Raw genomic sequence first — 55,972 nt, 5'->3', positions numbered from 1 at the left:
TCAAACTGAACCAACAGAACCGCCTTGGCGGATCGATTTGAGTGCACGAAAGCGCTTGACTGAACTGCCCCCGTTACCGAAGTCCTGAGCCGCCAGTGCCGTCTGAACTGTCTGCTGCGGTCGCAATCGGCTAGTCACAGCCCTAAGTGGAAGCATCCAACGTTAAGTGTGAATCAGAGACGAGATACAGCCTGGTCAGTCGTCTTTCACCGAAATTGAGTATCTTCTGTTACAAGTACTGCAAAGCGAAAGCTCAGTTCATTAAGTCGTGCAAGTACGGCACAACGGATCATTCGCTGTTTCAATGAACACGCCGACTTCAAGCACAACTGGCATCAGGAAGCCCAATGCACTATCGCTGTGAAAACAGTGTAACCTAGAGAGCGTACGCAATGATCGAGAAGATCACAGACAACAGCGACGAAAATACCTTTCATCAACTTACCAGTCAGAGCGCCACTTTGGTTATGCCGTTGTTTCAGCGCAGGTACGTTTGGTCAAAAAGAGAACTTGACCGAATGTTTGATGAAATTCGGTCCGTGGTTGAACAAGAGACGGCTAGCAGATTTCTTGGTGCTGTCATCGCCGTTCGGCGGGTGACAAATCCCTCTCAGCCCGATCCATATGAAATTGTAGACGGTCAACAGCGTCTCACAACTCTCTACCTTATTTTGCTCGCTGCAGCTCAGTTGGCAGCTAAAGATGGGAGGATAGACTACGCAAAGGGCTTAATCGGCACAAATCTGTATGTGGATTGGGCACAGGACGTACACTACAACACAAAGCTAGCTCCATCGATTGAGGATCGACCTCAGTTTAGAGCAATATTTGAGGAGGTAATAAAATCTGGGGACCTCGAAAAATCGTTGGCTCACCGGGTGAAGTTGCCTCTGGGTGGGCATGAAGAAATTGGCCCTCTCACTCGACAGTATAAAAACATCAAGTCACTACTGGCAAAGTATCTTCGCGATAGTGGGTTTGAATACGTAGAAAAGTTGGTCGAAGCTGCCCGAAATGGCTTAACCTTTGTTTTCATCTTACTAAAGGACCCTGGTTCGGCGACAACAGTGTTTGAGGGGTTGAATGATCCCGGAAAGCCGATCTCTGTAGGTGACCTGGTGAAGAACGAGGTGTTTGCCCGAAAGGGTTACGATGCTGAGGATGCGCAGCATCTACACGACACTAAATGGAAGCCTTTCTTCGAAAAGTTTGGAAGCCAATTTAATGACTACTTCTTCCCCTACGCCGTCGTTCTGAAGTCTAATTCAAGCAAAACGGACATGTTCAGAAATCTGCGTGAAGCGTGGGTCGGTCTCGATTCTGGCCAAGTAATTGAACATCTCGACGTCTACTCTGGTCCTTTTCTGGCTCTTACTGGCGTACAATCAGAGCAATCAAAATACCCAACTAAGCTAAGGAATTTGCTTGAGAATCTTCATCGAGCCAAAAATCCTTCTTCTGCCTTACCATTCGAGATGAGGCTGTTGAACCAATTTGCCGAAGGTTCGATCTCACTAAACGAAACAGTTGAAATTTTTGAATTGTTGGAAGCATTCTTCGTGAGAAGGGCACTTTGCGGTGTTGAGCCAACCGGTCTTCTTGGACTGTTTAGAACGATGTGGTCGAACATGAATGGTTACCCAAGTGCGTCAAAGGTGGCCGAAGTTATTTCAAAGCGTCAGACGGTTGAGTGGCCGAGTAACGACAGACTCAAGGAACAAATTCGCCAGCGACCAATGTACTCATCAGCAATTGCTAGGTTCGCCATATATGAGTTCGACCGTTCATTCGACGCTGATCAAGGAAACTTCGATGACTTCACTATTGAGCACGTAGTGCCACAGAAATTGACCCCGGACTGGGAAGAAAAGTTTCCGAAGAGTGTGCATAGCAAAGTCAAAGACTTATGGGCAAATCTCATTCCGCTTACTGCTGATATGAACACTGAAGTGTTACAAGCGACGTTTGATAAGAAAAGACCAGTTTTCCAGCAGGATTCAATGTTCGCTAGTTCTAGGGATTTTGCGGCGAAATACCAAGAATGGAACACAGATCAGTTGGAAGCGCGAAGTGATGAACTGTTCGTATGGGCTTCCAACCGATGGCCGAAACCATAAGCGTACGCTACTGAGAATAGGCAGACTTAAGTGGGAACAGAACGAAAGATCGGTATAGGTGGTATTGCCTAACTGACGATGCGGCGACCGAGACGGACTATATTAAACCGAATTCTGCGCATAACCGCCTTTGCCACCAACTAGGACAGCAATCACGGTGATCGGCAGCACTGCGGCGGAAGTGGGCGCGGAATGCTGACTAGGTCGCAGGTGTAGCGAGTCTCGGCTTCCCCTAACTTGTGCCTAAGAACCTTCTTAGTCGTAGGATTCCACAGTCTCGCATAAAAGACTTTAGCCCCACCACTTCTAACCCGAACGGTCAGCCCTTTGGTGCAAGTTGCGGTGTAAGTTACCTCCCCCTTTTTGGGTAAGGGAAGACTGCGAAGCGTTTTCTCGTTCAGCTTGCTAAGTTTGAGTTTGTCTGAGTTTGCCATAGTGATTAGCCCTTGTTTTTAAAGAGCTAAGAGAACCTAGGCACGATATGACCCCATGAGCGAAGCGACGAACCAGCCCCGATTTCATCATCGTGGCGATGAAATCCGATTTGGGGTGGTAGGTCATATCGTGCCCTCGGGGTTACTATTGCGGGGCACTGTATAGGCGGCAGGATGGGTGAGGGAAAGGCACCATTTTGCAAGAATTGGCGGCCTAGTGTGCGCCGGTCTCAGCACCGGTTCCGGTGGCAGGCAGTCGAAAGGCATAGAGCATCGCGACCACGTTCAAAATGGCCAGCGCGATGATAGGCGATACCGGGTCGTGCAGATGCGCCACGGCACCCAGAACGACGGCAAAGGCGATGCCGACCAGACCGGCTGTCACATCGCCCAGGGCGACCAGATAGGACCGCTCTTGTTCCTGCGTCATCTCGATCACGTAGAGGTAGCGCCCATAGATCACTCCGTTGCCGCCAAGGGACAGAAGCAGGATGACCGCGGCATAGATCCACACATTGCTGGCGTGGCCGGTTATGGTGAACACCAGCGCCATGATTGCCGAAAGCGCCGAGGTCAGGCAGCCCAGCCACATCACATGCTTTACCGACACCCGACCGCTGAGCCACCCCCACATAATGGATCCGATCACGATCCCTGCGCTGGCACCGATCACAAAATAGCTGAGCGAATGTTCGGTGCCGATATGGTAGGTGGCCGCGTGAATTGTGTAAAACGGCATCGCTAGCTCGACCGAGATGAACAGAACACGGGCCAACAGGAACTTGCGGTACCACGGGTAGGCCATCCCGGTCCTGAAGCCTGTTGCAAGTTCGGCCAGGGGTTTCGGATTCTCGGCGCGTTTCGGCGGGCGCTTGATCTCTTCCTCGAACAGTCGCACCCCGGCAAAGCTGATCCCGGCTGCAAACATGGCGACCACGCCGCACCACATCACCACGATATGCCGCTGCATCGGCTGATCCGAAGCCAGCAGATCCTTGGTCACCCAAACCACGATGATGGCCAGCACCCCGGATATGGTCGCCTGCGCAAACACCATCCGGTTGCGTTTGGACTCGGGGACTGAGGTGCCGTATATCTGGCTGGTGCCAAGGCTGTTGATGCCCTGACACAGGCCCATGATGATGGCGGTCAGCAGGAACAGCAAAACCACCATCACCTGTGTCAGGTTAGTGGCGAACAGGGCGACAACTGCCAGAATGGCCCCCGTCAGGATGTTGGGCACATAGACGGCAAGTTTTGCGCGCGTCACGTGGTTGACGAAAGGCGAGACGAAGATTTCCGCAATCAACCGCGCCCCTGTTACGAAAGGCAACAGCAGGCCCGCGACAAAGGTAGGCGCGCCAAGGGCCAGGTACAGGAACGGCAGTACCAGACGCGGGTTCACCAACTGGCCGCCAATCGTAGCCAGCGCGCCGGACCAGAAGATCAACTGGTAGTTCCGGCTTTCAACTGCTTTTGCGTCTTTTGGCGTTTGCGCCTCGGTCATTCCCGCCCCGTTATTCGAAGATGCCCTGCAATGCTGGCGCAGAAGCAGGAATTGCGCAACGGGTTCGGTCGGGCCGAGTGTGGGCCTGCGGTCGCGCCTGCCCAAAAACGCGGCTTCTGTTTCTATTCGTCTTGCTTTGGCCGGGAAATGGCGGGCAGTGTCGAACCCGCAAGGGTAGAAAAAGAACGAGCAGGAGAATGACAGGTGCGCCCGGCCATTAAGACAAACAAGCCGATCCGAGCCCTTGGCACTATGTCCGGCACCTCGATGGATGGGGTGGACGCGGCGGTGGTGGAAACCGATGGCCACCGCATCTATGGCTTCGGTGACAGCGGATACCGCGCCTATTCCGAAGAAGAGCGTCAGATCCTGCGCGCCGCAATGGGACAGTGGCACGGGCCAGATGTCGATGCGGCGGCCGAGCTTGTGACAATCGCCCATGCCGAAGCGTTGTCGGAGTTCGACAATATCGACCTGATCGGCGTGCACGGTCAAACCCTTGCGCATGAGCCGCGCGGGCGTGGCACGTTGCAGGTTGGCGATGGCAAAGGTCTGGCGCAGGCGCTGGGCGTGCCTGTGGTCTGGGATTTCCGCAGCGACGATGTGGCCATGGGGGGTGAGGGCGCGCCGCTGGCCCCGTTCTTTCACTTTGCTTGCGCCAAATGGATTGGGGCTGATGCGCCCCTGTGTTTCCTCAATCTTGGGGGGGTCGGGAACCTGACCTATGTGGACCCAAGCTTTGACGGGCCCGAACAACCCGGCGCCCTGCTGGCGTTTGACACCGGGCCTGCGAATGCGCCGGTTGATGATTTGATGCAGGCGCGCTTGGGTCAACCGATGGACCGGGATGGCGCGGTTGCGCGCGAGGGCACCGTTGAAATGGGCGCGCTGGAACTGTTTCTGGCCGAGCCGTTCTTTACCAAGATGCCACCGAAGTCTTTAGATCGGAACGATTTTGCCGAGATGATCGGGCTGGTTCAGGAACTCAGTGATGCGGATGCGGTGGCGACTCTGACGGGGATGTGCGCGGCAGGGGTTGCGCAGGGGATCGGGTATTGTCTGAAACCTCCGTCCCGCGTTCTGGTCACCGGTGGCGGGCGGCGTAACCCGGTGTTGATGGAGATGCTGCGGGTCTCGCTCGATTGCCCGGTCGAACCGGTCGAGGCTGTTGGTCTGGACGGTGACATGCTGGAAGCTCAGGCATTTGCCTATCTCGCCGTACGTGTGGCGCGGGGTTTGCCGACCTCGTGCCCCGGCACGACCGGTGTGCAGGCGCTGGTAGGGGGCGGTGTCGTGAGTTCGGTCTCGATGAATCGGGCCGGGTGAGCCGGAACCGGAAAACAGTTCAAAAAAACAACTCATTGTGCGACGGTTGCGCGACACCCATGCAATGAGGGCCAGAGAGTATGGCAACCAGAGCCGAGCTTGAATCCGAGTTGGAAGCGTTACGCAGCCGCAATGCCGAGTTGGAGGCGAAGGGCGGGTCGGCTTCGCCCCCCGAATATCAGACCGAGCCCGTCAAAACCTCGGATGAGATTCGAAAGCTGCTGGAAGAGCACGGGATTGATCTGAGCAAAGCGCAGGCATTGGGAGAGGACGTGGTCGAGGAATTCGGCCGCCTGCAGAAGGATTATCCGATCACTGCCCTGCTGATTGCGTTTTCGCTGGGCTATGTGGTTGGGCGGGTACAGGGGTAGGAGCAACGTTATGAGCAGGCTGAGCAGAAATCTGGTCACGATCTACCGAACCGAACGCCTGATCGCGCGACGTCGTCTGGCCGTTATGCAGCAGCAGACCATTCTGATGGTCTTGGCCGGGATTGCCGCCATGTTGGCGCTCGTTCTGCTGAACGTCGCGCTGTTCTTTGCGCTTCGAAGCACGATGTCGCCTGCCGCCGCCGCCGCGCTGCTGTCCTTTGGCAATCTTGTATTGGCCGGGCTCCTTGTGCTGATTGCACGGCGCAGCAATGCCGAAGATGAGGTCGCACCAGCCGTTGAGCTGCGTGATATGGCAATTGCGGATATCGAGGATGAGCTTGAGGATATGGCGACCGAGGCACGCGAAGTGGTGCGTGCGGTCAAAGGCATTGGGGCGAATCCACTGGGGTCTCTGACGGCGGTTTTGGTGCCATTGATCAATATGCTGATCAAAAGCCGGACCGAGAAATAGGGGGCGCTGCCCCCGTCGCGCAGGCGCGACTCCCCCGAGGTATTTTTGGCCAGATGAAGAACGGATCCTAGGAGTTGAGCGTGCGGGCGTAATCTTTGGTGAAGCCTGAATAGCCGTCGGATGTGGATTTCAGGTGGGTCCGGGTCCAGTCGTGGAATGCGGGTAGCTGGTGGAAGGGCACGTTCGGAAAGGCATGATGTTCGGCGTGGTAGGGCATGTTCCAGGCCAGAAACCGTATGATCCGGTTGGTGAAGGTGGTGCGCGAGTTTTCCAGCATATTGGCGACCGGTGGGCAGAGGCCGTGTTCGGCCAGAAGGTACAGGCGCAGCGCGGGCTGGGCGATCAGGACGGGGATGATCCAAAGCCAGAGCAGGAGCGTTGAGGAAAGCAGGCTGAGCAGGGCCAGTGCGTAAAGTGTGAGCAATATGCGCGCTTCGGTTCGGATCGCAGGATGCTGTCGCGCGGGCAGGTAGGGGGCGTCGATCTGTCCGAAGGCGTTTTGAGCCAGCACTTTGCCCATGCCGGACCAGTAAGGTGCACCGCTGAGGTAGAGTGCAAGACTGCGCCAGCTGTCAGGGCGCGGTTTTCCGCCAAGTTCGGGGTCTTTGTCCGGGTGGTTGGTCCATTTGTGGTGGGCCAAATGGAAATACCTAAACCATGTGAAAGGCAGAGCGATCGGTACCGAGACCAAGTGACCAACCGTATCGTTGATCCACCCGGTTTTGAACGGTGTCTTGTGGGTGCATTCGTGGCTGAGCGTGAACAGAAAGACCAGCAGGACGCCTTGCGGGACCATAAGGAGCGGCCAGAGTGGGATTTGCGCGGCGATACCGATGCTACAAAGGGCCAAAAGCGCGAAATAGACCGCCAGATGTTTCAATCCTGCCGCGTCGGACCGGCGTTGCAGCTTGTCCTTGGTCTCGGCCGGAATTGAGGCGATGAGGGCGCGGTGGTCCATGTGCCTATTCTCTCGGAATGTCGAAGCCGGGTGGGGCCAGATCGAAGCCATCGAACTCGAACCCCGGCGAGACGGTGCAACTGACCAGCGTGTAATCGTCGGTGCTGCGCGCCGCTTGCCAGTGGCCTTCGGGCACGATCAGTTGCGGGGTACCTGCGTTCAGATCGGGGGTCAGAAGGTGATCGGTCGCCGGCCCCTGATCACTTTCGCTGAGCGACAGCACCAGTGGCGCGCCGGTGTGATAGAGCCAGATCTCGGTCGCATCGACGCGGTGCCAGTGGCTGCTCTCACCTTCCTGCAGCAGGAAGTAGATGCAGGTGCCCGTTGCGCGGCCCGCATTGTTGGCGCGCCAGGTTTCCTTGAACCAGCCACCTTCCGGATGGCGTTGCAGGTTCAGGTGGTCGATGATCTCTTGTGCGGTCATGGTATCCTCGGGGGTTTGAGGTGATTATGCACGGGTGCAGGTGATCCGCTATGGCAATTGTCGGTTCAGGTCATATGTTTGGCGCATGACCCTGACGATCCCGTTCAATAATTCTTATGCTCGCCTGCCGGATACGTTTTTTGCGCGGCAGGCACCGGTTCCGGTAAGTGCCCCTCGGTTGATTGTGTTCAATACCGATTTGGCCCGGTTGCTGCAGATCTCACCCGGGGATGTGCAGGAAATGGCCGAGGCTTTTGCAGGCAACAGCCTGCCAGACGGGGCCGAGCCTTTGGCACAGCTTTATTCCGGGCATCAATTCGGCACCTACAACCCGCAACTGGGCGACGGGCGTGCGGTTTTACTGGGTGAGACCATCGGGGCCGATGGGGTGCGGCGGGATATTCAGTTGAAAGGCTCAGGTCCCACGCCGTTTTCCCGACGGGGTGACGGGCGCGCGTGGTTGGGGCCGGTATTGCGCGAATATGTCGTGTCCGAGGCGATGCACGCGCTGGGCGTGCCGACCACACGCGCGCTGGCCGCGGTCGAGACGGGCGAGCAGGTGTTTCGCGAAACCCCACTGCCGGGGGCGGTTCTGACACGCGTGGCGCGCAGCCATTTGCGCGTGGGGACGTTTCAGGTCTTCGCGGCGCGGGGGCAGTTCGACAGTTTGCGACGCCTGACGGAATACGCCATCGAGCGCCACTATCCCGAGGCCGATGGGCCGATGGGCTTGCTGCGCGCGGTGCGCGATGTGCAGGCGCGGCTGATTGCGCATTGGATGAGCGTCGGTTTCATCCATGGGGTGATGAACACCGACAATTGCTCGATTGCCGGTGAAACCATCGATTACGGGCCGTGTGCGTTCATGGACACCTATCACCCGAACACGGTGTTCAGTTCGATTGACCGGATGGGGCGCTATGCCTATTCCAACCAGCCTGACATAGCCGTGTGGAATCTTGCGCAACTGGCGACCGCCCTGATCCAGCAGATGGAGGACAAAGAGGCCGCCGTGGAAGAGGCGACCGAGATTGTCCATGCGATGCCTGAGCAGATTCAGGATCATTGGCTGACCCGCTTTCGCGCCAAGATCGGGATTTCAGGTGCTGAGGCCGGGGATCTTGAGTTGATTTCCGATCTGCTGAAACGCATGGCCGAGCAACAGGCGGATTTCACCAACACGTTCCGCGCGCTCAGCGGTCAGGCGGCGCGGGATCAATTCACCGACCCGCAGGCCTTTGACAGTTGGGCTGAGGGCTGGACCGCGCGGTTGCAGCGCGAGCCGGAGCCGCAAACGGTCATGAACGCGGCAAACCCAGCCTTCATTCCACGCAACCATCGGATCGAGCAGATGATCGAAGCGGCGGTGCAGGGGGATTACACTTTGTTCCAGCGTCTCGATACGGTGCTGTCACGGCCCTATGACGATCAGCCGGATGAGGCCGATCTGACGCGTCCACCGACGCAAGGCGAGGTGGTTCACGCCACGTTCTGCGGCACCTGATTGCGGCCCAGCAGTTCGAACTGCAAACAGGTCTCGGACATTTCGATGGGCAGGGTCGGAGAAATCAGGCCGCTATCGGCCAGCATGACGGATTCGCGTTTTAGCTGGATTTCACGCCCCGACTCGGATTTCACATAGGTGCCCGAAGTGCTGCGATCGGTCAGGATCAGTTTGCCCGCCTTCATTGCAAGCACGGCGTGAAGCCGCGAAATCCAGGGTTGCGACAGAACCACATGGCAATCCGGAGAGCGGCCGATATTGAACTCGCCATTGCCCAGACACCGCCAGACCCGGTCTTCATGGCGCAGGATCAGCGTCAGCCCTTCGCGCGGCTGCCAGTTTTCCTCGGACCGGCCAAAGTTCTGGGGCAGCCTTGTCTGCATGATCGAATCCGAGTCCGGATGGATCAGTGAATAAGCAGTCTGCGGCTCGTTAAGGCCCTTTAGGCTCAGCTGGCCCAAGGGGATCAGAGTTTGCCGCAATTCATTTGGCAGCAACACCGCAACGCCCTGACTGAAACAGGCCTCTCCCGGATTGGCAGCTGTCGCAAACCGGGCGGTGACGTTGACGGCCTCGCCGTATATCCCGCGCTGACCGATCACGATGGGGCCGCAATGCACACCGATATGGACGGACAGAGGCGTGTGGGTCGAAGGTTCAATCAGCTTGAGCGCGGCCTGGTACGCGGCGCTTGGGTCTTCGAAATAGCTGAGAACATCGTCGCCCTTCTGCCCAACCGGTACGCCGCCGAACTCCAGCAGAACCGAGCGAAGCCGGTCGATCTCAAGCTGGATCAGTCGCTGGGCCTCATCATCGCCTACAGCTTTGTAAAGCGGCGTGCTGCCCACGATATCGGCAATGATCATCGTGGCGAATGTGGATTCAACGTCCAATAGCGCGGTTCCTTTTTGCGGCAGTTTAACCCCGCAGAATTTTGTGTACACTGACTTAATCTAATAATCTTAGACCATTGAATATACGCCCCCGGTATTGCAAGTCGCAAGACGCGCAGAACACCACAAATGCGGGTTAATCCCGGTCGTTTTGTGACAATCTCGGGGCGGGGCGCTTGTCGGGGGCAGTGAACATCAAAAACGACTTCCAAAAACCACCGACCCTGCGCCTTGCCAGCTACAACATTCAGAAATGTGTCGGGCTGGATTTTCGGCGTCAACCGCAGCGGATCATGCAGGTTCTGAACGGCATGCAGGCCGATATTGTCGTTCTGCAAGAGGCGGATAAGCGCTTGCCGCCGCGCCCGGCCGCTTTGCCGCATTTCATGCTGGATGAGGCCGGATGGCAGATCGTCGATCTGGGCGGGGCCGGCAGTCTGGGCTGGCATGGCAATGCTGTGATCTGGCGCGGGGATCAGATCTCGGTCCGTCAGACCGGCCACCACGACCTGCCGGGGTTTGAGCCGCGTGGCGCTGTACGGGTCGAGTTTGATACGCAGATCGGACCGCTGCGTGTGATGGGAATGCATCTGGGGCTGCTGCCCGCATCCAGGCGGCAACAGATCACGCATATCCGGCGCTTCGACGACGATCTGGACCAGATGCCCACTGTCTGGGCCGGGGATTTCAACGAATGGTCGCGCCAGCCTGTGCTGGACACATTGGCGCCCGAGATGCGGTTTCTACCACCTGTGGCCAGCTTTCCGGCGGCGCAACCGTTGGGCGCGTTGGATCGGATTGCGCTGGGGCAGGGGATCGAGGCGCTGAACCACGGCGCACATCTGGACCGGCCCGCCCATATCGCCTCGGACCATCTGCCGATCTGGGCGGATTTGCAGCGCGCCGGATGATCTGCGCCTTGGGCGTCGAATCCCTGTGGCGCTGGGCGCTGAGACGGTTTAAGACAGCACCCCAAGTAACTTCTGAGGGGCAGCATGTCCGACACGATCATCGCGCGGTGCGAGGCCAAGGGCCTGCGCATGACTGGCCAGCGGCGCACCATTGCGCAGGTGCTTGAGCAGAGCGCAGACCACCCCGATGTCGAGGAACTGTATGCACGCGCCTCGGCCATCGATGCGGGGATATCGATTGCCACGGTCTATCGCACGGTAAAGCTGTTTGAAGAGGCCGGGATACTCGACCGTCTGGAATTCGGCGACGGGCGCGCCCGCTACGAGGATGCCGAGCGCGACCACCACGACCATCTGATCGATATGCAGTCGGGTGAGGTGATCGAATTCGTCGACCCCGAAATCGAGGCGCTGCAGGAAAAGATCGCTGCGAAACTGGGCTACAAGCTCAAAGGCCACCGGTTGGAACTGTACGGCGTTCCGCTGGACAAAGACTGACTCATCACCAATCGCGAAGGTCAGCCGCACGGGATATCATATATTCCGGGCGGTTAAGGCTTGTCTGAACGGGCGTCTTACGATTTGGGTGAGTCAAAGAGCGGTAATTCGGGCCGCTGGTTTCAACGGATGTGATCATGAACAACGTGCACGGCATTTTGCTGGTCGTCGGCGCGATGGCGGCGTTCTCGCTTGAGGATATGTTCATCAAGCACATGTCGGCGACGGTACCGACCGGTCAGATCATGGTAATGCTGGGTCTGGCCTGTGCGGTGCTGTTTGCCCTGATGGCTGTGGCAACACGCAAACGCATCTTCAACACAGAAGCATGGCAACCCCTGCCGCTGATCCGCGCGGCGTGCGAAGGGGTTGGGGCCGTGGCTTTCCTGACCGCGCTGTCCCTGGTTGATCTGTCGACCGTGGCGGCTGTGTTTCAGGCGATGCCTTTGGCGGTGACGATGGGCGCGGCACTGTTTCTGGGCGAACAGGTCGGCTGGCGACGGTGGAGCGCTATCGGTCTGGGTTTCATCGGTGTCCTGATGATCATTCGGCCCGGATTGGACGGGTTTCAGCCGGAAACACTGTTCGTCGTGCTCAGCGTCATTGCCATCGCTGCGCGAGACCTGATCACGCGGCGGCTGGACGCGCGGATTGCCTCATCCGTCGTGGCCTTGCAGGCCTATGTCGCGGTGGCATTGGCCGGGCTGACCCTGATGGTTCTGAACGCGCAGCCGGTGGCCCCGATGGGGTCGGCACAAATCTGGCCGTTTGTCGGGGCGGTCGGCTTTGGCGTTCTGGCCTATTACAGCATCGTCACCGCAATGCGGATCGGCGAAGCCTCGGCCCTGACACCGTTTCGTTATACCCGCCTGATCTTCTCGATTGCGGCAGGGATGCTCATGTTCGGCGAGCGCCCGGATACGATGACGCTGGCCGGTGCCACGCTGATCATCGGATCGGGCATGTATACATTCATCCGTGAACGCAGGCTGGCGCGCGCATTGGCTGTCGCCGCCTGACGGATCGTCGCAGGTTGGCGCAAACATTTGCCCAGAGTCGTGTTAGCGATAACATGAGCGGTTTACTTTTTGCCCTGTGATGCTAAGAGGCGTGCAACTGAACGCAGCCACAGGGACGGGCCTCATGAGCACCATCATCGACATCCACGCACGCGAAATTCTGGACAGCCGGGGCAATCCGACCGTTGAGGTGGACGTGATTCTGGAAGACGGCACCATGGGCCGCGCTGCCGTGCCTTCGGGCGCATCGACCGGCGCCTACGAGGCAGTGGAAAAGCGCGACGGTGACAAGGCGCGTTACATGGGCAAGGGCGTGCTGGAAGCTGTTGCCGCGGTGAACGGTGAGATTGCCGAGGAACTGGTTGGCTTTGACGCCACCGAACAGGTCGCCATCGATCAGGCCATGATCGAACTGGACGGGACCGACAACAAAGGCCGTCTGGGGGCCAACGCCATTCTGGGTGTCTCGCTTGCAACCGCCAAGGCGGCGGCAGATTTCACAACGCAACCTTTGTACCGCTATGTCGGCGGCACCTCGGCCCGCGTTCTGCCGGTGCCGATGATGAACATCATCAACGGCGGTGAACACGCCGACAACCCGATCGACATTCAGGAATTCATGATCATGCCGACCTCGGCCGCGAATATCCGCGAAGCCGTGCGCATGGGATCCGAAGTGTTCCACACGCTGAAAAAAGAGCTGTCGGCGGCTGGTCTGGCAACTGGTGTGGGCGACGAGGGTGGGTTCGCGCCCAACATCGCATCGACCCGCGAGGCGCTGGATTTCATCCTGAAGTCCATCGAGAAAGCAGGCTACAAGCCGGGCGAGGAAATCCATCTGGCGCTGGATTGTGCGGCGACCGAGTACTTCAAAGACGGCAAATATGTTCTAGCGGGCGAGGGGATCTCGCTGTCGTCCGAGGAAAACGCGGCCTATCTGGCGGCGCTGGTCAACGACTACCCGATTATCTCAATCGAAGACGGCATGTCCGAGGATGACTGGGACGGCTGGAAAGCCCTGACCGACGCCATCGGCGACAAGGTGCAACTGGTGGGCGACGACCTGTTCGTGACCAACCCGGCGCGTCTGGCCGAAGGGATCGAGCGTGGTTGCGCGAACTCGATGCTGGTCAAGGTCAACCAGATCGGCTCGCTGACCGAAACCCTGCGCGCCGTCGATATGGCCCACCGCGCACGCTATACCAACGTGATGTCGCACCGCTCGGGCGAGACCGAGGACGCCACCATTGCCGATCTGGCGGTGGCAACCAATTGCGGTCAGATCAAGACCGGCTCGCTGGCTCGCTCGGACCGGTTGGCCAAGTACAACCAGTTGATCCGCATCGAGGAATCGCTGGGTGAGGTCGCGGAATACGCAGGCGCGTCGATCCTGAAACGCTAAACGAACAGGGTTGACCCCGTGGCGGCGCACACCGCGACGGGGTCAGCCACATTACTGTCGGCTGATCGGAACGAAGCTGACGACCAGCCCGGTTCCCGTCACACCCGCCGAGTTTTCCTTGCTGAGTTCGGCAACCAGTTCGGGTTCCAGCACTTCAAGGGCCGCCGACAAATCGCCTGACGCGTTCGAGGCCGACTTGCGCGCAAAGACGATGTCCCCGGAAATCACCGACTGAATCTGATAGGCCGCCCAGTCAAACTGCCCGACATTTTCCCGCCAGCCACTGCATTTGGGCCCGTCGCCCTGTTCATTGAACAACCGGGATGCGTCCTGCAGTGTCACGGATGACTTCCTGGCATTGGTCAGCTTGTAGGAATAGTAGCGATCAATGCCGCCATTCAGCCCAGCTGAAGCGAATTTGGTCTCTATCCCACCCAACTCACCGGACGCTTCGAGCTTTTTCAGAAGGTCGATATCAGCGACGCGCTGGTCCGCTTCAAGCGTCACATCGGACAAAGGCAAGTCAAAGAAACACAGGCTTTCCAGGTTGGCAGGGCGGGTCAGGTCGTTGGTGGGGTTTTCGCGAACGTAGTACAAAGATCCGACACGGATACCTTCACGCGGGGGTTTCAGTTCACGACCGCCGGTTTCATCTGCGATAGGAACGGTTTCGCCGCATCCTACCAAGGCCGCCAGGCACAGCGCCGTAAGAGAAAAATAGACTGATTTCATATTAACTTACCTCTTAATCTAAATGCGGATACAGGACACCAAAGCGAGATTCGTTCCAAGTCTTACTTTGGCTTCCCCAAAAACCGCATGGATGGCTTCAGCCTTTGCTGCCGTGCGAACTCAAATGGAGAATGCGCACGCGCAAATGTGGGCATGACATCATCAAAAGCGCACCGAGCAGCCGAAGCGCATGTAAAACAGCTTATCAGGGCTGCCTGCCAAAATCCAAATTTCAGGTGAAACCGACAGCTCCGGTTGGGTGGGAACGAGGTGGAGACAAAGAACCTTGGCAAGTGAAAAACATCTGATTTTTCACCATTTTGATGCGAAAAAACTGACAATAACATGCTCATATGTGAACTTGTTCCTATATGAGGTACAATATTCGCGGTAATCCTTAACATATTACAGAAAGGGGGACGCGATGTCTGCTTCAAGATTCCTTCTTATTCTTTCAGTGATTTCTGCTGGCGTTCTATCTGCCTGCACCGAGCCCGGAACCTATCCGATTACGGGGGCAGAGATCTCTCAGGACGACCCGGTTCAAGAGATGTACAATCCGGGCCTGATTTTCCGTGGGGAATCCCGCTAGAGCGGCTTGCTCATCAACATGTAACGCTCACGCGGTTTGAAGCCCGTGCGCAGATACAGCTTTTGCGCCGTTTCATTGGTGCGATCGACTTCCAGATGCAGGGCAGTCAGCCCGGCCTCGGCCAGCGCTTTGGGCAAGTCCAACAGCACTTCGGTTGCGATGCCACGGCCCCGGACGGCAGGGCGGATGTAGATCTCGTCGACAAAGCCGTCCATGCCGCCGAACTCGACCGACCAGCCGAAGGTCAGGATGATGTAGCCCAAAGGCGCGCGGCCCGGACCGATCAGATAGATGCAGCCATGCGGGATGCCTTCCAGCAACGGCAGCAACGCCTCGCGTCGTTGATCGGCATCCTGCGCGATCTGTGCCTCGGTATGGAAAGCGGTGACCAGACCCATCAGGCGATCCAGATCCTCGGGGCGGGCAAGTCTCAGTGCGGCGCTCATAGGCGGGCCAGCCTTTCTGTCAGCAAGTCGAAAAATCCTTCGGCGTCGACATCCCCCATGAACATCGCGTTCGGCGCACGATCCGTGACCCGCCACCAGTCGGCCACGGTCATGCCCAGCGTCAGCTCTGACTGGGTTTCGATCTCAACATTGATGTGGCGGCCCGAGAACAGGTCTGGCCGGATCAGATAGGCCGTCACGCAAGGGTCGTGCAGCGGTGCGCCTTCCGAGCCGTATTTTTCCTTGTCAAAGCGTTCGAAGAAATCGGTCATTTCGGCAACCGCATGGCCAACCTTGCTGTCCAGCGCCCGGAACGCATCGTTGCGATGGGGCGTGACCAGGGCGTCATGGGTTACGTCCAGCGGCATGACCACGATATGAGCGCCGGATTTGAACACAATTTCAGCAGCTTCCGGGTCGACGTAAATGTTGAATTCCGCAGCCGGAGTGATGTTGCCGACCTCAAAATAGGCGCCGCCCATCAGCACGATTTCCTGCACCCGGTCGATGATGTCAGGCGCCTTCTGGAACGCCGAGGCGATGTTTGTCAGCGGTCCCAGCGGACACAGCGTAACCGTTGCCGGTTCCTGCGCGCGCAGGGTGTCGATGATGAAATCGACCGCGTGGCCCTCGGCCAGCGGCATCACCGGGTCCGGCAATACAGGGCCATCCAGCCCGGTTTTTCCATGCACATGCTCGGCGGTGATCAGAGGGCGGTTCAGCGGGCGGTCGCACCCGGCATAGACCGGGATATGCGTGTGCCCGGCCAGTTCACACACGATGCGCGCGTTCTTGGCGGTCAGCGCCAGCGGGACGTTTCCGGCGACGGCGGTGATGCCCAGAACCTGGATCTCTTCGGGGCTGGCCAGCGCCAGCAGGATGGCGACGGCATCGTCCTGTCCCGGGTCGGTGTCGATGATGATCTTGCGCGGTGCCATGCTGTGCCTCCGGGGTCTTGAAGCGCGGACACTCGCAAGTGTCACCGCACTTGTCCAGCGGTTTCAGGCCCCGGTCGGTGCGTCCACAGGCGGGAGTTTGCCGTTGGCGCGGTGTTCCTCGATCTTGACCTCATCCCACAGCGCATCCATCTCGGCCAGATCGCTTTGCGACGGCGTTTTGCCACGGGCGGCGAGGCGCGCCTCAACCTGTTCGAACCGGCGGGTGAACTTGGCGTTGGTGCGGCGCAGGGCGGCTTCGGGCTCGATGCCCAGATGACGGCCCAGATTGACCATCACGAACAGCAGATCGCCGAACTCATCCTCAAGCGCATCGGCGTCTTTGCTGTTGCGCGCCTCTTCCAGTTCGGCGGCCTCTTCGGTGATCTTGGCCAGTACGTGGCTGGCATCGGGCCAGTCGAACCCCACGCGGGCGGCGCGTTTTTGCAGCTTATGCGCGCGCAACAGGGCGGGCAGGTTGGCCGCGACACCATCCAGCGCGCCTTTCTGTTCCTTGCCCGCACGCTCAGCCGCTTTGATGGTTTCCCAGTCACGCGTCTGCTGTTCAGCCGATTTATCGCGGGATTCGTCGCCGAACACATGCGGGTGGCGGTCGACCATCTTGTCCGACATGGTACGCACCACGTCCTGAAAGGTGAAATGTCCGGCCTCTTCGGCCATCTGCGCGTGAAAGACGGACTGGAACAGCAGATCGCCCAGCTCACCTTTCAGCTCATCATAGGCCTCACGTTCGATGGCGTCGGCGACCTCATAGGCCTCTTCGATGGTATAGGGGGCAATCGTCGAAAAATCCTGTTCGATGTCCCATGGGCAGCCTGAATCCGGGTCGCGCAGGCGGCGCATGATTTCCAGCAAACGTTCGATACCCGCATCGCTGTCGTGGATCAGAGGATTTTCGGCCATTGCGAACCCTTTCGTTCCGGTGTCAGATGCATCCATTCCGCAGTCCCGATCAGGAGTCCACCCCAGATGCCCGTCGTCAACCGAATTGCCGATTTCTCAGCCGATATGGCCACATGGCGCCAGCATTTGCACACGATCCCCGAACTGGAGTTCGAGTGCTTTGAAACCGCCGCCTTTGTGGCCGAGCGGTTGCGCGAGTTCGGTGTGGATGAACTGCACGAAGGTATTGCGAAAACCGGGATGGTCGCGATCATCAACGGGCAGGGTGAGGGGCCGACCATTGGCCTGCGCGCCGACATGGATGCGCTGCCGATCACCGAGGAAACCGGCGTGGACTATGCCTCGAAACACCCCGGCAAGATGCACGCCTGCGGCCATGACGGGCACACCACGATGCTGCTGGGCGCCGCGCGCTATCTGGCCGAGACGCGGAATTTTCGCGGCCGTGTGGCGCTGATTTTCCAGCCCGCCGAGGAAGAGGGCGGCGGGGCCAATGTCATGGTTCAGGAAGGCATCATGGAGCGGTTCGACATCGCTCAGGTCTACGCGCTGCACAACGCGCCGGGCTTTGCCGAAGGCGCGTTCTACACCACGCCCGGTCCGATCATGGCAGCGGTCGATACGTTCGAGGTGCATATCCAGGGCGTCGGTGGCCACGGTGCGATGCCGCATGAGACCCGCGACCCGGTCATGGCCGCCTGCGCCATTGCGCAGGCGATTCAGACGATTGTCAGCCGCAATCACTATGCCTTGGACGATCTGGTCGTTTCGGTCACGCAAATCCATACCGGGACGGTCAACAACGTGATCCCCGATACGGCCTATATCAACGGCACCGTCCGCACCTTCGACCCTGCCGTTCAGAAAATGGTGATGCAGCGGATGGAGCAGATCGTGCAGGGGCAGGCGGCCTCGTACGGAGTCGAGGCGCGGCTGGATTATGTCGTCAGCTATCCCGCGACGATCAATGATGCCGACAAGGCGGGTTTTGCGGCCGAGGTTGCACGGGACGTTGCCGGGCCAGACCGGGTCATCGCAAATACCGGGCGTGAGATGGGGGCCGAGGATTTCTCGTACATGCTGCAGAAACGCCCCGGTGCGTATCTGTTCTTGGGGCAGGGCGAGGGCGCGGGCCTGCATCACCCGAAATACAACTTCAATGACGAGATTGCACCGGTGGGCGCATCGTTCTTCGCGCGGATCGTCGAAAAGGCCCAGCCGCTGGGCTGATGGGGGGCAGGTATGGCACTGGAAGACGCTAAGCATCAGGTAGACGAGGCCTTTACCAACCCCGATCTCAAAGGGTTGTCCTATGAGAACACCTTCGGCGGCGCGACCTCGTTCCTGCGGCGGCTTTACACCAAAGAGCTAATGGGCGTGGACATCGCCGTAACCGGCGTGCCGTTCGATCAGGCCGTGACCAATCGCCCCGGCACACGTCTGGGCCCCCGCGCGATCCGCGAGGCCAGCGCGCTGCAATCGCCAGATGCACCTTATGGCTGGCCCTTTGATGCACTCAGCGAACTGGCCATTGTGGATTACGGCGACATGGCCTATGACTACGCCAATATCCCGGCCTTTCCGGACACGCTGACCGATCATATCCGGACTATTCTGGCCGCCGATGTGGCCTCGGTCACGCTGGGCGGGGATCACTATATCAGCTTCCCGATCCTCAAAGCCTATGCCGAGAAATTCGGGCCGATGTCTCTGCTGCAATTCGATGCGCATACCGACACATGGGCCGACGATGATATGTCGCGCGTGGATCACGGGACGATGTTCTACAAGGCGGTGAAATCAGGGATCGTGGACCCCAAACGCTCGGTCCAGGTGGGTATTCGCACCCATAACGAGGACACGCTGGGCGTCAACATCATCGACGCGCGCGAGGTTTACGAATCCGGCCCCGCCGCCGTGGCCCAGAAGATCAAGGGCATTCTGGGCGACAATCCCGTCTACCTGAGCTTTGATATTGACGGTCTGGACCCGGCCTTTGCCCCTGGCACGGGGACGCCGGTCTGGGGTGGCCTGAGCTCGATCCAGACGCAGATCATCCTGCGCGACATTGCTGGGATCAACATCAAGGGCGGCGATGTGGTCGAGGTTTCGCCTCCGTTCGATACATCCGGTGCGACGGCGATTGCCGGGGCGCATGTTGCCACGCAGATCATCTGCCTGCTGGGGTGGAAGCGCCTGATGGCTGGCAAAACGTAAACGCGACCCCTCGGGCGTTAACCAATGGTTAGCCATACCTCCGGTATGTGCTGAGGGACGTGATCTGATGGAGTGGGAACCAAACGCGCATGACTGAGTATAATCAACCGATCAGCGGCAATGATTTGGCGCGGTTTTCCGGGCCGAACACGTTTATGCGTCTGCCGCAGGCGACCTCGCTGGCGGGGCTGGACGTTGCGCTGCTGGGGATTCCGATGGATATTGGCACCTCGTGGCGCTCGGGTACCCGGTTTGGCCCCAAGCAGATCCGCAGCGAAAGCGCGATGATCCGGCCCTATAACATGGCCACATCTGCCGCCCCGTTCGACAGTTTGCAGATTGCCGATATTGGCGATCTTGCGATCAATACATTCTCGCTGTCCGAAAGCCTGAAGATCATCAAGGACAGCTATGACGGTATTCTGGCGAAGAACGTGATCCCGGTGTCGATGGGCGGGGATCACTCGATCACTCTGCCGATCCTGCGGGCGATTGCGGCCAAACACGGGCCAGTGGCCCTGGTCCATGTGGACGCCCATGCGGATGTGAACGATGAGATGTTTGGTGAGAAGGAAACCCACGGCACCGTCTTCCGTCGCGCCTATGAAGAGGGCCTGATCGTCCCCGACAAGACCTTCCAGATCGGTATTCGCGGCTCGGGCTACGCCGCCACCGACTTTACCGAGGCCAAAGACTGGGGCTTTCGCCAGTTTCCGGCGTGGGAGTTGTGGCAACAGAACCTGACCCAGATCGGCTCGCAAATCCGCAAGACGGTCGAGGATCACCCGGTCTACGTCACCTATGACATCGACAGCCTCGATCCCGCCTACGCACCCGGCACCGGCACGCCCGAGATCGGTGGATTGACCACCCCGCAGGCGCTGCAACTGATCCACGCCTTGCAGGGGGTGAATGTGGTGGGCTGTGATCTGGTCGAGGTCTCTCCGCCTTACGACCCGTCGGGCAATACCGCGCTGACGGCGGCGAACCTGCTGTTCGAGCTGTTGTGCATCCTGCCCGGCGTGACGTCGCGGTAAAGCCGCAAGGGGCATCTTGTTCCGGTGGCGGATCGGGATAGGCTGTCGGGAAAAGGTTGAGGTAGGTGATGAAGATAGCCCTTGGTTTGCTTCTTTTTCTGGCCGTTGGGATAGCGGCCTATATCCGATTGACACCGTCAGACCCAAAGCTCTGGCACGTGGCCCCTCAGGCCGATGCGGATCGTGACTTACAGGGCGGCGTTTTGCGTGTGGTTGAGGCGGGTCCGGATGGTCTGGCGCGTCTGGATGCGATTGCAAGGGCGGCACCGCGCACCACGGTTCTGGCCGGATCGGTTGGGGACGGGATGATCACCTACATCACCCGCACCAAGGTGATCGGCTTCCCGGACTACACGACGGCCCAACAGGATGGGGATGTCCTGCGCATTCACGGGCGTTTGCGCTTTGGCCGCAAGGATTTTGGAGTGAACAAGGCGCGGGTTGATGGGTGGTTGGGGCAGATGTGACGCCGCAGGTGTCGCTTAGGACGCGGCGGTGTCGGGCGCAGGTTCCAGATCCGGCCAGTCGGACGGCAAACCAGACGACAAGCACCCTTCCTGCACCTCGCGCCACATGGGCACATTCAGTGACATCTGGCATTGCGCCATGAACATGCGGCCATCGACCTGCAGGCAGATCATCTCACCCAGTTCAACGCGCGTGCCGGTTTTGTCGGTGCAATAACAGTCCTGAACCTTGCCATTCGGGCCGGTCACATCCGCCATAACAGGCGAGGCACACAGCAGTAATCCAAGAACAAACCGTTTCATGGGCAGAATCTTAGCACAAGGCTAGCCCTTGACCAAAGCCCCGGATTAAGAGACACCGCCGGGATGATCCCCGAAGAACGCCTTGAGCAGATAACCCAGCGATTCCAATACCTCGAAGCGGCCATGGCTGATGGTGCCTCGGGCGGGGACATTGCGGCTTTGGCCAAGGAGTATTCGGACCTCAAGCCGGTGGTTGACCAGATCATGGCGTGGCGTCAGCTGGTTGCCGATCTGTCCGAGGCCGAGGCGATGCTGTCCGACCCGGATATGAAGGAACTGGCCGAGGAAGAAATCCCGGAATTGCAGGCGCAGATTCCGCAAGCCGAACATGCGCTGCAACTGGCCTTGCTGCCCAAGGACGAGGCGGACGCCCGCCCGGCGATGCTGGAAATCCGACCCGGCACCGGCGGGGACGAGGCCGCGTTGTTTGCGGGGGACCTGCTGCGCATGTACCAGCGCTATGCGGAAAGTCGCGGCTGGCGGTTCGAGATTATCGAGGAACAGGCCTCGGATCTGGGGGGCGTCAAAGAAGTTGTGGCCCACATCAAGGGCGACAATGTCTTTGCCCGGATGAAATACGAATCCGGTGTGCATCGGGTGCAGCGCGTGCCTGAAACCGAAAGCGGCGGGCGTATTCACACCTCGGCAGCGACGGTGGCGGTTCTACCCGAGGCTGAAGATGTGGACATCCAGATCGACGCAAATGACATCCGCATCGACACGATGCGCAGTTCCGGTGCGGGTGGGCAGCACGTGAACACGACCGACTCGGCGGTGCGGATCACCCACTTGCCGACAGGCCTTGTGGTGACCAGTTCCGAGAAGTCGCAGCACCGCAACCGCGAGATCGCGATGCAGGTGCTGAAAACGCGGCTTTATGATCTGGAGCGGCAGCGGATCGACAGCGAACGCTCGGCCGATCGGGCCAGTCAGGTGGGGTCGGGCGACCGGTCGGAACGGATCAGAACCTATAACTTCCCGCAAGGCCGCATGACGGATCACCGCATCAACCTGACGCTCTATAAGCTGGATCAGGTGATGCAGGGCGATCTGGATGAAGTGATCGACGCACTGACCGCCGATGATCAGGCCCGGCTGCTGGCCGAGATGGCGCAATGACCGGGGTGCAAACAGCGGCACAGGCCATGGTGGCCGCCACGGCGCGCCTGCGGGCTGCGGGCGTGGAAGATCCGGCGCGGGACGCCCGTGTTCTGCTGGCCCATGCGGCGCGGATTGAAGCCAGTCGGGTCACTCTGATCGCGCCCGAAGAACTGCCGCCCGACATTGCCGAACGCTACGACCAGTTGATCTCGCTGCGCGCCATCCGGGTGCCAGTCTCGCATCTTCTGGGTGAGCGTGAATTCTATGGTCGCCGGTTCCATGTCAGCCGCGACGTTCTGGACCCGCGCCCCGAGACCGAAGCGCTGATCGAAGCCGCGCTGAGCGAGCCGTTCGACCATGTGCTGGATCTTGGTGTCGGCTCGGGCTGTATACTGATCACATTGCTGGCTGAACGCACCAGCGCAAGCGGGGTGGGCGTGGATCTGAGCGAGGCCGCCTGCCTGCAAACCAGCGCCAATGCGGTGCAGCATAATGTGCAAGCGCGCGCCGAAGTGCTGCGCTCGGACTGGTTCGAGGTAGTCGAGGGCAAGTTCGACCTGATCGTCTCGAACCCGCCATACATTGCGCTGACGGAAATGCCCGATCTGTCCCCGGAAGTGCGCGAGCATGAACCCCGGATGGCCCTGACCGATGAGGGCGACGGGCTTAACGCCTATCGCCATCTGGCCGCCGATGCGCCGGATTTTCTGCTGCCCGGCGGCCGCATTCTGGTTGAAATCGGCCCTACACAGGCCGCGCAGGTTGCCGCGCTGTTCGACGCCTCTGGTCTAGCAGATATCCGCGTGATCCCGGATTTGGAGGGGCGTGACCGCGTCGTGGGCGCGCGTCTGCCTGCTTGAAATCAACAGTATGAGGTCGAAAAACGCCGGTTTAGGTAAAAAAGCTGCGAAATATCCGAGAATCCTCTTGTCTGCCGGGGCAGGACATGTTTACTCAGGATTAGTCGGCGAGGTTGACGCTGTTGCAGCGCACCCCTGACGCCAAGCCCAAAAAAGTTGACTTCCCGTCATGGCAAACGCCGCAGAGCAGTGCAGAACACGGGTTGGTCGACAGCGAATGACAAGGCTGACGTAAAGTAAGATGAGATCTTCCAAATCCCGCTCGCGGGCCAAGAACAACCGCAATCGTCCTTCCGGCGGTAACGTCGTAAACCGTGTTTTTGACAGCTCGGGCCCCGAGGGCAAGGTGCGTGGCACGCCGCAGCAGATCATTGACAAATACAACCAGCTTGCCCGCGACGCTCAGTTGTCAAACGACCGTGTCGCAGCCGAGAACTTTCAGCAGCACGCGGAGCATTATCTGCGGATGCTGAGCGAGGCACAGCGCGAGATCGAAGCCCGCCGCGAAGAGCAGGAGCGCCAGAACCGCGAGCGTCAGGCCGAGCGTGACCGCGAACGCGCCGAACGGCAGGAACGCGAAGCCGCCCGTCAGGCCGACCCGGCCGAGGCACCGCAACCCGATGTGATGGATTTCTCGCCCGAGGCGTCGGCGCCTGAAAGCGGGTTGGTCGAAACACCGGAAAACAAAGGCGACGCCCAAACGGCTGAAGCGCCCGAGAAAAAAGAAAAACCCGCCCGTAAGCCGCGAGCGCGCAAGCCCAAGGCTGCGCCTGCGTCAGAGGGTGCGCCCAAAACGGATGGGGATACTCCGGAAGCGGCTGAGTAAATCCCGATAGACGATTTCAAAAAGCCCCGGACATTGTCCGGGGCTTTTTTTGTTCAGCGGTTCGTAATTTGGCGCGCCAGCGCACAAAAACCCTCAAGCGGGACTTGTTCGGCGCGTTCTGTGGGCTTGATCCCTGCTGCGATCAGGCGGTCTTCGATGTCGGGGGCCACGCCTTTCAGCGAGGCGCGCAGCATCTTGCGGCGTTGGTTGAAGGCGGCGGCCACAACACGCGACAGCGTGGCTGCATCGGCCGGATAGCGCGGCTCGGGCAGGGCGGTCAGGTGGACCACGGCGCTGGAGACTTTGGGCGGGGGCGTAAACGCGCCGGGGGGCAGTGACATGGCGATGCGCGCCTCGGCCCGCCATTGGGCGAGAATGGCAAGGCGGCCATAAGCTTTGCTGCCGGGTTGGGCGACGATGCGCTCGGCGACCTCGCGCTGGAACATCAGGGTCAGGCTTTGCCAGAAGGGCGGCCATTCGGGCGGGGTCAGCCAGCGGACCAGAAGCTCGGTGCCCACGTTATAGGGCAGGTTGGCGGCGACGCGGATCGGTGGCGTCAGATGTTCCAGCGGGTTGATTTCCAGCGCGTCGCCGTTGATCACCTTAAGCTGGCCCGGATACGCCGCGGCGATGTCGTTCAGGGCGGCGATGCAGCGGGTGTCCTTTTCCACTGCCACAACCTTGCGCGCACCTTCCGAAAGCAGCCCGCGCGTCAGGCCGCCGGGGCCGGGGCCGATTTCCAGAACGTCGCATTGGCTCAGATCCCCGGCCTGACGCGCGATCTTGGCGGTCAGGTTGAGGTCCAGCAGAAAATTCTGGCCCAGCGATTTGCGGGCCGACAGCTGGTGGGTCGCGATGACCTCGCGCAGAGGGGGAAGGGTGTCGATAGCGCTCATGATCCGGTTATCGTGGCGCGGGTTGATGGGGGAGCGCCAGAGATTTTTTGCCTCCGGCGGGGATATTTTCAGCCAGGTGAAGGATCAAGGGGTTTGTGCCATCTGTTGGGCGAGTTTCAGGGCCTCGATCAGGCTGGTGGGGTTGGCGATGCCTTGCCCGGCAATGTCCAGCGCGGTGCCGTGGTCGGGGGATGTTCGGATGAAGGGCAGGCCGAGGGTCACGTTGACGCCTTGGTCGAAATCCAGCGTCTTGATCGGGATCAGGGCCTGGTCGTGATACATGGCGATGGCCGCGTCATAGCGGGCGCGGGCGGCGGCGTGGAACAGCGTGTCTGCCGGATGCGGGCCGGTGACGGAGCAATCCTTGCTGTCCAGACCGGCGATCAGGGGCGCGATCCAATCCAACTCTTCGGTGCCCATCTTGCCGCCTTCACCGGCATGGGGATTCAGCCCCGCAATAGCGATCCTTGGATGCGCGATGCCGAACTGGCGGCGCAGCCCGTCGGCGGTCAGCGCGATTGTTTCGGTCAGCAGATCGGGCGTCAGTTCCTGTGGCACCCGTGACAGGGGGATGTGAATGGTGGCGGGAACAACCCGCAACTGCGCGCTGGCCAGCATCATCACAACGCGCTGTCGCCCCGCCAGTGCGGCCAGAAACTCGGTATGGCCCGGATAGGCAAACCCGGCCCCGTCGATCAGGGCCTTTTTGTGGATCGGCGCGGTGCAAAGCGCCGAGGCCCCGCCAGATTGCACTAGCGCCACGCCACGTTCGATCGCGTCGATCACGCTGGGGGCGTTGGCGGGGTCGGGCTGTCCGGGTGTGTTTTGGGCCGGGAAGTCCAGATGCAGTACGGGCAGCGCGTTTGGGCTGATCTGAACAGCTTCGGCCGGGTCGGCGATGTGTTGGGTTGGTGTGCCGGCGGGCAGGTGAGATGCGTCGCCGATATAGAAAAACGGGCAGGTGCCGCGCAGTTCAGCCCATGCCTTGGCGGCGATTTCAGGGCCAATGCCCGCCGGATCACCGCAGCTGAGCGCGATGGGGGTTGTCATTGCTCGGTTACGGATGCGTCGGCGCGCAGCTGTTCCAGCAGGCTTTCGGCAAAGGCTTGCAGGCGTTGCTGGGTCAGGGCGTTGGCGACATCAACGCGCGAGGTATCTTCACCCAGATCGCGGGTGCGGTTGCACAGCATCAGGAACATCAGCGTTTGCCCATTGTTGCGGGTCAGCGCCGTAGACACCTCGTTGCGGTCCAGCTTGGCCAGTTCCACGGCAACATCCTGCGGGATTTCCGATGGCGCGGCCTCGATCCGTTCCAGCACCTCGGCGGGTTGGTCCTTGGCGATGCCGTACAGGTCGTCGCACGTGTCAATATCTTCGCGCAGACGGGTAGCCTGGGCCAGCGTGTCACCGCTGCGCCCGCCGGGCAGGTAGTAGACCGCGTAGTCGATTTTCGAATATCGGGGCGCGCCGGTCGAGACCTCGCGAATACCGCGCATCTGGAACAGCGCGATGGCGTTGGGCAGGCCCACGGGCTCGGTGATCTCACCGTTTTCCAGTCCCAGAATCAAGGGTTGCAGCGCAGGTGGCAGGTTGGTGATGTTCAGCCAGTCCAGCCGTCCGCCATTGTTGCGGGTGGCAGCTGCCGAGTATTGCGCGGCGGCTGAGGAAAACGCGTCAAACCCTTGCAGGCGCGAGATTTCTTCGGCCAACAACTCGGTTTGTGCCAGGGTTTGCTGGTTCACCGGAATGATGATCTCGGACAGCAGGACCTGAAGGCCACCGCCGCCGCCCTGACCTAGGGCGCGGTTGATCTCGTCTTCGGTGGGGCGGGCCTGAGACAGAAAACGCGCGCTGATATAATCGCGCCAGGCCAACTGATCGGCCACGAAATCGCGTACCGTTTCGGGGTCGACGCCCGCGTCGCCCAGCAATTGCAGGAACTGATCAGTGCTGAGTCGGCCGCGCGCGGCGAATTCGTCGATGCCGACCTGCACGTCTTCGGGGGCGGCTTGAATCCCGGCCTCACGCATGGCTTGTTTGCGCAGACGTTCATCGATCAGGGCCTGCCGGACCTCGGCCTCGGTGCCGCCGGGGATGCCCAGAACGTTCAGGAACTGGATACGCTGTTCCAGCTCGTACCAGGTGACGATGTCCTGATTGACGCGGATCGCGGGTGAGAACAGGCTTTGGGCCCCCGACTGAGGGGCGGACAAGGCCAAGATGGCTGCTGCCAATGCCGAAGTAACCGGTTTGGAGCAACCGGAACGGAGAAACCTGACGAAACCTGTAATCAACTGCATTTTCTCTTGTATGTCTTTCCGCCGCCTTCAACGGCATATCCTGTCAGCGAAAGGGTAAACCCGAATTCGGTCGAAGGCTCAATAGTTGTTGTCGATGTAAAGCGCCTGCTTACGGACATGTTAACCTGCACGCACTCGTTCTGATAAGTCACGCCCAGCCCCAGACGAATGGGTTCCGAGGCAGCCAGATCATAGCGGGCCGAGGCGCGGGTCAGCCAGTTTTCGTCAACCCGGTAGCGCCCGCGCAGCCAGATTTCCGAAATCTCGTCATCCAGATTTTCAGCGGGATCCGCCTCTTGCCAGACATAGCTGCCGGTGATCGCACTGCCTTCACCGGTCCAGCCGCCGCGCAGCTCGGCCTTGGTAAAGCTAAAATCACCATCGATCAGCCCACGCCCGGCCAGCGACCAACCGTTGGCTGTATTGATCTGACCGGCCAGCAGCAGATCAGAGGTTGTGCCCTGTAGGCCCGAGGTCAGGTTGAAATTCGGGTCGGCTTCGCTGCGAAAGACCTGACCCACGGTGGCCAGCGCCTGCCAGCCGTTCGCCTTGTACCGCGCCCAGTTCACGCCAAAGACGGCGGTGGCCCCATCCTCGCGCTGGTCTTCTGCCGGGAAGCGGGACAGGGACAGCAGGTTGCCCTGATCGAATTCCTGAAACGTGCTTTCGTCGTTGGGTACATCGGTATCGGACACATCGGTCCAGCCGAACTGCGCGATCGGTTCCAGAAACTGGGTCGCGCCGGATTGTTCCCGGCGGGTCATCGGATAGCGCAGGGTCAGTGCCGCGCGTGGCGTTGCACGTGTGACCTGATCCGGGAACGCGCTGTCATTGCGGATGTCGAACGTATCCACCGATGTGCCCAGCTGCACGTCGGCCCGAAGCCCTGTGGCAAAGGTCCAGCTGCGCAACCATTCCGCGTCAAAGGTTGCACGCGCAATGTCACGGCCAACAATATCCTCGTCGCTGGTGCGTTCGTGGGCGTGAGTAATGAATCCCAGCCGTACTTCACCGCCGATGGCGTTGGGGAAATAGCGCCTTTCATAGTTCAGATCGAACACACGCGAGGGGATCTCATCCTGATCCTCGCTGTCGCGCAGGGTCTTGTAATGGATGAAACTGGTGCGGAACGCGGTGTCGCGTTTGATCCGGGTCAGCGCGATTTCGCTGCGCAGGCGGTCGAAATCCGGCAGGCCGTAATCGGCAAGATAGGCGTCATCGGATGTGGTGCGCAGATTGAAGCTCAGCCGGTAGTCGTTCTTGAGGTTGAAGAAACCGTTGGCGAACAAATAGCCGCGATCCTGATCCGGTTGCACATCATCGCGGGTAAACGCGCCTTCGATCTGAATGCGGCCGTTCTTGAAGGCCTGACGATAGCGATATCCCAGCGTTTTGGTCTGGGCCGACACATAAGGCGTCAGCGTCAGGTCCTTATGATCGCCGATTTTGAAGAAATACGGCACCTGCACGCCGGTTCCCAGTTGCGAGGTGCTGCGGATCGACGGCACCAGAAACCCGGTTGCCCGGTCAAGTGTCGGATCCGGCAGGCGCAGATAGGGGAAATAAAACACCGGGAAATCCAGCACCCGAAGCTGTGCGCCTTCGAAATACAACTGTCGTTCGAGCTGGTCGTGGATTACCCTGCGCGCCCTGATCTGCCACAGAGGCGGTCTGCCATTTGCGCAGACATGGCAGGACGTGGCCGAGACCTTGCTGAACTGCGTATAGCGCCCGGCCGCCCGATTGGCCTGAACCGAGGCGATCTGCACCTGCTGGTCAAACACCATCCGAGCGCCGATCAGCAGGCCGTTTTGAATACCTTCATCCAACTCGCCCGAATCCGCCAGCAGCGTGGTCTGTCCGGCCTGATCGATGCGGATCGGACCTTCAAGGACAAGCTGCCCGGTTTCCTGATCGAAAGTGACCCGTTGGGCGGTCAGTTTCACATCGCCCTGAAACGCCTCGACATTGCCTTCGGCGACCAGCTTTCGCTCGGGCGTGATGAAGATTTTGTCGGCCACCAGCAAGGCGGGCTGTTCCTGCTGCGCCGCTCCATCCGCAGGCGCGGGTCCAGGCGCGGTTTGCGCCTTCAACGCGGTGGTCGGGGCTGCAAAGACCAGGACACCTGCCAGCAGCGCAGATACGATGCGCGGCATTACCCGTCCTCCGCATGCAGCAACAGGCCAAGTGACAGGAATATGGCGGCAACGGGCGGGGCCCAGGCAGCGACGTAGATGGGCAATTGACCGTTTTCCCCAAGAATTTGCGCAAAATTGCGTACGAAATAGATGGCAAAGCCCAACAGAACCGCCGTCAGAACCGCCACACCGGTTCCACCGAAACGCACGTGGCGCATGGTAAATGCAGCGCCGATCAGAACCATCGACACCAGAAAGAAGGGGCGCGCCAGTTGGACTTGCAGCCAGACCTCGTACTGTTTGGTCGAGAATCCGGCCTCGCGCAGATCTTTGATAAGCTGCGGCAGGTCGTACACAGAAACGGAGTCCTGTTGGCCCAAAGTGTCCAGAATGCGCTGACGGGTCAGCGAGGTGGGCAGGTCCAGCCGGTCATGCTCGACCGCGTTCAGTTCAGGGTTCTGGCCGTCCTCAAAGTTCCAGACCTTGGCCTGCATCAGAACCCAGCTTCCATCGATCAGCCTGGCACGGTCTGCAACGATCTGTTGGGTCGGTTTGCCGTCCGGATCGAACGAGACGATGGTGACATCACGCAGGCGCAACTCATCCCCGTTCGACGTGCCTCGGGCGTGTATCACGGCCTGACCTGTGTCGGTGCTTTGACGCAGCCACAGGCCTTCGCTGCTGATCGACAGGGCGGAACTGCCGTTGTTGCGGTAGGAATCGGACAGGCGCTGATATTCCTCGGAGGTGGCTGCCGCGATCGGATTCAGCAAGGTCACGGCAAGCGCACCGATGATCAGCGCCAGCAGGACAGGGGCCACCAGCGCCCGGATGCCGGACCGACCCGTGGCCCGCGTCACCACAAGTTCAGAGGTGCGCGCCAGCCCCACGAACAGCGCGATAGTGGCCAGGATCACCAGCAGGGGCAGCATTTCGCTGATCGCGGCGGGCGTGTTCAACAAGGTCAGTTGCAACAAGCGGCCAAAGGAAAGGTCAACCTCGTTGAACCGACGTACCTGTTCGATCAGGTCGATCAGAATCATCAGGGTCAGAAAGATGCCGCCGATGACCAGAAAGCTTTGCAAAAAGCGGCGGGCGAAGTAGCGGTCCAGTATCACGGGCACAGCCCCGCTGGGCTTGCATCACAGGCAGTCTGGCCAAGGCCTGTCCCGCATATGGTCATGCGCGACGGCGTGTGCCTGCCGTTTAGTGCCACTGTCGTCTCCCCTCGAGCCTGCCGAATATTTTTTCAGGACTTTAATGCAATTGGTGGTCGGGGAAAACTGCTATCTGGTCAAGCCGGGCGACGCGGGCTAGGTCTTGGGGAACAGATTTTGAGGAGCGCGCAATGAGCAGTCTAGTCCCCATCCAGTTTCAGGCCTTCGACGTGGACGCGATGGCACAGGCCGAGGGGCGTGTCGTCGTCGTCATTCCCGCGGACCGAAAGCTGAGCCCGGCGGCCAAACGCGCCAATCGCCTGACGCGCGGGGCCGTGGCGCGGCTGCTGGAAAGCGACCGGTTTGAAAAGGTGAATGTCGGGGATGTGGTGTCGCTGGCCTGGCCAAGCGGAATGGCGGCCGAGGCGCTGGATATCCTGATCCTGCCGCGCCGCCCTGATGCAGATGAAGCGCGAAAGGCCGGGGCAAAGCTGGCCAAGCTGTCGGACAATCAACCTTTGCTGGTCATGGCCGGAAATCTTGCCCGCACCGAGGATCTGGCGTTGGGCTTTGCCCTGCGTTGCTATGATTTTGACGCGCACAAAACCAAGGAAAGCGACGCGCCGGGCACGGTCACGATCAGTCACCAGAAACCGGACGAAGTCGAAGCCGCCTTTGCGCCGATGTATGCGGTCGCCGACGGTGTGCGGATGACCCGCGACCTGACCAACGAGCCCGCAAATGTGCTGACCACCACCGAATTCGCGGATCGTTTGGCCGAGATGGCCGAGCTGGGTCTTGAGGTCGAAGTGCTGGACGAGGACAAGCTGGCCGAACTGGGCATGCGCACATTGCTGAGCGTCGGGCAGGGTTCGGACAGCCCGTCGAAAGTGGTCGTCATGCAGTGGAATGGCGGTGACAAGGACGATGCGCCTCTGGCGCTGGTCGGCAAGGGCGTGGTGTTTGATACCGGTGGTATCTCGCTGAAACCGGCTGGTGGCATGGAAGACATGACCATGGATATGGGCGGTGCGGGTGTTGTTGCGGGCACCATGCGGGCGCTGGCCAAACGCAAGGCCAAGGCCAATGTGGTCGGGCTTGTCGGGTTGGTCGAGAACATGCCCTCGGGCAATGCCACACGTCCCGGCGATGTGGTCAAATCGATGAAGGGCGACACGGTCGAGATCATCAACACCGATGCCGAGGGGCGTTTGGTGCTGTGCGACGTGATGTGGTACGCGCAGGAGCGGTTCGAACCGGTGGGCATGATCGATCTGGCGACCCTGACTGGTGCGATTATCATCGGGCTTGGGCATGAAAATGCCGGTGTCTTCTCGAACAATGACACGTTCTGCGATGCCTTCCTGAAATCGGCGCAGGCCGAGGATGAGGGCGCATGGCGGATGCCGCTGGGTGAGGCGTATGACAAGCAGTTGAAATCCCGCATCGCTGATATGAAGAATGTGGGCGGACGGCCCGCAGGCTCGATCACGGCGGCGCAGTTCCTGCAACGGTTCGTCAAGGATGACACGCCGTGGATTCATCTGGACATTGCCGGGGTGGCGTCGGTCGCGTCCGAGACCTCCTACGCGCCCAAAGGGGCCACTGGCTGGGGTGTCCGTGCGCTTAGCCGCTTTGTGCAGGACAATTTCGAGTAAACCATGGGGGCCGTCTATTTCTACCACCTGACCCAGAGGCCGCTGGAGCACACTTTGCCGGTGCTGCTGGACAAAGCGCAGCAAGCCGGGTGGCGGATTGCCGTGCGGGGCACCGATCCCGCCCGGCTGGACTGGCTGGATGAAAAGCTGTGGCTGGGGCCCGAGGAAGCGTTCCTGCCCCATGGCCGCGCAGGCGGGCCGCACGATGCGATGCAGCCGATCCTGCTGACCTCGGACATGCACGCGGCAAATGACGCCACCTGCGTTATGTCGGTGGATGGGGCTGCGGTTGAACCGGATGAGGTTGCCACGTTGGATCGGGTCTGCATCCTGTTTGATGGCAATGACGAACAGGCCGTTAACCATGCGCGCGGACAGTGGAAAGCCCTGACCGGCGCGGGGTGTTCGGCACAGTACTGGTCCGAAGAATCGGGCCGTTGGGAAAAGAAAGCCGAGGCGTAACGCGCGGCTGTCGCAAATTTCAGGAGGGTGACGGATGGAAATGAAGCCATTGGGTCGTACCGGCATCATGGTCTCTGATCTGTGTCTGGGAACGATGACCTTCGGGACGCAGACGTCCGAGGCGGATGCGCATGCGCAGATGGATCTGGCGCTGGGGGCAGGGATCAATTTCGTCGATGCCGCCGAGATGTATCCGGTGAATCCGGTCTCGAAGGAAACCATCGGGCGGACCGAGGAGATTCTGGGCAACTGGAACGCGGCCAACGCGGCACGCCGGGGCGATTATGTTCTGGCCACCAAGCATTCGGGGTCGGGCATGTCTTACGTGCGCGACGGCGCGCCGATCTCGGCGCAGACCATCCCTGAGGCAATCGAAGGCTCTCTGCGGCGGTTGCAGACTGAATATATCGACCTCTATCAGTTTCACTGGCCCAATCGCGGCAGCTACATGTTTCGGCAGAACTGGAATTACTCCCCGTCGGGTCACAACACCAACGAGGTTCTGGACAACATGCAGGAGTGCCTTGAGGCCCTGCAGACGCAGGTCGATAAGGGCAACATCCGCGCCTTCGGCCTGTCGAATGAAAGCGCCTGGGGCATCGCGCAGTGGCTGCGCCTGTCCGAACAGATGGGCGCGCCTCGGGTCGCGTCGGTGCAGAATGAGTATTCGTTGCTGTGTCGGCATTTCGACACCGACATGGCCGAGCTGAGCGTTCATGAAGACGTGGGCCTGATGGCGTTTTCGCCTTTGGCGGCAGGGTTTTTGACCGGCAAGTACCAGGGCGGCGCGGTGCCCGAGGGGTCGCGCATGTCGATCTCGGCCGAGATGGGCGGGCGCAAGTCGGACCGGGTGTTTGATGCGGTGGCAGCCTATCTTGAAGTTGCCTCGGCGCATGGTCTGGACCCCACCCATATGGCGCTGGCATGGTGCCGGACGCGTCCCTTCATGATGTCGGCCATTTTCGGTGCGACTTCGGTAGCGCAGTTGGAATATATCATCGCAGGGAAGGATCTGCAGCTTTCGGCTGAGGTTCTGAAGGACATTGGACATGCGCATCGCGCGCATCCGATGCCGTTTTAGGGGGCTCTGCCCCATAGGCGCTAACTTAAGGGATTCCCAAATCAGTCTTGTTCTGATTCAGAAGGGGTATGACTGATTTCTTCCCCGAGTTTAAAGATTGGGGCGGGTTCGTTTCCGCTCTTGGTGATGTCGTTGACCTTGAGGCGACAGCTCGGGAAACCGGTGCCTTCCAACGCAGCCGGAAGGTAGGGGATGTTCAGTCCCTTTTACGGCTTGCCATGCTTTATGGACCCTGTGGCTTTTCGCTGCGCTCCACGTCGGCTTGGGCAGCGTCCACCGAGATCGCGGATTTGTCAGATGTTGGCGTTTTGAAGCGGCTACGCCGGAGCGCCGACTGGCTGGAAACAATATGCCAAAGGCTTTTGGCCGAAAAGATCGATGTTCCTTCCCATGATCGCCCGGTTGTCTCATTGGTTGACGGAACAACGATAACGGGGCCCGGGAAGAACGGTCAGGAGTGGCGATTGCACTGCCGTTACGAAGCGTCGGGCGAGTTCCAGGCGATTGAGATTACTGACAAGCATTGTGGTGAAAGCTATAAGCACTTTCCGGTTCAGGCTGGGGATATTGTCGTTGGCGATCGCGCTTATGCAAGGCCATCCGGATTGGAGCACATTCTGGATAGTGGCGCCGATTTCATCGTCCGCTCGGGCTGGCGCGCGTTTTCGCTATCGTCTCCCAATGGCGACACGTTCAACTTGCTGGACGCATTAGGTACGGTCATGCCCGAACAAACCGCTGATATTCCCGTCGCAATCCGGACCAACGGGCGTTTGCTGCCCGCTCGATTGATACTTCGGGCAAAGCCTGAAGAAGCCAGAGCCGCTGAAGTCAAACGCGTTGAGAAAAAACAGCACCGGAATCGTCGGGTTGGCGACCCACGCAGTATTGAGGCGGCAGGTTTCATCATCATTGTGACATCGCTTGATGCAACTGTATGTGATGCCGACGAGGTTTTGGCGCTTTACCGCACCCGTTGGCAAATCGAACTGGCCTTCAAGCGCTTGAAGTCGCTTATACATATTGATCGTCTGCCAGCAAAGGACACCAGTCTGGCGAAAGCCTGGTTGTACAGCCACCTGATATTTGCCCTGTTGATCGATACCTTGTCCAGCAATGCGCTGGACTCTCCCCCCTGTGGAACAGGCTACCAAGCAACGTAGCCCTTCAATTTGGAGGGTTCAGCGCTTGCTGATTGAAGCGGTCAAGCTGATCTTGTTGGGCCGACCGCAACACGGCAAGGGACAGCGCGTTGCCTACAGGCTGTTTGATCCGCCCAGACAAAGAACCTATCAGCTGATGCCCACGGTTAATCCGCCCTGAATATCCTGCCGACCTTCCAAAGATGGACGACCCCTTAGGGTCTGAACAAGCCCCACCCGCTGGACACGTCGCGAACCGGCAAGTCGCTAGGCTTGCTGACTTTTGCTCCTATAGCTTTTGCTTGCGCAGTATCCCCTCGCAGGGGCGGCACACTGTTCGCTGCGTTGCAGCCGATACCGCCAGACCGGCCATTGAAAGCCACTTCGAGGGACGAGATTCAAACCGCCCTTTCGCCGCGACTGGGATCGACCATCGAGTAAGCGGACGGAGCGGTCCTTGGAGCTTCGGACTCGAATGGCAGCTGTCATCCTGACCCTTGGCGCTTCGTGAGGTCACTATGAGTGCGCTGTTTAGTAGCGTCGACCGTCCTTACGGCGAAAGGGGTTCTTGCTGGCGCCGTCCCAAACCATATCCACCTCGCTGTAGGTCACTTGATCCCCGTTTTCGCGGCTGCCAATTTCAATCAACCGCCCAGCCGCGGATCCGACGTTCTTGACGTGGTGGCCATTGGCGACGCCGCCCTTGAAACCAAAGAAATCACCCGGGCCAAGATCAAGTTCGAACTTTTCCGTGACAAGGCGCAATTGTCCATCAAGTACGAAAATCATCTCGTCCTGCAAGGTATGCCAGTGCTTTTGAGATGTGGCGGACCCGGGCTCCAATTCGACAAGATTCACGCCAAACGCAGTTAACCCGAACGCATCCCCCAGACGTTTGCGCACTAGCCCATCAACCAAGGCTCGGAACGGCTCGGGATAGGCCGGGTTCCCGTATTCCACTGCCACACGGCTAAGCCCGTCTGGCGCCAGTTCATAGCTGGTCAAGGCTCCTTTTTCATCTGTCAAAGTTACTCTCCGTTGTGCGGGTAAGAATTTCCGTGGCGCGTGGCGCTAAGAAACTTTCTGGCGGAATATTTCGGTATTCGACAGCAACCAATCTTGGAACAAGTCTATCGCCTTGCGTTTAAAAGATTCCTTGCGCCGGATCAGATAATAACTGCCGTTTTGACAACCCACGTCCGATACGCGCTCCAAACGCCCGCGCATTACATCTTCATGCACAAGCTCGCTCGAGGATAAAATGATCCCCGAGCCTGAGCAAGACGCCTCAATCGCCATTTCAATTGACAGCTTCTTAAGCCGCTTTGGAACCTGAAAATCCGATACGCCTGCGCATTGGAACCAGTCCAGCCAGAGTTCCATACGCTCTTCAAATATCAACGGTTGCCGCGCGATGTTTTCTGGCGATGGGTCGTCAATGCAACCAGGCGCGCCATAAGGGTACATCGCGCTGTCCGATATCAGGTAGGCCCCGCTGTCCAACGGTGTACGAGAATGCCGGATGGCAAGATCTGCCTCGAATTTCTCCAGATCGACCAACTCTCGCGAGGAAACAACGGTCACATCAATGTCGTGATGCTCTTCTTCGAAGCGGCGGATATTTGGCACCAGCCATTTCAGCCCAAAAGCGGGCTCACAATTGACGACGATATGGCTGTAATCCGTGGCGCTGACAAAATCCGCTGCGTCAATAATTTCCTGCAAGGCCGGGGAGACTCGTTTTAGAAATTCACGCCCGGCCAATGTCAACTTCATTCCATGGTGAGAGCGTCTGAAAAGCGAAACGCCAAGATATTGCTCAAGCTCGCGCACATGCCTTCCCACCGAGGGGTGGCTGACATTTAACTCTTCCGCTGCAGCGGTAAGACTTCCGTTTCTTCCAGCTGCGTCGAACGCTCTAATTGCGTTTAATTTCAATAGGATAGATTTCATTTTAATGATTTACTGTAACTTTTTTCTACATAGCTCAAAAATAACTCAATTTGCCATGAGTGCAATCCTGAATAATTTTCAAAAAAGGAACTTCAACCTTAGGAAAGGTGAAAAAATGCCACCCAAAAGACTAACGCAAAAACAGATAGATGCCTACTACGAAGATGGTTTTATAATCGTTCGCGAACTCTTCACGCCTGATGAACTGGCACCTCTGCGCACAGCGATTGACGCGGATCCGTCGTTTGATGGTTCTGAGCAGGGCATCCCCGATTCTATGGGTCGAAAATGGAACACGTCGGTGTCTACTGTCACGGATAACTCTTACATCGGATGTTTGCCCCGGCTGAACAAGATGATGGACATCGTTGAGGATATCCTGGGAGAAGAAGGATATTTTTGGCACATGAAGCTGGTTCGAAAAGATGAGGACGCAGGCGGTAAAGTCGATTGGCATCAGGACTATCAATTCTGGTACGAAACCGCGCTGACGCCGGATTTGGTTTCCTGCTCGGTTGCAGTAGACCGAAACTCTCGGGCCAATAGCTGTGTGCGTATTGCCAAGGGGACACACAAGCTTGGACGGATCGATTTTGACCGCGGCAACGTGTTGATGGCAGACGAAGGCCGGGTGAATGAGATCTTGTCGCGTGGCTACGAAGTCGTCGATTGCGAATTGGAACCGGGTGACGTCCTAGTGTTCCACCCTCTGGCGCTGCACTCTTCGGAACAATTTGCCGAAGGGGCGGAACGGCGCACAGTCGCCCATTGCACCTATAACGCCAAATCAAACGTCCCGATCGCGGCCCCGGGCCAAGAGCATCGTCAATATGTCAAAACCGAGCGTTTGCCAGACACCTATCTAGAAGATCGGTTGTATGACACGGTCTTTGCCGGACATGAGTTTATGGACAATAAAAAGCTAAACCTTGTAAAAGGGACCATCCTGTATTGATGTTCCGCCTTCACGGACTTGACCGCGTCACAGCCCCTTAAGACCCCGTAGAGAAGCCACTCCCACTTCAAAGTGCACAGCCACCGTTTTCGGAGGCCCGGCAACGCTTTGCTCAGCCAATCGAGAAAGGAAATCCAATGGCACATTCCGAAAGGTTCCAGGCCATCGTCGATCAGCACCTGTGCACCAACTGCGGGCTTTGCGCAGACATCCTTGGGCCGGAAAAAGTTCAGATGGTTATCTCCGACCAAAAAGAGCTGCGCCCCTGCGCGACCAGATCGTTTAACTTACAGGACTTCGATCTGGTCGCGCAGTTCTGTCCTGGGCTTCGGGTCGAAGGCCCCAGCGATGCCTTGAGCCAAGAAGCTGATACGAAAACAGATTTGGTGTGGGGGCATTACAAAACAATCGTGCGCGCTCATGCCGGCGATGCCCTTCATCGTTGGGAGGGGTCCACCGGCGGCGTTCTGACAGCTCTTGCCTCGATGCTTTTGGCGACGGGTCGGGTAGATTTCATTTTGCATGTCAAAGCAAGCGTCAAAAACCCCACGTTCGGTGAAGCGACCCTAAGTTTTTCAGAGGCCGAGGTCTTGCGAGCCGCGGGATCGCGATATGGCCCTACTGCGCCTTTGACAAAACTAACCGAGGCGCTGGATCTTGGGTTGCCTTTTGCTTACATCGGACGCCCCTGCGATCTTTCAGCGCTCGCAAACCTTGCGGAGACCGAACCGCGCATTGCTGAGTTCGTGAAATATCGTCTGGCGTTCGTTTGTGGAGGTCCGACAGTATCGCGCGACATTGACCGAATGGTCGAAAAGGCCGGGGTCGATCCAGACGCGTTAGTTGCGATGCGCTATCGCGGGCGTGGTTGTCCCGGGCCGACCACGATGAAGACCCGGGACGGTAAGGTCGTTCACAGACGCTATGTAGATTTTCTGGATCCGGACGGCGGCAGCTGGCCGATGCCTTTCCGCTGCAAGATCTGTCCTGATGGGATCGGGGAAACTGCCGATATCGCAGTCTCCGACACGTGGATTGGCGGTGGCCCGGATCCCGCAGACGAGGATACGGACCAAGGTACTAACGCCTTGATTGTGCGAACGGCGGCGGGTTTGGAATTGCTGGAGGCCGCAAGGGAAACCGGTTTCCTGAGTCTTGGTCAACATGTCGGGCCGGACGAACTTAGCGCGTATCAACCACATCAGCATGACAAGAAATATGCTGCTTGGGCCCGATTGAACGGGCTGCGCTGTTCCGGCAGGCTGTTCCCCAGAACCCAGCGGCTTCGCTTACAAGAGCTTGCTGATGAAATGCCACTGGGTTTCAACGAAAGCCAGGCCACCGGTACTCGTCTGCGGGCGGAAGCGCTTATCCCCGAAATTTTGACCTACAAAACCGCCGCCTCCTGCGCGGGTCAATGCTCGGCAAAGGACTGTTGTCTATGTGTAAGCGAGGAGGCCTGAGCATGGCACTTTCCAAACGACAAAAAGGGGTTTTGCTGACACTGCTGGGTGTTGCCGCGTTTTCTCCCGATGCATTGTTGGTTCGCCTGATTGATACTGACGTCTATTCGATAATCGTTTTCAAGGGCGGGTTGATGTCGGTGGCGTTGTTGCCCTTTGTCTGGCTGGTTCATCGTGAAAACCTTCTCAAGCTGAAGCAGGGCTTTGGCAAGATCGACATCTGGTTCGGCGTGCTTTTCGCGCTCACCATGTTTGCCTTTGTCTCGTCGCTTGGCATGACCAGCGTCGCCAATGTGCTAGTTATGATCGCGCTTGGACCGATGTTTTCGGCAAGCTTCGCTTGGTTATTCCTGGGTGATCATATCTCATTCAGGTTGGCCCTCACCATTCTTGCTTGCTTTGTTGGTGTTATCGTTATCGTCGGCAATGAGTTTTGGGATCAGTTCACTCATTTGGACCAAGAGTACGGGCTCCAAAGTTTGTTGGGCTGCTTAGTCGCGATGCTGGCTTCGGCCTTTATAGGCCTGAACATGGTTTTGCGCCGCATGTCCAAGCTAGATGACAGCATGCCCGCGCTGGTCCTTGGTGGGATTATCGCGGCCGCCTTGGCGCTGCCCTTTGCCGAAATCGGCGAGATGAACAGTACCCAGATCGGCTATGCGCTCCTGTTGGGCTGCGTTGTGATGCCGTTGGCGAATACGTTCACATTTCTTGGGCCCCGTCTGATTTCCGCCCCTGAAGTGTCTGTTCTGTGGCTGCTTGAGGTCGTGCTGGGTCCACTTTGGGTATGGATCGTCCTTTTCGAGCGTCCTGGTCCCCATACCATCCTTGGCGGCGGTTTGGTCCTTCTGTCTCTCTTTATCTACTTCATCGGAGAACTAAGCCGCAAAGAGCCTGCTACCCCACTATCAATCGTCCACGCCTCCAATCCAGAGTCGGAGTGAATTTCATGAAGCATACAACAACATTTCTTCCCCTGAACGCTTCACAAGAAAGGATGCGGTTCCTGGATGCCCTGGATCCAAAACGGACAGATCTGAATATTTCCTGCGCCGCTGAACTAAAAGAACCCCTTTCAACCCGGCAACTTCATGCTTTGCTTGCCGCTTTGATCCCGGCGTTTCCTTTCCTGAGCGTCCAGCTTGGCAAAAGCGAAGGTCGCCATATCTGGCAAATGCGCCATGAAAGCCAAATTCTTGGCCAAGTCGTGAAGCCCGAATTTCATTGTAACACCGCGGTCGAGTTGGCGGTCCACTATACGGATTTTGCGGCAGCGCCTTCCGATTTAACGACCCGCCCCCCTTGGCGCGTCCAATTGGTTCGTTTGGAAGATCGCTGCTTTCTTCTGTGCAGCTTCCATCACGCGATTTGTGATGGCGACCGGTCGTTAGCGCTGTTTCTCGGGGCACTTGCCGAGCAAGTAATGCCTCGGGACAAGGCCTGCTCTCCGTTCGAGCCCGAGCCCGTTGGCAACGCACACTGGGCGGCGGCGGAATATTTTGCCGAAGCGCTGGAAAACCCTGCTGACCTCCGCTCAGTATTCGCACCAGACGGTGAAGTGGCGCCCTTGAGCAGGGACATTATTTTACCTGCGGAAACTCGCATCTGGCCTATGGATCAGGTCGAAGCCTCGCTCCTTGCTGCGTTGCGGGCGGGTATGGGAAACCTGCTGCGTGACGAGCAGATCGTTGTAGGCATCCCCTGTGATGGCGTTGCAAGCGACAGCAGTGAGTTTGGCTATTTCGGCACGCCGGGTCTCGCGTTGATCCCACCCCAAAGCGCGGAAAACGGAGATACTGCGTTTCCGCCCGAATGGGCAGTGAGGCAAAGCGAACAAGCGGCGTTAGTTGGCCGCATATCTTATCAAGACCTTCTTGCATCACCTGCTTTTGATGCCATCGAAAACCCCGAGCGGCTGTTTGACATCTTACTGGTTCGTAGATCGCTGTTTGGATTGCAAAACCGCCTCGTATCTCGGGTTTTTGAACCATCGCCTTCGCGCACGCCCTATCTTTTGACAATCAACCATTGGGTTGCGGATAACGGCGATCTTGTTGTTCGGCTCGAGACAACTTCGGGTCTGTTGCCTCAAGAAGCGCTTGAATACATTGCCGAGCGGATGCGCGCGTGCTTGGCCCATGTCACATCTCCATCAGCACCAAAGTTAGTTGAGCCGGGTGATTACCGAGTCTCGATCACCGGTCGACCAAGCTATATCCGCGCGTTTCTGGAGCATGCTGAACGTGAGGCCAACGCTCCCGCGGTCATCACGGCGGGGGGGGCAGCGATTAGCTATGGCACCATGGCCGAGCGTGCTATTGCGTTGTCTGCTGCGCTGCGGTCTGCCTTGGGCGAGGGACCAGCCACCGTTGCATTCGGGGGCGCGCGCCATTCAGATGAAATCACCGCTTTGATGGGCGTTGGACTTGCCGACGCGAGCTTCCTGCGTTTGGATGAGATGGAAACCAGCCGCCACGCAACCCAAATCCAGGCGGCCGCCGTTGATGCGATTGTCCGGCCATCCTCTGACACAGATGGCTATATCTGTGCCCCGCAAGGGTTTGTTGCCAGTTCAGATGATACCGCAGGCTTTCGTATATTTGTCGCCCAGAAACCACCCCGCGCCGCGCATGCCGGGGATGCCTATGTCGTGATGACCTCCGGGTCTACCGGGCAACCCAAGGCCATTCGTTTTCCTGCCCGCCAGTTGGAACGTTTGATCGACTGGCACATTGATCAACTTCAGGATGGCCTGCGGGTGCTGCAACTGTCCTCCTTGATGCACGACGTGGCTTATCACGAGATTTTTGCGGCGCTGTCTGCGGGACGGTGCCTCGCGTTCGCAGGACCAAAGGAAAAAAGCAGCCCTTCCGAGCTTGTGAGCTTTATTGATGCCGAGGCGCTTGACCGTATCTACTTGCCCACGGTGTTGCTGGATGGTGTCGCCCGTGCGGCCTTGGCGCGCGATCTGGCGTGCACTGCATTGTGCATGGTGACCGTGGCGGGAGGCCCCCTGATCATCACTGACCCAATTCGCGAATGGTTTACGCGTACCGGCGCGACCCTGGCCAACCATTATGGAATGTCTGAGACCCAGGACATAACCGCGAATTTCATGACCGGTGATCCAAACAGATGGCCTGAGCGCCCTCATGTCGGACGCCCGATCGCCGATGCCGACGTTGGCATCGTCGGCTTCACTGGCTCTCCTGTACCTGCCGGAGTTGTCGGGCGGTTGGCGGTACGTTTTGATGATATGGCCCCGGGCCAACTGATGGTATTGGGCGATGTCGGATACCGCTCGACCGATGGTAACCTGCATGTGTTAGGCCGCAGAGACCGTGTAGTCAAAGTGCGTGGCCTGCGCTTGTCACTTGACGCGATTGAAGCCAACCTTTGCGCACAGGAATTGGTGAGCGAAGCCGCCGCCATTCCTGCGCCACCCAACGCCCAGCGGCAGGATCCTTGGGTTTTTGTGACTGGTAACGTTAGCTGTGCCGGGCCAGAACAGCAAAAAGCTCTGGTCGATACGTTGATCACACAATTCGGTGGCCAGGCCCATTGTCAGTTGGTTCCGATTGAGACTTTGCCGAGACTCAAAAATGAAAAAACTGATTATCAGTCGTTGAAGCAGCAGGCTTCAATCCTGGCCGATGCGCCCTCGGCTCCCACGAAATCGACGCCGGAGCCGACCGAGGTTCAGGCGACGGGAACTGATCCAATCACCGCAGCCATCAAGAAACTGATGCCTGGCACGGTCTGCGGCGAAAACAGTCGACTTAGCGACCTAGGCTTTGACTCGCTTGGTGTAATGGCGCTTGAGCTGGAACTCGCGCCACAATTCCCTGAGCTGACCATCGCCGACTTTTACAATCATCCAACCGTGAGTTCGCTTCGGAGACATTTGACCGGTACCAAGCCAAGGACGGCCCGGGTGCATCGCCAATCTAGGCGGGATAACAACGTCACTACTGTCAGTGTTGTGGGCATGGCGGGTCGTTTTCCGGGGGCTTCGGATGTTGGGGCGTTCTGGCAGAGTCTTGTCAAAAAACGCTGTTTGATTGAAGCGACACCATTGCCCCAAGAAGACGCGCGTTCCCGGTTTTTTGTACCCAGCTTTGGGAAGCTAGGAGATGTGGATCAGTTTGATCATGCGTTCTTTGGAATGTCCCCGGCCGAGGCTTATCGCATGGACCCGCAAATGCGCCTGTTCCTCGAACTTTGCTGGAACGCATTGGAACATTCCGGCGACGCTTCTTACCAAGAAAACGCGCGGATCGGTCTGTTCGCCGGCGCTGGGCTAAGCACCTATCTTCTGAACGAACTTGAACCTATGCGCCTATCGAATTCCGACGGTGCCTTTCGCGAGGACAACACGCTTCAACAGCGTCTGGGCAATGATCGCAACTATCTTACCTCAACCGCGTCCTACCGGTTAGGCTTTACCGGACCAAGCGTGACCGTACAGGCGGCCTGCGCCACATCGCTTGTTGCGGTTCACTATGCGCGCCAGGCGCTTCTGAACAACGAATGCGACATTGCAATTGCCGGCGGTGTTTCGGTGATCTGGCCTGAACCTGATGGTTATGAATATCTTGAAGGATCGGTACGCAGTCCCAATGGCCGCTGCCGCCCGTTTGATGCCGACGCAGATGGCACGGTATTTGGTAATGGCGGCGGTTTGGTGGTGCTGAAACGCACAGCCGACGCGGTTTCTCAGCCAATTCGGGTCTACGCTGAACTGTTGGGCTCGGCTGTCAACCACGACGGGGGGCGCAAGATGAACTTTGCGGCACCGTCGTCAAATGGGCAAAGCGAAGTGGTCGAGGCCGCCCTTGCCAACGCCGGTCTCGGCCCGGACGATCTGGATTTCATCGAAGCGCATGGAACCGGCACCGTCGTCGGCGATGTGATCGAATGGAGCTCGATCGGAGCAAGCCTGAAAGACCGCCAAACAAAGAACCCTTGTATCATCGGATCTGCGAAAGGCAATATCGGCCATCTCGATGAAGGAGCCGGGATCGCCGGGTTCATCAAAACATGCCTTAGCGTGTCAGAAGGCTGTTTCCCGGGCACCTGCCATTTCGAAAACCTGAACCCCAGCCTTCGGGCCAATCCTAACATGCAGGTTTTGGCCGAAAATGTCCTGTTTGACGGCGGTCGGCCTGTCATCGGTGGGGTCAGTGCTTTCGGCATGGGCGGCACTAACGCCCACGCGATAGTGCGCTCGATCGGGTGAGCGTCATTGCAAAACAAATCCAGGGAGAACCCGAGATGCAAAACCCCAGCCAAACCATTCTGCCGATTTCAGCGAAATCCCCCGAAGCTTTTATCTCTTACGCTGATCAGTTGGGTCAATTCCTGACTTCGGACCATCAGTTGCGAAAGCCAGAGTTGGTTACCACGTTAGAGCGAGGACGTCGGCATTTCCGTGAAATTCGCGGGGTGATGAAACTGACGGATGATTGCGAATGCCAGCTCTTTCGCGGCGAGGTGATGCGGCGTTCTGAAACCAGCGCTGCATCCAAAAATCTGATCTGGTGCTTCCCAGGGCAGGGTATGGCAATGGACTGGGACCAACTGCAAAAGCTGCGCGCAATCCCTGTGTTTGACGAAAAGTTTGACGCCGTGTTGGCCGGATTCAAAGAGGCGATGGGGGCAGAGGATTTTGACCGCCTAGTCGGCTCTTTTCTGCCGCAACCGGACGGCCCCGCGCCTGCTCCGGGAAGCAAGGGCACGGTTTTCGATCAGACCATGGTCTTTACAACGGAAACGGCGCTGGGCGCGCTCTGGCTTTCACAAGGCATCCGACCTGTTGCTGTCATTGGTCACAGCATCGGCGAATTTGCTGCTGCGGTTTTTGCCGGGTTGTTATCGCAGGAAGACGCCATTGAGCTTGTCGCTCTTCGAGCACTGGAAATGGATCGCGTGCCTGGTCGCGGTCAGATGTTCCAGGTGCAGGCGACGGCGGACCAATTGAACGATATTTGCCACGAAACAGGGCTTGAGATTGCTTGCCGCAATGCCCCCGACCAGACGGTTTTGTCTGGCCCAGAGGAAAAGCTCGAAAGACTGGCCGAGCTATGCGACGCGGCAGGGTACAATTTTCGCCAGCTGCCTGTGGCCAATGCGTTTCACTCAGCGCTTATGACGCCGGCGGCTGACAAGCTGCGGGCGGTGCAATGTGGCCAGCCTTCGGACCGGGATGACATTCGCATGTTTGAAACCCATCCCTGCGCGCTGACCCCAGCCGATGGCGCGGATTACTGGAGCGCGCAATTGCGCGGCACCGTAGATTTCGTCTCGGCTGTGGAAGCGGCGCTGGGCGCAGTGGATCAGCCGATTTTCCAGGAAATTGGGTTTGGCCGCGCGTTGGGAAGTTTTGTCTGCGCCATTGCCAAGGAACATCCTGACGATGATTGCGCGGTAGTCGCCGGCATGACTGGCGGACGCGAAGCTGTGATCGATTGCGTGGCCAATCTTTATGCCGCGGGCTATGAATTCTCGTGGACCCAAATGAACGGCACAAGCGATGGGCGTATCGTGCCATTGCCGGGGTATCAGTTCCATAAATCCGATATTGCCTCGCAACTGACGGCGAAACGCGCAACTGACAAACAAAGTGCAGGCTTGCCTGCGCTAGGCCATTCAAAGCCGCGCAAAGTGCAGCTTTTTAACATTTCCCCACGAGATTTGACGTGGCTAAGCGGTCATCAGGTCAATGACGCATTTGTTGTGCCAGGCGCGGGCATGTTGGCGATGATGTTGGATGTCGCCGCGCCTATGGGCGGAGGGTGTGACCTGCATTTGCGCGACATCGCGTTCGAGGCGCCGATCAGAATGGCCGACGAAAACGAAACCTGTCGGATCGGCGTACAGATTGAAGCCGGGGATGAACCGCGCATTGCTCTCTATTCCCAAAGCGAGGGCGCAAATGACTGGACGCGCAATGCGATTGCGGTTCTTTGCGCCGGGACGGGCTGGCCGCTGCCAGCCGTGTCTGAGGATTGCGGACATAGCGTCGCCTTCAAGGCCGAGGAGCTTTATATGCGCTTTGCTGAACAGGGGCTTGAATACGCGCAATTTTACAAAAGGATCGAAACGCTTACGTCGACCGACAATGGCTGGGCCGCCACTTTGAGTGGCATCAAGGATGCCGCCGGTCTTGCGGCTTTGATCACCGGGTTGGACAGCATGCTGCAAGCCAGCGACTGGACCCAGGAAGGCGGAAAAGAAGACACCGTGTTTTTGCCCGCCTCCATTGGCAGGTTATCGCTATTCAGGCGCGGGGATGCCGCGGCTCCGGCCAAGGTGCAGGTGCGCGGTGAATCCAACCCTGAAGCCGTGCTCTTCGATGACACCGGTGCCCCTGTGATCTCGCTTGGTGATATTCGTTTCTCGGCAGAAACCTTACCCGAAGTCGCGCCACCGCTCTTGGTGCCACAATGGAAGGCGCTGGCGGCAGACCGCGATCAAAAATCCGCAAAACAAGTGGTCGCTGACTCGGCCAGAATCGGCAATAGCTTTGCAAGTGCCTCGTTGGCACGTACGGAACTTGACACGTTTTCCGAACAGATCGCCCGGTTAGAGACAACGGTGTTGGCGCGCTGGCGCGAACAAGTTGGCGTCCAGAATCTGACTGCGTTGGCGGCGCAGGAATTCGAATTGCCCGAGGTAGCAGATCCCGCCATCGCACGTCGGCGTCAGCGGGCCTTTGGCGCGTTGGCACAAAGGGCGCTGGACCTCTCTGACCCGATAATTACGCGCAAAGATGTGCCATTGGTTGCCCGAGAATATGATCTGGCTCTCTCGGCCGTCGATTTGATGCCGCAGTACCTTTCGGGCCAGATGCGGGGCGAGGATGTCTTGTTTGGACAGGGGCGTTCAGAAATTCTACGCGCCTATTACCAAAACTCTTTCATTCTTCGCCGCGCCAATGACGCAGTCGGGCGTATCGTTGAGGGCCGAGCAAGAGCGATGGACAACGCACATATTCGGATCCTCGAGGTCGGTGGCGGCACGGGCGCGACTAGCGAAGGCATTCTGACTACGTTGCAAAAGGTCGAAGGTTTGACCATCGACTATGTCTTTACTGACTACAGCGTCGGGCTCTTGCGTGCCGCCGAAGAGCGGTTTGGGCATATCCCGGGCTTCCGCACAAAAATGCTTGACCTTAATGTTCCTTCGGGTTTCGCCAGCCTGGATGGCGCGTTTGACATCGTGCTTGGTGTCGATGTGGTGCATGCGACTAAGGATATTCGCGCAACGGTGTCTCAGATCGCTGAGGCTATGGCACCAAACGGGCTGTTCCTGTTGGTTGAGGACACTGAAAAGCTGGCCTGGATTGATCTGGCCTTTGGCATCTTGGATGGCTGGTGGGACTACAACGATGGGCGCGAGGCACATCCTCTTTTGGGGTTCGAAGCCTGGACTGATTTGCTGAAAGACTTTTTTGGCGAGGTCAACGGGGTTGACCTGTGCGCTGGTGGATCCCAGCCGGTGATGGCGCGCGAGGGGCTTTTCCTTTGCTCTGCCCCGGCTGACAAACAGTACCGCGAAGTGCTTTGCATCGACTTGCCATTTTTGCAAAGCTATGATCCCGAAAATCTGGCAACGAAAGTCGGGAATTGGCTGCAAGCGGGTACGGAAGAGATTGTTACCTGCGCCGATTTTGACCGTCAGTCTGACCCTCAGCTTGTCAAAACCTACGCCCGCATTTGCATAGATCTGGTCAATCTGCTGGCCCGTGCCACATCCCGTCACAGGTTGGTTCTTTGCTGCAGGTCCGATGGAATGCCTGTTGCTGGCGGGCCAGAGGCTGCATTGGCGAGAGTCGCCGCAAGCGAAGTCATGAAAGTCGAGGTCTTGGCCCTGCAACTGCCCGATTTTGACCCCTCAAGCCTGTCAGCAGGGATCAAAGCATTTCGGCAAAACCGGGCTGGTAACTTGAACGGTAAAATCGAGGGAGGAACCGTTTTCGCGCCAGAGCTTGTTGCGCCTGATCTCGGCGACGTGATGCCGTCTCAGCACGACAACGACGTCTTGGTCTTGTTCGGTGGGGAAAGCGAGATCGCCCATTCAATCGGGCGCTACTTGGTGCGCAAGGGAATGGGTCATGTCATCCTTGCTGGACGCAAGGAAGCACGGGCCACCACACTGTCTACCTTAGCAGCTTTGCGCAGCATGGGCGCAGAGGCCTCGTATGTGCAAGCCGATGTCACCGATCTGAGGGCCGTACGTGCTGTAGCCAAAATGCTGGATGCCAAACGCCCGCTTCTTATGAATCTGGCCGGGCAGTTGAGTGATAGCACGCTTACTCAATGTCAGCCAAGTGACCTTGATACCGTGTTGGAACCAAAGGTTCGCGGCTCGTGGAATATCGCCCAAGCCTTTGCCGGCCGGGCTGCGGATTTGGTGCTGTTTTCCTCTACCAGCGCTTATTTGGGCAATGGCGGCCAGGCCGCCCATGCTATGGCTTGCGCTTATCTGGAAGAGCTTGCCACAAGTAGAGGATTTGACGGCGTTCACATTCGCTCGGTCGCCTGGGGCCCCTGGAAAAGCCTTGGGATTACAGCGCGCCTTGGCCTGAATCCCTTACTTGCCAAAGATGGAGAGGCCTCTCTTTCCACCCGAGCGGGGCTGAAAGCGTTGGAAATCTCAGGCGGCTTGGACAAGGTCAATAGCATTGCGGCTGACTTAAGTTCACGCAAGCTGCAAACCCGGGGCTGGTTTCAGGCGATGTATCCCCAAGAGCTCTTGCTCGAAGGCCAAACGACCGCCCAAGAGAACGGCGCAAAAGGTGGTGTCGAGCTTGGCGACCAGCCTGTTCAGTCAGTGGTGGCTCAGGTTCTTGGGGTTGGCTCCGACCAGCTGAGCCTGGACCGATCGCTGAATGAAAACGGCGTGGATTCATTACAGCAAATCGAAATCCGCCTGGCCTTGGAAGAGTTAAGCGGATCGCATGTGCCCTTGAATCTTGTAAACGACGCCAAGACTTTGAACGAGTTGGAATTAACATTTGCTGAAACGGTGCTGAAACGCCAGGCTAGCACCTGGCTCGAAAAGACAGAAGGTCCCAAAAAAGCAAAAGAGTCTCGTAAAAAGGTGTTTTTCTTTGAGGGGATATTCGGCCGCGTTGGAGGGGAGATGGGATTGGCCGAAAGCCTGGGCGACGCCGCAGATGTGATTGCCTTTGCATCGGGCGACAAACCCGAGAGCGATATTATCACCGCCGCGATAGGCCTTGCCAACGAAGTTGAAAAACACGCCCCAGAAGGCGCCATCACACTGGTCGGGCATTCTTATGGCGCAATGCTTGCCTATTCGGTGGCCGTTGAATTAAGGGCCCGCGGTCGCGAGATCGCCCATTTCTATGCGCTGGACGGGCTGATGGCACCGGCGTTATCGCAGCATTGTGTGGCGCGGCTGGGCGCTGATGACTTCGAGACGTTGCTCTTTGAAAGCCGCGTAGGTGACAGGACTGACATGATCTTCAATTCCAAACGGGCGGCGATTCAGGAATTGCGGCGCGTGTTTCGCAATAATTGCAGGTTGGCGGCTTCAAATCAGGTATTCGCAGTCGCTGATTTCCCCACAACTTTGGTCTTGCCGGAAAACGATAATGTCACCGGTCTAACCGAGGATCTTTTCCGCGACAATCTCGAACAGATCCGCCTGACGGTGCGCGGGCCGTGCAAAGCGACACAAATAACAATCATCAACAGCCTGGGTGATCATTTCTCCATGATCCGCCATCCCTTCATCCATTCAACGGGCGCGGCCCTTTTGGCCCAGGCAAGCCTTGAGACAACGAGAAACCGCATGTGAATCCAGTCAAAAGCGAAAAAAGGAAAGGAAGCAATATGTTTGTGCGTAGTTTAAAAAACGTGGAAGAAACGGGTTTTTTTGTCGATTGGGGCAACGGTACCAGCCATCGCTTGCTGACCCAAACCGACGATATGGGTTTTACTGTATGCCATACGGTGGTGCGGTCGAAATCCGAATCCCTTTTGGAATACCGCAACCACCTCGAAGCTTGTTATTGCATCGCCGGCGAGGGCTCTGTCGAAGATACCGATGGCAATGTCTACCTAATCAAGCCCGGCGACATCTATGTACTGGACAAGCATGACAAACACGTCTTACGCGGCGGAGACAATGACGACTTGATCCTTGTCAGTGTCTTTAACCCGCCGCTTACCGGCACCGAACGGCACAGCCTGGATGGGAGCGAAGGCTCGGCCTATTGAAGCGCAGAGCTGTACCATCGCCCCTCTCCCGCCTGGCAGTGGCTGTCAGGCGGGAATTATGAAGGTCGGCACCCTTTTGCAAACGCCAAACCAAGCAAAGTTGGGATACGGGCGACGAAGAAGTTTCCCGGTGACTTCTGTTCTTTCTCGAAGTTGTCGGCAACCGTTCGCGGTGCGATCTTGGTCCCAATCACGCTGGCGGGCGTGTTCCTCGGAACTTGGGCGTTCAAACCCGCATGGCAGGTCCACTACAGGAGATTTTGTCTGTTACTCCTGCTCACGATTTGCTTAGCCAGTCGTGGCCGTCTAGCCTCAGGCGGTTGATCTCACAACGTCAGAGCGGTCATCCGTGCATCTTGCAGCATCCGGTAAAGTGGGCTCCGTGTCAGATTTCGCTGCCCGAAGTGCGAACGGCGGCCCCTGATTTGCGAACGACCGCGCATTGAGAGACGTGAAACAAGATCAAAGACTTGGCCCGCCCCTCCTATGACGGGTCTCGATCAGCCCGTTGCAACGGCATTGCCGCGCGAGCATTGGGCTGGTCTGAGCCCGACTTGCGCAATGCTGCGTTTCGCACGAAGGTCGGCTTTCACGATGCTTGGATTTGATCACACTCATTGAAATGCTATTAGAGAGGCCAAAGGAATGCAGAACTCCTCCGTAGAAATTGGTGGCTTCGAAGCGTCAGAAGCAGATCAACTCGGTGTCATATTCTTCGATGCAGTGCGCGATGGAGCGACTGAATTTTATAGCTTAGAGCAGCGACAGGCTTGGGCGTCAAAGACACCTTCGGGGCCGAGTTGGGTGTCGCGGCTGGCCGCTCAGAAAACGCTAGTTGCGCGGAAGGCGGGCCTACCCGTTGGCTTCATGACTTTAGATGGCGATGGCTACATAGATCTAGCTTTCGTCGCACCTGGATACCAACGGCAGGGTATCGGAGGGAGTCTTTACGCTCGGATCGAGGCATTGGCGCGTGAAGCCAATATCGCGCGCCTTCATTCGCAAGCGAGCTATCTCGTCCGAGGTCTTTTTGAGCAGCAGGGTTGGGAAGTCGTTCGCGAGCAGCAGATCGAACGGGCTGGCGTTACATTGACGAACTTTCTGATGGAGAAGCGCCTCGATGATCCAGTCAAGCGCACCGACGTTGCCGTAAACTCAGAGTAAAGCTGACCTTCAGGTCCGACCAACGAAAGGAAATTCTGTCCCGCGATCTGTGAGTCGCCAGCGTGAGCTTCGCTGCGCCCGACACGAATGGCAGCAACCGCTCAAAGGGCCCAGAAACTACCTCATGCCCGCATTCAATCTCTTAAGTTAGCGCCTATGGGGCTCTGCCCCCGTCGCCTTTGGCGACTCCCCCGAGGTATTTTTGGCCAGATGAAGCGGATCCGGTCAGTGATGGGTGGGGTGCGCGCGCTCTTGCCTCAGGTCGCGCGCAGATTGGCCGTGGGCGGTGCGGAAGGCGCGGGCGAAGCTGGATTGTGAGGTGAATCCGGTGGCCAGTGCCACATCCATCAGCGGAATGTCGGTGTCGGTGACCAGACGGCGGGCCTCGGCCAGGCGCAGTTGCAGGTAGTGGTCTTGCGGTGTGGTGTTGAGGCGCAGGCGGAACTGCTGTTGCAGCGTGCGCGGGCTGGTGCCCAGACGGTCGGCGATATAGGCGAGCGGCAGGGGGTCGTCGAGCGCGGATTCCATCAGGCTGTTCGCTTTGGCCGTAAGCGCAGAGTGGCGGTGCGGGGCACCGGTGCGGCTTTGCGGTTTGGTGGGTTCCGGCGCGCCTTCGTACAGGAACAGGCCCGAGACGCGCGCGGCAAAGCCTGCGCCGTGTCGTGCGGCGATGATGTGCAACATCATCTCGACCGCCGGGATTGCGCCGCCGGATGTCAGGCGGTTTTCGGATACTGTGAAACGGTCGGGGCGGACATCTACCTCGGGGAAGCGGGCGGCGAAGTTGTCGAGGTCTTCCCAATGGGTTGTGGCCGCGTGGCCATCCAGCAGACCAGCCTCGGCCAGCAACCAGGGGCCGCCGTCAATGCCGGCCATTGTGGCACCCGTGCTGGCAATACGGCGCAGACCGGCCAGCAGGCTGGGGGTGGCGTGGCGGGCCAGTTGGAATCCGGCCACGACGATCATCAGGTCGCAGCTTTGCAGCCGCGCCAAGGGGATGCCGGGCACGCTCAGCGCGCTGGTCAGCATCGCGGGTTCCGCTGTGGCGGTCACGTAATCCCAGTCAAAAGCCGGGCGGTCCGCCAGACGGTTGGCTGCGCGCATCGGATCAACCGCCGAGGCGAAGCTGAGCGTGTTGCATTCGTCCAGCACCAGCACCGCCGTTTTCAAGGCGCGATGTTCGGGCTGGAGTATGTTTTTTGCGGATTTCATCAAGTTCGATTCGCATTCTGGCAAGTGTTTCCCCAAGGCTGCGTCAGAGTCGGGGGTGAACGCAAATCGATTGCCGGGGAGAAGCCTGGGGAAAACTCAGGGCGAAACCGGGTATAACTTGGGGAAAACACCATGCCTCTGGAAATGAACCGCGATGTCTTCATTACCTGCGCTGTTACCGGCTCGGGTGGAACGCAGGATCGCAGCCCGCATGTGCCACGCTCGCCGCAACAGATTGCCGATAGCGCAATTGCTGCCGCCAAGGCCGGTGCGGCGGTGGTGCATTGCCATGTGCGCGACCCTGAGACCGGCGCACCCAGCCGTCGGCTGGATCTGTATCGCGAGGTGACGGACCGTATTCGTGATGCCGACGTGGATGTGGTCTTGAACCTGACGGCGGGTATGGGCGGGGACATCGTGTTTGGCGGGGTCGAGAGCCCGTTCCCGGTGAATGAAGCCGGAACCGACATGATCGGGGCCTCGGAGCGCGTGGCGCATATTGCCGAATGTCTGCCGGAGATTTGTACTCTGGACTGCGGCACGATGAACTTTGCCGAGGCTGACTATGTCATGACCAACACCCCCGGTGCGCTTCGGGCGATGGGGCAGATGATGACCGATATGGGCGTGAAGCCTGAGGTCGAGGCCTTTGACACCGGCCATCTTTGGTTTGCCAAGCAGTTGGTGAAGGAAGGGATTCTGGAACCGAATGCGCTGGTGCAACTGTGCATGGGGGTTCCGTGGGGGGCACCGGATGATCTGAACACGTTCATGGCGATGGTGAATAATGTACCGGATGACTGGACGTTCAGTGCCTTTTCGCTGGGGCGGAACCAAATGGCCTATGTGGCGGCAACGGTGCTGGCAGGAGGCAATGTGCGTGTCGGGCTTGAGGACAATCTGTGGCTGGACAAGGGCGTCTTGGCTGAGAACTGGCAGTTGGTCGAACGCGCGGGCACCATCATCGAGAACATGGGCGCGCGGGTGATCGGACCGCAGGAGGTGCGCGAGAAGCTGGGCCTGGTGAAGCGGGCACCGGTTGCGAAGTGACACCTGCGGGGAAATTGGGGGCCAGCCCCCAAACCCCCGGGATATTTCTGGCCAGATGAAGAGGCGGATCGTGGACAAAGAACAACGAGCAAAAACAGCGGCAATCATAGGGGGCGGTGTGATCGGCGGCGGATGGGCTGCCCGGTTTCTGCTCAATGGCTGGGATGTGCGGGTATTCGACCCGGACCCGGAAGCCGAGCGCAAGATTGGCGAGGTTCTGGACAATGCGCGGCGGTCTTTGCCGGGGTTGAGCGATGTACCTTTGCCGCCCGAGGGGGCGTTGACCTTTCACGACGACATTGGGGACGCCGTTCGGGACGCGATCTGGATTCAGGAGAGCGTGCCGGAACGTCTGGATTTGAAGCTGAAGGTTTACAAAGGGTTGCAGGAGGCGTGTGATCCGGACGCGATCATTGGCTCCTCGACCAGCGGGTTCAAGCCATCGGAATTGCAGGAAGGCGCGCTGCGGCCCGAGCAGATTGTGGTGACGCATCCGTTCAACCCGGTCTATCTGCTGCCATTGATCGAGTTGGTGCCGACCGCCAAGAACCCGCCCGAGATGGTGGAACGGGCGCAGGAGCTGTTGAAATCGGTTGGATTCTTCCCCCTGCACATCAAGAAAGAGATCGACGCGCATATCGCGGACCGCTTTCTGGAGGCGGTTTGGCGCGAGGCGCTGTGGCTGGTCAAGGACGGGATCGCCACGACCGAAGAGGTGGATGAGGCCATCCGCATGGGCTTTGGCATTCGCTGGGCCCAGATGGGGTTGTTCGAGACTTATCGCGTGGCCGGTGGTGAGGCCGGGATGCGGCATTTCATGGCGCAGTTCGGGCCCGCTTTGAAGTGGCCGTGGACCAAGCTGATGGATGTGCCCGAGTTCACTGATGAACTGGTCGACATGATCGCGGATCAGTCGGATGCGCAATCCGGGATGCATTCGATCCGGGAACTTGAGCGTATTCGGGACAACAACCTTGTAGGCATGATGCGGGCGCTGAAGGCGCAGGATTACGGCGCGGGGGCGGTGTTGAACCGGCATGACGCGCTTCTGAAACCGGGCGCGTTGCCGACGCTGGATCAGGCGGATCTGAGCCAGCCAATCCTGACCCTGTCGCGTGCGGTGCCGTTGGATTGGACAGATTACAACGGCCACATGAACGAGGCGAAGTATCTGGAGGCGTTTGCCGCTGCAACCGACCGGTTCATGGAAATCATCGGCTGTGATGCGGACTATATCGCCTCGGGTGGCAGCTATTTCACCGCCGAAAACCACATACGCTATCATGATGAGGCACATGCAGGCGCGAAGATCGAGGTGCGCACGCAAATGCTGTTGGGGCAGGGCAAGAAGCTGCACCTGTTCCACAGCATGTATGAAGGCGACACGCTTTTGGCCACGGGTGAGAGTTTCCTGCTGCATGTCAGCCTGCAGACCCGCCGCCCAAGCCCGCCGTCGCCCGAGATCGAAGCCGCCATGGCCCGGATTACCAGCGCGCAGGCTGATTTGCCGTATCCGGAAGGAGCGGGTGCCGCGATCCGAAAACCCGCATGACGCAGCGGGTGTTGATCACCGCAGGCGCCTCGGGCGTCGGGCGGGCGATGGCCGAGGCGTTTGATGCCGCAGGGGCGCAGGTTTGGGTGGTGGATGTCGACGAGGACGCTTTGCAGGGTTGCCCGGACCATTGGCAGTCATCCAAGGCAGATGTGTCGGACGAGGCGCATGTCGCCGAGGTTTTCGCGCAACTGGAACAGGCCTGGGGCGGGTTGGACGTTCTGTGCGCCAATGCAGGTGTGGCCGGGCCAACCGCACTGGTTG

Annotated in this window: 47 protein-coding genes (1 of these 47 only partly in view); 30 read left to right on the top strand and 17 right to left on the bottom strand. The window is 58.7% G+C overall.

Annotated elements, in window-relative coordinates; genetic code table 11:
- Positions 1-392: 392 nt before the first annotated feature.
- Positions 393-2,117, top strand: coding sequence for a DUF262 domain-containing protein (locus ACR0C9_RS07345; RefSeq protein WP_480780691.1), 1,725 nt, complete (start codon positions 393-395; stop codon positions 2,115-2,117).
- Positions 2,118-2,765: 648 nt separating this feature from the next.
- Here the strand turns inward: ACR0C9_RS07345 and ACR0C9_RS07340 are convergent.
- Positions 2,766-4,058 carry an MFS transporter gene (locus ACR0C9_RS07340; RefSeq protein WP_480780690.1) on the bottom strand — a complete coding sequence of 431 codons (1,293 nt, stop codon included), beginning with the start codon at positions 4,056-4,058 and terminating at the stop codon, positions 2,766-2,768.
- A gap of 252 nt (positions 4,059-4,310) precedes the next feature.
- On the opposite strand from ACR0C9_RS07340, the gene ACR0C9_RS07335 reads away from it, so the two are divergent.
- From ACR0C9_RS07335 to ACR0C9_RS07325, 3 genes are all read left to right on the top strand, one after another.
- Positions 4,311-5,384, top strand: coding sequence for an anhydro-N-acetylmuramic acid kinase (locus ACR0C9_RS07335; protein WP_480582202.1), 1,074 nt, complete (start codon positions 4,311-4,313; stop codon positions 5,382-5,384).
- Positions 5,385-5,464: 80 nt separating this feature from the next.
- On the top strand, positions 5,465-5,755 hold the full coding sequence (locus ACR0C9_RS07330; protein ID WP_480780689.1) for a hypothetical protein: 291 nt from the start codon (positions 5,465-5,467) through the stop codon (positions 5,753-5,755).
- Between the two features lie 10 nt (positions 5,756-5,765).
- The gene (locus ACR0C9_RS07325; RefSeq protein WP_170450102.1) at positions 5,766-6,227 is read left to right on the top strand and encodes a hypothetical protein; all 462 of its coding nucleotides are present in this window, start codon (positions 5,766-5,768) and stop codon (positions 6,225-6,227) included.
- A 67-nt stretch (positions 6,228-6,294) separates the two neighbouring features.
- Here the strand turns inward: ACR0C9_RS07325 and ACR0C9_RS07320 are convergent, their stop codons facing one another.
- Both ACR0C9_RS07320 and ACR0C9_RS07315 read right to left on the bottom strand, forming a co-directional pair.
- Positions 6,295-7,185, bottom strand: coding sequence for a fatty acid desaturase (locus ACR0C9_RS07320; protein WP_480780688.1), 891 nt, complete (start codon positions 7,183-7,185; stop codon positions 6,295-6,297).
- A gap of 4 nt (positions 7,186-7,189) precedes the next feature.
- The gene (locus ACR0C9_RS07315; RefSeq protein ID WP_170450106.1) at positions 7,190-7,609 is read right to left on the bottom strand and encodes a cupin domain-containing protein; all 420 of its coding nucleotides are present in this window, start codon (positions 7,607-7,609) and stop codon (positions 7,190-7,192) included.
- Between the two features lie 85 nt (positions 7,610-7,694).
- On the opposite strand from ACR0C9_RS07315, the gene ACR0C9_RS07310 reads away from it, so the two are divergent.
- Positions 7,695-9,113, top strand: coding sequence for a protein adenylyltransferase SelO (locus tag ACR0C9_RS07310; protein ID WP_480626112.1), 1,419 nt, complete (start codon positions 7,695-7,697; stop codon positions 9,111-9,113).
- Here ACR0C9_RS07310 and ACR0C9_RS07305 read toward each other — a convergent pair.
- On the bottom strand, positions 9,089-10,006 hold the full coding sequence (locus tag ACR0C9_RS07305) for an adenylate/guanylate cyclase domain-containing protein (protein WP_170450110.1): 918 nt from the start codon (positions 10,004-10,006) through the stop codon (positions 9,089-9,091). The two genes, ACR0C9_RS07310 and ACR0C9_RS07305, sit on opposite strands and share 25 nt — an antisense overlap.
- A gap of 188 nt (positions 10,007-10,194) precedes the next feature.
- Between ACR0C9_RS07305 and ACR0C9_RS07300 the strand changes: the two genes are divergently transcribed.
- The 4 genes from ACR0C9_RS07300 to eno all read left to right on the top strand — a co-directional run bounded on the left by ACR0C9_RS07300 (position 10,195) and on the right by eno (position 13,836).
- Positions 10,195-10,917, top strand: coding sequence for an endonuclease/exonuclease/phosphatase family protein (locus ACR0C9_RS07300; protein ID WP_480580848.1), 723 nt, complete (start codon positions 10,195-10,197; stop codon positions 10,915-10,917).
- 84 nt (positions 10,918-11,001) lie between these two features.
- A complete protein-coding gene (locus tag ACR0C9_RS07295) occupies positions 11,002-11,415 on the top strand; it encodes a Fur family transcriptional regulator (protein ID WP_170450112.1) in 414 nt (137 codons plus the stop codon).
- Between the two features lie 137 nt (positions 11,416-11,552).
- Positions 11,553-12,434 (top strand): DMT family transporter, encoded by an 882-nt coding sequence (locus ACR0C9_RS07290; protein ID WP_480626111.1) that lies wholly within the window; start codon positions 11,553-11,555, stop codon positions 12,432-12,434.
- Positions 12,435-12,558: 124 nt separating this feature from the next.
- Positions 12,559-13,836, top strand: a complete 1,278-nt coding sequence (gene eno, locus ACR0C9_RS07285) for a phosphopyruvate hydratase (RefSeq protein WP_170450117.1) — start codon at positions 12,559-12,561, stop codon at positions 13,834-13,836.
- 51 nt (positions 13,837-13,887) lie between these two features.
- On the opposite strand, the gene ACR0C9_RS07280 is transcribed toward eno, so the two are convergent.
- From ACR0C9_RS07280 to mazG, 4 genes are all read right to left on the bottom strand, one after another.
- Complete coding sequence (locus ACR0C9_RS07280) at positions 13,888-14,568, bottom strand: hypothetical protein (protein WP_480780687.1); 681 nt, start codon at positions 14,566-14,568, stop codon at positions 13,888-13,890.
- 588 nt (positions 14,569-15,156) lie between these two features.
- Positions 15,157-15,606 carry a GNAT family N-acetyltransferase gene (locus tag ACR0C9_RS07275; protein ID WP_170450121.1) on the bottom strand — a complete coding sequence of 150 codons (450 nt, stop codon included), beginning with the start codon at positions 15,604-15,606 and terminating at the stop codon, positions 15,157-15,159.
- The gene (locus ACR0C9_RS07270) at positions 15,603-16,544 is read right to left on the bottom strand and encodes a nucleoside hydrolase (RefSeq protein ID WP_170621928.1); all 942 of its coding nucleotides are present in this window, start codon (positions 16,542-16,544) and stop codon (positions 15,603-15,605) included. The genes ACR0C9_RS07275 and ACR0C9_RS07270 overlap by 4 nt, the downstream gene beginning before the upstream one ends.
- 63 nt (positions 16,545-16,607) lie before the next feature.
- Complete coding sequence (gene mazG, locus ACR0C9_RS07265; RefSeq protein ID WP_480780697.1) at positions 16,608-17,465, bottom strand: nucleoside triphosphate pyrophosphohydrolase; 858 nt, start codon at positions 17,463-17,465, stop codon at positions 16,608-16,610.
- Between the two features lie 66 nt (positions 17,466-17,531).
- On the opposite strand from mazG, the gene ACR0C9_RS07260 reads away from it, so the two are divergent.
- From ACR0C9_RS07260 to ACR0C9_RS07245, 4 genes are all read left to right on the top strand, one after another.
- Positions 17,532-18,695: a M20 aminoacylase family protein gene (locus ACR0C9_RS07260; protein WP_480780686.1), complete on the top strand. Its 1,164-nt coding sequence runs from the start codon at positions 17,532-17,534 to the stop codon at positions 18,693-18,695.
- Positions 18,696-18,707: 12 nt separating this feature from the next.
- The gene (gene speB, locus ACR0C9_RS07255; RefSeq protein WP_170519112.1) at positions 18,708-19,682 is read left to right on the top strand and encodes an agmatinase; all 975 of its coding nucleotides are present in this window, start codon (positions 18,708-18,710) and stop codon (positions 19,680-19,682) included.
- Between the two features lie 89 nt (positions 19,683-19,771).
- Complete coding sequence (gene speB / locus ACR0C9_RS07250) at positions 19,772-20,719, top strand: agmatinase (protein WP_480780685.1); 948 nt, start codon at positions 19,772-19,774, stop codon at positions 20,717-20,719.
- 68 nt (positions 20,720-20,787) lie between these two features.
- Positions 20,788-21,186, top strand: coding sequence for a DUF1499 domain-containing protein (locus tag ACR0C9_RS07245; protein ID WP_480780684.1), 399 nt, complete (start codon positions 20,788-20,790; stop codon positions 21,184-21,186).
- 15 nt (positions 21,187-21,201) lie between these two features.
- On the opposite strand, the gene ACR0C9_RS07240 is transcribed toward ACR0C9_RS07245, so the two are convergent.
- Positions 21,202-21,489 (bottom strand): hypothetical protein, encoded by a 288-nt coding sequence (locus ACR0C9_RS07240; RefSeq protein WP_170450133.1) that lies wholly within the window; start codon positions 21,487-21,489, stop codon positions 21,202-21,204.
- A gap of 63 nt (positions 21,490-21,552) precedes the next feature.
- Here ACR0C9_RS07240 and prfA point away from each other — a divergent pair, with 63 nt between their 5' ends.
- The 3 genes from prfA (at position 21,553) to ACR0C9_RS07225 (ending at position 24,276) form a co-directional block, all read left to right on the top strand.
- On the top strand, positions 21,553-22,608 hold the full coding sequence (gene prfA, locus ACR0C9_RS07235) for a peptide chain release factor 1 (RefSeq protein ID WP_170621922.1): 1,056 nt from the start codon (positions 21,553-21,555) through the stop codon (positions 22,606-22,608).
- The gene (gene prmC, locus ACR0C9_RS07230) at positions 22,605-23,450 is read left to right on the top strand and encodes a peptide chain release factor N(5)-glutamine methyltransferase (RefSeq protein WP_480708300.1); all 846 of its coding nucleotides are present in this window, start codon (positions 22,605-22,607) and stop codon (positions 23,448-23,450) included. The genes prfA and prmC overlap by 4 nt, the downstream gene beginning before the upstream one ends.
- A 241-nt stretch (positions 23,451-23,691) precedes the next feature.
- Entirely contained in the window at positions 23,692-24,276 is a 585-nt protein-coding gene (locus tag ACR0C9_RS07225) for a DUF4167 domain-containing protein (protein WP_170621921.1), read from the top strand.
- 53 nt (positions 24,277-24,329) lie between these two features.
- On the opposite strand, the gene rsmA is transcribed toward ACR0C9_RS07225, so the two are convergent.
- The 5 genes from rsmA to lptG all read right to left on the bottom strand — a co-directional run bounded on the left by rsmA (position 24,330) and on the right by lptG (position 30,728).
- A complete protein-coding gene (gene rsmA, locus ACR0C9_RS07220; RefSeq protein ID WP_170621920.1) occupies positions 24,330-25,172 on the bottom strand; it encodes a 16S rRNA (adenine(1518)-N(6)/adenine(1519)-N(6))-dimethyltransferase RsmA in 843 nt (280 codons plus the stop codon).
- A gap of 84 nt (positions 25,173-25,256) precedes the next feature.
- Entirely contained in the window at positions 25,257-26,222 is a 966-nt protein-coding gene (pdxA, locus tag ACR0C9_RS07215) for a 4-hydroxythreonine-4-phosphate dehydrogenase PdxA (RefSeq protein WP_170621919.1), read from the bottom strand.
- Positions 26,219-27,472: a peptidylprolyl isomerase gene (locus ACR0C9_RS07210; RefSeq protein WP_480780683.1), complete on the bottom strand. Its 1,254-nt coding sequence runs from the start codon at positions 27,470-27,472 to the stop codon at positions 26,219-26,221. Before ACR0C9_RS07210 ends, pdxA begins: the two co-directional genes overlap by 4 nt.
- Complete coding sequence (locus tag ACR0C9_RS07205) at positions 27,463-29,628, bottom strand: LPS assembly protein LptD (protein ID WP_170450148.1); 2,166 nt, start codon at positions 29,626-29,628, stop codon at positions 27,463-27,465. Before ACR0C9_RS07205 ends, ACR0C9_RS07210 begins: the two co-directional genes overlap by 10 nt.
- Positions 29,628-30,728 carry an LPS export ABC transporter permease LptG gene (gene lptG / locus ACR0C9_RS07200; protein ID WP_170453017.1) on the bottom strand — a complete coding sequence of 367 codons (1,101 nt, stop codon included), beginning with the start codon at positions 30,726-30,728 and terminating at the stop codon, positions 29,628-29,630. The genes ACR0C9_RS07205 and lptG overlap by 1 nt, the downstream gene beginning before the upstream one ends.
- Positions 30,729-30,958: 230 nt before the next feature.
- Here lptG and ACR0C9_RS07195 point away from each other — a divergent pair, with 230 nt between their 5' ends.
- The 4 genes from ACR0C9_RS07195 to ACR0C9_RS07180 all read left to right on the top strand — a co-directional run bounded on the left by ACR0C9_RS07195 (position 30,959) and on the right by ACR0C9_RS07180 (position 35,131).
- On the top strand, positions 30,959-32,425 hold the full coding sequence (locus tag ACR0C9_RS07195) for a leucyl aminopeptidase (RefSeq protein WP_480780682.1): 1,467 nt from the start codon (positions 30,959-30,961) through the stop codon (positions 32,423-32,425).
- A gap of 3 nt (positions 32,426-32,428) precedes the next feature.
- A complete protein-coding gene (locus tag ACR0C9_RS07190; protein WP_480780681.1) occupies positions 32,429-32,887 on the top strand; it encodes a DNA polymerase III subunit chi in 459 nt (152 codons plus the stop codon).
- A gap of 34 nt (positions 32,888-32,921) precedes the next feature.
- The gene (locus ACR0C9_RS07185; protein ID WP_480780680.1) at positions 32,922-33,968 is read left to right on the top strand and encodes an aldo/keto reductase; all 1,047 of its coding nucleotides are present in this window, start codon (positions 32,922-32,924) and stop codon (positions 33,966-33,968) included.
- A gap of 68 nt (positions 33,969-34,036) precedes the next feature.
- The gene (locus ACR0C9_RS07180) at positions 34,037-35,131 is read left to right on the top strand and encodes an IS4 family transposase (RefSeq protein ID WP_480780679.1); all 1,095 of its coding nucleotides are present in this window, start codon (positions 34,037-34,039) and stop codon (positions 35,129-35,131) included.
- Between the two features lie 510 nt (positions 35,132-35,641).
- Here the strand turns inward: ACR0C9_RS07180 and ACR0C9_RS07175 are convergent.
- Together ACR0C9_RS07175 and ACR0C9_RS07170 are read right to left on the bottom strand one after the other, a co-directional pair.
- On the bottom strand, positions 35,642-36,136 hold the full coding sequence (locus ACR0C9_RS07175) for a cupin domain-containing protein (protein ID WP_480780678.1): 495 nt from the start codon (positions 36,134-36,136) through the stop codon (positions 35,642-35,644).
- Positions 36,137-36,181: 45 nt separating this feature from the next.
- Positions 36,182-37,063, bottom strand: coding sequence for a LysR family transcriptional regulator (locus ACR0C9_RS07170; protein ID WP_480780677.1), 882 nt, complete (start codon positions 37,061-37,063; stop codon positions 36,182-36,184).
- Between the two features lie 55 nt (positions 37,064-37,118).
- On the opposite strand from ACR0C9_RS07170, the gene ACR0C9_RS07165 reads away from it, so the two are divergent.
- The 7 genes from ACR0C9_RS07165 (at position 37,119) to ACR0C9_RS07135 (ending at position 51,894) form a co-directional block, all read left to right on the top strand.
- Complete coding sequence (locus ACR0C9_RS07165) at positions 37,119-38,018, top strand: phytanoyl-CoA dioxygenase family protein (RefSeq protein ID WP_480780676.1); 900 nt, start codon at positions 37,119-37,121, stop codon at positions 38,016-38,018.
- 137 nt (positions 38,019-38,155) lie between these two features.
- Positions 38,156-39,481: a Coenzyme F420 hydrogenase/dehydrogenase, beta subunit C-terminal domain gene (locus ACR0C9_RS07160; protein ID WP_480780675.1), complete on the top strand. Its 1,326-nt coding sequence runs from the start codon at positions 38,156-38,158 to the stop codon at positions 39,479-39,481.
- Between the two features lie 2 nt (positions 39,482-39,483).
- Entirely contained in the window at positions 39,484-40,425 is a 942-nt protein-coding gene (locus ACR0C9_RS07155; protein WP_480780674.1) for a DMT family transporter, read from the top strand.
- 5 nt (positions 40,426-40,430) lie between these two features.
- The gene (locus ACR0C9_RS07150; RefSeq protein WP_480780696.1) at positions 40,431-44,720 is read left to right on the top strand and encodes a beta-ketoacyl synthase N-terminal-like domain-containing protein; all 4,290 of its coding nucleotides are present in this window, start codon (positions 40,431-40,433) and stop codon (positions 44,718-44,720) included.
- Positions 44,721-44,755: 35 nt separating this feature from the next.
- The gene (locus ACR0C9_RS07145; RefSeq protein ID WP_480780673.1) at positions 44,756-50,308 is read left to right on the top strand and encodes an SDR family NAD(P)-dependent oxidoreductase; all 5,553 of its coding nucleotides are present in this window, start codon (positions 44,756-44,758) and stop codon (positions 50,306-50,308) included.
- Between the two features lie 35 nt (positions 50,309-50,343).
- Entirely contained in the window at positions 50,344-50,730 is a 387-nt protein-coding gene (locus ACR0C9_RS07140; protein ID WP_480780672.1) for an ectoine synthase, read from the top strand.
- A 645-nt stretch (positions 50,731-51,375) separates the two neighbouring features.
- Positions 51,376-51,894 (top strand): GNAT family N-acetyltransferase, encoded by a 519-nt coding sequence (locus ACR0C9_RS07135; RefSeq protein WP_480780671.1) that lies wholly within the window; start codon positions 51,376-51,378, stop codon positions 51,892-51,894.
- Positions 51,895-52,119: 225 nt separating this feature from the next.
- Here the strand turns inward: ACR0C9_RS07135 and ACR0C9_RS07130 are convergent, their stop codons facing one another.
- Positions 52,120-53,106, bottom strand: coding sequence for a GlxA family transcriptional regulator (locus ACR0C9_RS07130; protein WP_480580879.1), 987 nt, complete (start codon positions 53,104-53,106; stop codon positions 52,120-52,122).
- A gap of 132 nt (positions 53,107-53,238) precedes the next feature.
- On the opposite strand from ACR0C9_RS07130, the gene bcoG reads away from it, so the two are divergent.
- The 3 genes from bcoG to ACR0C9_RS07115 form a co-directional block, all read left to right on the top strand.
- Positions 53,239-54,156 carry a 3-dehydrocarnitine:acetyl-CoA trimethylamine transferase BcoG gene (gene bcoG, locus ACR0C9_RS07125; protein WP_170450158.1) on the top strand — a complete coding sequence of 306 codons (918 nt, stop codon included), beginning with the start codon at positions 53,239-53,241 and terminating at the stop codon, positions 54,154-54,156.
- A 70-nt stretch (positions 54,157-54,226) separates the two neighbouring features.
- Entirely contained in the window at positions 54,227-55,708 is a 1,482-nt protein-coding gene (locus ACR0C9_RS07120) for a carnitine 3-dehydrogenase (protein ID WP_480708294.1), read from the top strand.
- Positions 55,705-55,972, top strand: partial view of an SDR family oxidoreductase gene (locus ACR0C9_RS07115; RefSeq protein ID WP_480780670.1) — the beginning only. Its footprint extends 494 nt past the window's final position; 268 of the gene's 762 nt are visible here — the first part of the coding sequence; the start codon lies at positions 55,705-55,707; its stop codon lies off the right edge, out of view. The genes ACR0C9_RS07120 and ACR0C9_RS07115 overlap by 4 nt, the downstream gene beginning before the upstream one ends.

It is taken from the genome of Ruegeria sp. C12 (genome assembly GCF_056537745.1).
The sequence above is the reverse complement of the archived record's forward strand: the minus strand, read 5'-3'. Positions and strand labels throughout refer to the sequence as shown.

Coding starts and splice junctions, on each gene's coding strand:
- ACR0C9_RS07345 (WP_480780691.1), top strand. CDS start 393: ATGATCGAGAAGATCACAGACAACAGCGACGAAAATACCTTTCATCAA.
- ACR0C9_RS07340 (WP_480780690.1), bottom strand. CDS start 4,058: ATGACCGAGGCGCAAACGCCAAAAGACGCAAAAGCAGTTGAAAGCCGG.
- ACR0C9_RS07335 (WP_480582202.1), top strand. CDS start 4,311: ATGTCCGGCACCTCGATGGATGGGGTGGACGCGGCGGTGGTGGAAACC.
- ACR0C9_RS07330 (WP_480780689.1), top strand. CDS start 5,465: ATGGCAACCAGAGCCGAGCTTGAATCCGAGTTGGAAGCGTTACGCAGC.
- ACR0C9_RS07325 (WP_170450102.1), top strand. CDS start 5,766: ATGAGCAGGCTGAGCAGAAATCTGGTCACGATCTACCGAACCGAACGC.
- ACR0C9_RS07320 (WP_480780688.1), bottom strand. CDS start 7,185: ATGGACCACCGCGCCCTCATCGCCTCAATTCCGGCCGAGACCAAGGAC.
- ACR0C9_RS07315 (WP_170450106.1), bottom strand. CDS start 7,609: ATGACCGCACAAGAGATCATCGACCACCTGAACCTGCAACGCCATCCG.
- ACR0C9_RS07310 (WP_480626112.1), top strand. CDS start 7,695: ATGACCCTGACGATCCCGTTCAATAATTCTTATGCTCGCCTGCCGGAT.
- ACR0C9_RS07295 (WP_170450112.1), top strand. CDS start 11,002: ATGTCCGACACGATCATCGCGCGGTGCGAGGCCAAGGGCCTGCGCATG.
- ACR0C9_RS07290 (WP_480626111.1), top strand. CDS start 11,553: ATGAACAACGTGCACGGCATTTTGCTGGTCGTCGGCGCGATGGCGGCG.
- eno (WP_170450117.1), top strand. CDS start 12,559: ATGAGCACCATCATCGACATCCACGCACGCGAAATTCTGGACAGCCGG.
- ACR0C9_RS07280 (WP_480780687.1), bottom strand. CDS start 14,568: ATGAAATCAGTCTATTTTTCTCTTACGGCGCTGTGCCTGGCGGCCTTG.
- ACR0C9_RS07275 (WP_170450121.1), bottom strand. CDS start 15,606: ATGAGCGCCGCACTGAGACTTGCCCGCCCCGAGGATCTGGATCGCCTG.
- ACR0C9_RS07270 (WP_170621928.1), bottom strand. CDS start 16,544: ATGGCACCGCGCAAGATCATCATCGACACCGACCCGGGACAGGACGAT.
- mazG (WP_480780697.1), bottom strand. CDS start 17,465: ATGGCCGAAAATCCTCTGATCCACGACAGCGATGCGGGTATCGAACGT.
- ACR0C9_RS07260 (WP_480780686.1), top strand. CDS start 17,532: ATGCCCGTCGTCAACCGAATTGCCGATTTCTCAGCCGATATGGCCACA.
- speB (WP_170519112.1), top strand. CDS start 18,708: ATGGCACTGGAAGACGCTAAGCATCAGGTAGACGAGGCCTTTACCAAC.
- speB (WP_480780685.1), top strand. CDS start 19,772: ATGACTGAGTATAATCAACCGATCAGCGGCAATGATTTGGCGCGGTTT.
- ACR0C9_RS07245 (WP_480780684.1), top strand. CDS start 20,788: ATGAAGATAGCCCTTGGTTTGCTTCTTTTTCTGGCCGTTGGGATAGCG.
- ACR0C9_RS07240 (WP_170450133.1), bottom strand. CDS start 21,489: ATGAAACGGTTTGTTCTTGGATTACTGCTGTGTGCCTCGCCTGTTATG.
- prfA (WP_170621922.1), top strand. CDS start 21,553: ATGATCCCCGAAGAACGCCTTGAGCAGATAACCCAGCGATTCCAATAC.
- prmC (WP_480708300.1), top strand. CDS start 22,605: ATGACCGGGGTGCAAACAGCGGCACAGGCCATGGTGGCCGCCACGGCG.
- ACR0C9_RS07225 (WP_170621921.1), top strand. CDS start 23,692: ATGAGATCTTCCAAATCCCGCTCGCGGGCCAAGAACAACCGCAATCGT.
- rsmA (WP_170621920.1), bottom strand. CDS start 25,172: ATGAGCGCTATCGACACCCTTCCCCCTCTGCGCGAGGTCATCGCGACC.
- pdxA (WP_170621919.1), bottom strand. CDS start 26,222: ATGACAACCCCCATCGCGCTCAGCTGCGGTGATCCGGCGGGCATTGGC.
- ACR0C9_RS07210 (WP_480780683.1), bottom strand. CDS start 27,472: ATGCAGTTGATTACAGGTTTCGTCAGGTTTCTCCGTTCCGGTTGCTCC.
- ACR0C9_RS07205 (WP_170450148.1), bottom strand. CDS start 29,628: ATGCCGCGCATCGTATCTGCGCTGCTGGCAGGTGTCCTGGTCTTTGCA.
- ACR0C9_RS07195 (WP_480780682.1), top strand. CDS start 30,959: ATGAGCAGTCTAGTCCCCATCCAGTTTCAGGCCTTCGACGTGGACGCG.
- ACR0C9_RS07190 (WP_480780681.1), top strand. CDS start 32,429: ATGGGGGCCGTCTATTTCTACCACCTGACCCAGAGGCCGCTGGAGCAC.
- ACR0C9_RS07185 (WP_480780680.1), top strand. CDS start 32,922: ATGGAAATGAAGCCATTGGGTCGTACCGGCATCATGGTCTCTGATCTG.
- ACR0C9_RS07180 (WP_480780679.1), top strand. CDS start 34,037: ATGACTGATTTCTTCCCCGAGTTTAAAGATTGGGGCGGGTTCGTTTCC.
- ACR0C9_RS07170 (WP_480780677.1), bottom strand. CDS start 37,063: ATGAAATCTATCCTATTGAAATTAAACGCAATTAGAGCGTTCGACGCA.
- ACR0C9_RS07165 (WP_480780676.1), top strand. CDS start 37,119: ATGAGTGCAATCCTGAATAATTTTCAAAAAAGGAACTTCAACCTTAGG.
- ACR0C9_RS07160 (WP_480780675.1), top strand. CDS start 38,156: ATGGCACATTCCGAAAGGTTCCAGGCCATCGTCGATCAGCACCTGTGC.
- ACR0C9_RS07155 (WP_480780674.1), top strand. CDS start 39,484: ATGGCACTTTCCAAACGACAAAAAGGGGTTTTGCTGACACTGCTGGGT.
- ACR0C9_RS07150 (WP_480780696.1), top strand. CDS start 40,431: ATGAAGCATACAACAACATTTCTTCCCCTGAACGCTTCACAAGAAAGG.
- ACR0C9_RS07145 (WP_480780673.1), top strand. CDS start 44,756: ATGCAAAACCCCAGCCAAACCATTCTGCCGATTTCAGCGAAATCCCCC.
- ACR0C9_RS07140 (WP_480780672.1), top strand. CDS start 50,344: ATGTTTGTGCGTAGTTTAAAAAACGTGGAAGAAACGGGTTTTTTTGTC.
- ACR0C9_RS07135 (WP_480780671.1), top strand. CDS start 51,376: ATGCAGAACTCCTCCGTAGAAATTGGTGGCTTCGAAGCGTCAGAAGCA.
- ACR0C9_RS07130 (WP_480580879.1), bottom strand. CDS start 53,106: ATGAAATCCGCAAAAAACATACTCCAGCCCGAACATCGCGCCTTGAAA.
- bcoG (WP_170450158.1), top strand. CDS start 53,239: ATGCCTCTGGAAATGAACCGCGATGTCTTCATTACCTGCGCTGTTACC.